This is a genomic window from Streptomyces sp. NPDC054786 (assembly GCF_053611685.1).
The window spans coordinates 1-56,804 of record NZ_JBSHAW010000051.1 but is presented as its reverse complement, the minus strand read 5'-3'; the positions used below and the strand labels follow the sequence as shown (position 1 = coordinate 56,804).

The 56,804-nt window shown below is 71.8% G+C and carries 42 protein-coding genes and 4 pseudogenes; 15 read left to right on the top strand and 31 right to left on the bottom strand.

Annotation, left to right across the window (positions count from 1 at the left end; genetic code table 11):
* Positions 1-57 precede the first annotated feature (57 nt).
* From ACWGI6_RS33085 to uvrC, 9 genes are all read right to left on the bottom strand, one after another.
* Positions 58-393 carry an RNA polymerase-binding protein RbpA gene (locus tag ACWGI6_RS33085; RefSeq protein ID WP_006606296.1) on the bottom strand — a complete coding sequence of 112 codons (336 nt, stop codon included), beginning with the start codon at positions 391-393 and terminating at the stop codon, positions 58-60.
* Positions 394-548: 155 nt separating this feature from the next.
* Positions 549-785 carry a preprotein translocase subunit SecG gene (gene secG / locus ACWGI6_RS33080; protein ID WP_189099770.1) on the bottom strand — a complete coding sequence of 79 codons (237 nt, stop codon included), beginning with the start codon at positions 783-785 and terminating at the stop codon, positions 549-551.
* A gap of 141 nt (positions 786-926) precedes the next feature.
* Positions 927-1,682 carry a triose-phosphate isomerase gene (gene tpiA, locus ACWGI6_RS33075; RefSeq protein ID WP_453270926.1) on the bottom strand — a complete coding sequence of 252 codons (756 nt, stop codon included), beginning with the start codon at positions 1,680-1,682 and terminating at the stop codon, positions 927-929.
* A gap of 38 nt (positions 1,683-1,720) precedes the next feature.
* On the bottom strand, positions 1,721-2,923 hold the full coding sequence (locus tag ACWGI6_RS33070) for a phosphoglycerate kinase (protein WP_453270924.1): 1,203 nt from the start codon (positions 2,921-2,923) through the stop codon (positions 1,721-1,723).
* A gap of 115 nt (positions 2,924-3,038) precedes the next feature.
* Positions 3,039-4,043 carry a type I glyceraldehyde-3-phosphate dehydrogenase gene (gene gap, locus ACWGI6_RS33065; RefSeq protein ID WP_393909076.1) on the bottom strand — a complete coding sequence of 335 codons (1,005 nt, stop codon included), beginning with the start codon at positions 4,041-4,043 and terminating at the stop codon, positions 3,039-3,041.
* 255 nt (positions 4,044-4,298) lie between these two features.
* Positions 4,299-5,288 carry a DNA-binding protein WhiA gene (gene whiA, locus ACWGI6_RS33060; RefSeq protein WP_393909075.1) on the bottom strand — a complete coding sequence of 330 codons (990 nt, stop codon included), beginning with the start codon at positions 5,286-5,288 and terminating at the stop codon, positions 4,299-4,301.
* Positions 5,279-6,340: a gluconeogenesis factor YvcK family protein gene (locus tag ACWGI6_RS33055; RefSeq protein ID WP_453270923.1), complete on the bottom strand. Its 1,062-nt coding sequence runs from the start codon at positions 6,338-6,340 to the stop codon at positions 5,279-5,281. Before ACWGI6_RS33055 ends, whiA begins: the two co-directional genes overlap by 10 nt.
* On the bottom strand, positions 6,337-7,281 hold the full coding sequence (rapZ, locus tag ACWGI6_RS33050; RefSeq protein WP_453270922.1) for an RNase adapter RapZ: 945 nt from the start codon (positions 7,279-7,281) through the stop codon (positions 6,337-6,339). Before rapZ ends, ACWGI6_RS33055 begins: the two co-directional genes overlap by 4 nt.
* Complete coding sequence (uvrC, locus tag ACWGI6_RS33045) at positions 7,278-9,374, bottom strand: excinuclease ABC subunit UvrC (RefSeq protein ID WP_453270921.1); 2,097 nt, start codon at positions 9,372-9,374, stop codon at positions 7,278-7,280. Before uvrC ends, rapZ begins: the two co-directional genes overlap by 4 nt.
* 718 nt (positions 9,375-10,092) lie before the next feature.
* On the opposite strand from uvrC, the gene ACWGI6_RS33040 reads away from it, so the two are divergent.
* A complete protein-coding gene (locus ACWGI6_RS33040) occupies positions 10,093-11,388 on the top strand; it encodes an aminotransferase class V-fold PLP-dependent enzyme (RefSeq protein WP_453270920.1) in 1,296 nt (431 codons plus the stop codon).
* Between the two features lie 155 nt (positions 11,389-11,543).
* Here ACWGI6_RS33040 and ACWGI6_RS33035 read toward each other — a convergent pair whose 3' ends face one another.
* Both ACWGI6_RS33035 and ACWGI6_RS33030 read right to left on the bottom strand, forming a co-directional pair.
* Positions 11,544-12,428, bottom strand: coding sequence for a hypothetical protein (locus tag ACWGI6_RS33035; RefSeq protein ID WP_453270919.1), 885 nt, complete (start codon positions 12,426-12,428; stop codon positions 11,544-11,546).
* A 4-nt stretch (positions 12,429-12,432) separates the two neighbouring features.
* Positions 12,433-13,080: a papain-like cysteine protease family protein gene (locus ACWGI6_RS33030; RefSeq protein ID WP_453270918.1), complete on the bottom strand. Its 648-nt coding sequence runs from the start codon at positions 13,078-13,080 to the stop codon at positions 12,433-12,435.
* Between the two features lie 241 nt (positions 13,081-13,321).
* Between ACWGI6_RS33030 and ACWGI6_RS33025 the strand changes: the two genes are divergently transcribed.
* A complete protein-coding gene (locus tag ACWGI6_RS33025) occupies positions 13,322-14,257 on the top strand; it encodes a hypothetical protein (RefSeq protein ID WP_453270917.1) in 936 nt (311 codons plus the stop codon).
* Between the two features lie 32 nt (positions 14,258-14,289).
* On the opposite strand, the gene ACWGI6_RS33020 is transcribed toward ACWGI6_RS33025, so the two are convergent.
* Genes ACWGI6_RS33020 through ACWGI6_RS33010 form a run of 3 tightly spaced genes read right to left on the bottom strand, consistent with a single transcriptional unit; the run spans position 14,290 to position 17,151 of the window.
* Positions 14,290-14,703 carry a Rieske (2Fe-2S) protein gene (locus tag ACWGI6_RS33020; protein WP_453270916.1) on the bottom strand — a complete coding sequence of 138 codons (414 nt, stop codon included), beginning with the start codon at positions 14,701-14,703 and terminating at the stop codon, positions 14,290-14,292.
* A 22-nt stretch (positions 14,704-14,725) separates the two neighbouring features.
* The gene (locus ACWGI6_RS33015; protein ID WP_453270915.1) at positions 14,726-16,138 is read right to left on the bottom strand and encodes a sugar porter family MFS transporter; all 1,413 of its coding nucleotides are present in this window, start codon (positions 16,136-16,138) and stop codon (positions 14,726-14,728) included.
* A 5-nt stretch (positions 16,139-16,143) separates the two neighbouring features.
* Positions 16,144-17,151 carry a zinc-dependent alcohol dehydrogenase family protein gene (locus tag ACWGI6_RS33010; protein ID WP_453270914.1) on the bottom strand — a complete coding sequence of 336 codons (1,008 nt, stop codon included), beginning with the start codon at positions 17,149-17,151 and terminating at the stop codon, positions 16,144-16,146.
* A 178-nt stretch (positions 17,152-17,329) separates the two neighbouring features.
* Between ACWGI6_RS33010 and ACWGI6_RS33005 the strand changes: the two genes are divergently transcribed.
* Together ACWGI6_RS33005 and ACWGI6_RS33000 are read left to right on the top strand one after the other, a co-directional pair.
* Positions 17,330-18,376 (top strand): LacI family DNA-binding transcriptional regulator, encoded by a 1,047-nt coding sequence (locus tag ACWGI6_RS33005; RefSeq protein WP_453270913.1) that lies wholly within the window; start codon positions 17,330-17,332, stop codon positions 18,374-18,376.
* Positions 18,373-19,371: a carbohydrate kinase family protein gene (locus tag ACWGI6_RS33000; RefSeq protein ID WP_453270912.1), complete on the top strand. Its 999-nt coding sequence runs from the start codon at positions 18,373-18,375 to the stop codon at positions 19,369-19,371. The genes ACWGI6_RS33005 and ACWGI6_RS33000 overlap by 4 nt, the downstream gene beginning before the upstream one ends.
* Before the next feature lie 177 nt (positions 19,372-19,548).
* Here ACWGI6_RS33000 and uvrA read toward each other — a convergent pair whose 3' ends face one another.
* Together uvrA and ACWGI6_RS32990 are read right to left on the bottom strand one after the other, a co-directional pair.
* Complete coding sequence (uvrA, locus tag ACWGI6_RS32995; protein ID WP_453270911.1) at positions 19,549-22,548, bottom strand: excinuclease ABC subunit UvrA; 3,000 nt, start codon at positions 22,546-22,548, stop codon at positions 19,549-19,551.
* A gap of 265 nt (positions 22,549-22,813) precedes the next feature.
* A complete protein-coding gene (locus ACWGI6_RS32990; RefSeq protein WP_453270910.1) occupies positions 22,814-23,536 on the bottom strand; it encodes a TetR/AcrR family transcriptional regulator in 723 nt (240 codons plus the stop codon).
* A gap of 59 nt (positions 23,537-23,595) precedes the next feature.
* Between ACWGI6_RS32990 and ACWGI6_RS32985 the strand changes: the two are divergent.
* The 3 genes and pseudogenes from ACWGI6_RS32985 (at position 23,596) to ACWGI6_RS32975 (ending at position 26,697) form a co-directional block, all read left to right on the top strand.
* Positions 23,596-25,155: pseudogene (locus ACWGI6_RS32985) on the top strand (FAD-dependent monooxygenase).
* Positions 25,156-25,287: 132 nt separating this feature from the next.
* Complete coding sequence (locus tag ACWGI6_RS32980) at positions 25,288-26,031, top strand: maleylpyruvate isomerase family mycothiol-dependent enzyme (protein WP_453270909.1); 744 nt, start codon at positions 25,288-25,290, stop codon at positions 26,029-26,031.
* A 9-nt stretch (positions 26,032-26,040) separates the two neighbouring features.
* Entirely contained in the window at positions 26,041-26,697 is a 657-nt protein-coding gene (locus ACWGI6_RS32975) for an MBL fold metallo-hydrolase (protein ID WP_393909058.1), read from the top strand.
* A 102-nt stretch (positions 26,698-26,799) separates the two neighbouring features.
* Here the strand turns inward: ACWGI6_RS32975 and ACWGI6_RS32970 are convergent, their stop codons facing one another.
* The 4 genes from ACWGI6_RS32970 to uvrB form a co-directional block, all read right to left on the bottom strand.
* Complete coding sequence (locus ACWGI6_RS32970) at positions 26,800-27,783, bottom strand: TerC family protein (RefSeq protein ID WP_453270908.1); 984 nt, start codon at positions 27,781-27,783, stop codon at positions 26,800-26,802.
* A gap of 218 nt (positions 27,784-28,001) precedes the next feature.
* Positions 28,002-30,029, bottom strand: a complete 2,028-nt coding sequence (locus ACWGI6_RS32965; RefSeq protein WP_453270907.1) for a TerD family protein — start codon at positions 30,027-30,029, stop codon at positions 28,002-28,004.
* A 110-nt stretch (positions 30,030-30,139) separates the two neighbouring features.
* Positions 30,140-30,718 carry a TerD family protein gene (locus ACWGI6_RS32960; RefSeq protein WP_453270906.1) on the bottom strand — a complete coding sequence of 193 codons (579 nt, stop codon included), beginning with the start codon at positions 30,716-30,718 and terminating at the stop codon, positions 30,140-30,142.
* Positions 30,719-30,956: 238 nt separating this feature from the next.
* Positions 30,957-33,086 (bottom strand): excinuclease ABC subunit UvrB, encoded by a 2,130-nt coding sequence (uvrB, locus tag ACWGI6_RS32955; protein WP_453270905.1) that lies wholly within the window; start codon positions 33,084-33,086, stop codon positions 30,957-30,959.
* Positions 33,087-33,740: 654 nt separating this feature from the next.
* Here uvrB and ACWGI6_RS32950 point away from each other — a divergent pair.
* The 3 genes from ACWGI6_RS32950 (at position 33,741) to ACWGI6_RS32940 (ending at position 35,907) form a co-directional block, all read left to right on the top strand.
* Positions 33,741-34,625 carry a glycerophosphodiester phosphodiesterase gene (locus ACWGI6_RS32950; RefSeq protein WP_453270904.1) on the top strand — a complete coding sequence of 295 codons (885 nt, stop codon included), beginning with the start codon at positions 33,741-33,743 and terminating at the stop codon, positions 34,623-34,625.
* A gap of 87 nt (positions 34,626-34,712) precedes the next feature.
* On the top strand, positions 34,713-35,312 hold the full coding sequence (locus tag ACWGI6_RS32945) for a methylated-DNA--[protein]-cysteine S-methyltransferase (RefSeq protein ID WP_453270903.1): 600 nt from the start codon (positions 34,713-34,715) through the stop codon (positions 35,310-35,312).
* Between the two features lie 52 nt (positions 35,313-35,364).
* Positions 35,365-35,907 carry a DUF1697 domain-containing protein gene (locus ACWGI6_RS32940; RefSeq protein WP_453270902.1) on the top strand — a complete coding sequence of 181 codons (543 nt, stop codon included), beginning with the start codon at positions 35,365-35,367 and terminating at the stop codon, positions 35,905-35,907.
* Between the two features lie 19 nt (positions 35,908-35,926).
* Here ACWGI6_RS32940 and ACWGI6_RS32935 read toward each other — a convergent pair whose 3' ends face one another.
* Positions 35,927-36,388 carry a type II toxin-antitoxin system PemK/MazF family toxin gene (locus ACWGI6_RS32935; RefSeq protein ID WP_393909050.1) on the bottom strand — a complete coding sequence of 154 codons (462 nt, stop codon included), beginning with the start codon at positions 36,386-36,388 and terminating at the stop codon, positions 35,927-35,929.
* A gap of 138 nt (positions 36,389-36,526) precedes the next feature.
* Between ACWGI6_RS32935 and ACWGI6_RS32930 the strand changes: the two are divergent.
* Positions 36,527-37,958: pseudogene (locus ACWGI6_RS32930) on the top strand (WGR domain-containing protein).
* Positions 37,959-37,988: 30 nt separating this feature from the next.
* On the opposite strand, the gene ACWGI6_RS32925 reads toward ACWGI6_RS32930, so the two are convergent.
* From ACWGI6_RS32925 to ACWGI6_RS32915, 3 genes are all read right to left on the bottom strand, one after another.
* Positions 37,989-38,627: a uridine kinase gene (locus ACWGI6_RS32925; RefSeq protein WP_453270901.1), complete on the bottom strand. Its 639-nt coding sequence runs from the start codon at positions 38,625-38,627 to the stop codon at positions 37,989-37,991.
* A gap of 158 nt (positions 38,628-38,785) precedes the next feature.
* Positions 38,786-39,715 carry an IclR family transcriptional regulator domain-containing protein gene (locus tag ACWGI6_RS32920; protein ID WP_453270900.1) on the bottom strand — a complete coding sequence of 310 codons (930 nt, stop codon included), beginning with the start codon at positions 39,713-39,715 and terminating at the stop codon, positions 38,786-38,788.
* A gap of 153 nt (positions 39,716-39,868) precedes the next feature.
* The gene (locus tag ACWGI6_RS32915; RefSeq protein ID WP_453270899.1) at positions 39,869-40,813 is read right to left on the bottom strand and encodes a quinone oxidoreductase family protein; all 945 of its coding nucleotides are present in this window, start codon (positions 40,811-40,813) and stop codon (positions 39,869-39,871) included.
* 726 nt (positions 40,814-41,539) lie between these two features.
* Here ACWGI6_RS32915 and ACWGI6_RS32910 point away from each other — a divergent pair.
* Both ACWGI6_RS32910 and ACWGI6_RS32905 read left to right on the top strand, forming a co-directional pair.
* Positions 41,540-43,171 carry an FAD-dependent monooxygenase gene (locus ACWGI6_RS32910; protein ID WP_453270898.1) on the top strand — a complete coding sequence of 544 codons (1,632 nt, stop codon included), beginning with the start codon at positions 41,540-41,542 and terminating at the stop codon, positions 43,169-43,171.
* Positions 43,172-43,281: 110 nt separating this feature from the next.
* Positions 43,282-43,821, top strand: a pseudogene (locus ACWGI6_RS32905) (RNA ligase family protein); the annotation flags it as partial.
* 43 nt (positions 43,822-43,864) lie between these two features.
* Here the strand turns inward: ACWGI6_RS32905 and ACWGI6_RS32900 are convergent.
* From ACWGI6_RS32900 to ACWGI6_RS32890, 3 genes are read right to left on the bottom strand one after another with little or no spacing between them, the layout of a single operon-like run.
* A complete protein-coding gene (locus ACWGI6_RS32900) occupies positions 43,865-45,811 on the bottom strand; it encodes a helicase-associated domain-containing protein (RefSeq protein ID WP_453270897.1) in 1,947 nt (648 codons plus the stop codon).
* Positions 45,808-47,265, bottom strand: coding sequence for an SWIM zinc finger family protein (locus tag ACWGI6_RS32895; RefSeq protein WP_453270896.1), 1,458 nt, complete (start codon positions 47,263-47,265; stop codon positions 45,808-45,810). Before ACWGI6_RS32895 ends, ACWGI6_RS32900 begins: the two co-directional genes overlap by 4 nt.
* On the bottom strand, positions 47,262-50,198 hold the full coding sequence (locus ACWGI6_RS32890; RefSeq protein WP_453270895.1) for a DEAD/DEAH box helicase: 2,937 nt from the start codon (positions 50,196-50,198) through the stop codon (positions 47,262-47,264). The genes ACWGI6_RS32895 and ACWGI6_RS32890 overlap by 4 nt, the downstream gene beginning before the upstream one ends.
* A 509-nt stretch (positions 50,199-50,707) precedes the next feature.
* On the opposite strand from ACWGI6_RS32890, the pseudogene ACWGI6_RS32885 reads away from it, so the two are divergent.
* Together ACWGI6_RS32885 and ACWGI6_RS32880 are read left to right on the top strand one after the other, a co-directional pair.
* Positions 50,708-52,276, top strand: a pseudogene (locus tag ACWGI6_RS32885) (UvrD-helicase domain-containing protein).
* 46 nt (positions 52,277-52,322) lie between these two features.
* Complete coding sequence (locus ACWGI6_RS32880) at positions 52,323-52,637, top strand: DUF6343 family protein (RefSeq protein WP_453270894.1); 315 nt, start codon at positions 52,323-52,325, stop codon at positions 52,635-52,637.
* 84 nt (positions 52,638-52,721) lie between these two features.
* Here ACWGI6_RS32880 and ACWGI6_RS32875 read toward each other — a convergent pair whose 3' ends face one another.
* From ACWGI6_RS32875 to ACWGI6_RS32860, 4 genes are all read right to left on the bottom strand, one after another.
* Positions 52,722-53,135, bottom strand: a complete 414-nt coding sequence (locus ACWGI6_RS32875) for a tetratricopeptide repeat protein (RefSeq protein ID WP_453270893.1) — start codon at positions 53,133-53,135, stop codon at positions 52,722-52,724.
* A 583-nt stretch (positions 53,136-53,718) separates the two neighbouring features.
* A complete protein-coding gene (locus ACWGI6_RS32870) occupies positions 53,719-54,057 on the bottom strand; it encodes a cupin domain-containing protein (RefSeq protein ID WP_453270925.1) in 339 nt (112 codons plus the stop codon).
* A 161-nt stretch (positions 54,058-54,218) separates the two neighbouring features.
* On the bottom strand, positions 54,219-54,809 hold the full coding sequence (gene coaE / locus ACWGI6_RS32865) for a dephospho-CoA kinase (RefSeq protein ID WP_453270892.1): 591 nt from the start codon (positions 54,807-54,809) through the stop codon (positions 54,219-54,221).
* Between the two features lie 93 nt (positions 54,810-54,902).
* Entirely contained in the window at positions 54,903-55,856 is a 954-nt protein-coding gene (locus ACWGI6_RS32860) for a PAC2 family protein (RefSeq protein ID WP_453270891.1), read from the bottom strand.
* Between the last annotated feature and the right edge of the window lie 948 nt (positions 55,857-56,804).

Sequence of the window (56,804 nt, the reverse complement as noted above, 5' to 3'; positions counted from 1 at the left end):
GGCCGGAGGGCGCTGTGTCCCTCCGGCCGGGCCGGCCGGTGTGTGTGCGGGTATCCGTCAGATCTCGCCGCGGAGCTTGGCGAGCGCCTCCGCGAGGATCGCCTCACCGTCGGCGTCGCTGCGGCGCTCCCGGACATAGGCGAGGTGGGTCTTGTACGGCTCGGTGCGCGGCGGGTCCGGCGGGCTGTCCCGGTCCTTGCCTGCCGGGAAACCACAGCGCGGGCAGTCCCAAGTGTCCGGAACCTGCGCATCGCCGGCGAAGCTGGGCTGCGTCTCGTGCCCGTTGGAGCACCAGAAGGAGATGCGGGTGCGCGGCGCGGACTCGCCGCGCTCGGCCTCCCCCATCGGCCCCGCCCCGACCCGACTTCCTCGGATCGCGTTGCCACTTGCCACGGTCGTAACTCCCTGCGTAATGGTGCTGCACAGCCTCTCGCAGCAGCTGCGCTGCGGAACGCCCCAGTCTACGTAAGGCCCAACGCGCGTCCAGTGGCTGGAGTTACCCGTCCGAGGACGCCTCCCTCATGATAGGCCGCGCCTCCGACGCTATGTCAGTTGCCGAGCTTCATCAGGATGCCGAGCACGACAATGCAGGCGAACCACAACAGGGCGATCACGATGGTGATGCGGTCGAGGTTACGCTCGGCGACCGAGGAGCCACCCACCGAGGACTGCATGCCGCCACCGAACATGTCGGACAGGCCGCCGCCCTTTCCCTTGTGCATGAGCACCAGCATCATCAGCAGCAGGCTGAAGACGATGAGGGCGATCGAGAACCCGATGACCACGGCTGGACCAACTCTCTAGGACTGACGGACGGACGTATGGATCACGATATCCGGAACAAATGGTGCGGGGCCGGGGGCGGTGCTGCTGCACCGGACCCGGCCCCGACAGGGTACGACGAGGGCTCCCCCTCGTCATAGCTGCTACTGGTCGCGGAAGCGGACGATCTTCACAAACTCGTCCGCATCCAGCGCCGCGCCGCCGATCAGCGCGCCGTCGACGTCGGGCTGCGACATGATCGCGGCGACATTGCCGGACTTGACCGAGCCGCCGTACTGGATGCGGACCTTGTCGGCCAGCTCCTGGCTGTAGAGCTCGGCGAGGCGGCCGCGGATGGCACCGCAGACCTCCTGCGCGTCCTCGGGGGTGGCGACCTCGCCGGTGCCGATGGCCCACACCGGCTCGTAGGCGATCACGATGGTCTCGGCCTGCTCGGCCGGGACGTCCGCCAGACCACCGTCGACCTGGGCGAGGGTGTGCGCGACCTGGTTGCCGGCCTTGCGGACGTCCAGGCCCTCACCGACGCACAGGATCGGGGTGAGGCCGTTACGGAAGGCGGCCTTGACCTTGGCGTTGCAGACCTCTTCGTTCTCGCAGTGGTACTGGCGGCGCTCGCTGTGGCCGACGGCCACGTACGTGCACTTGAGCTTGGCGAGCATCGGGCCGGAGATCTCACCGGTGTAGGCACCGGAGTCGTGCGCGGAGATGTCCTGGGCGCCGTACTTGATCTTGAGCTTGTCGCCGTCGACCAGCGTCTGCACCGACCGCAGGTCGGTGAAGGGCGGCAGGACCGCGACCTCTACGGCGTCGAAGTCCTTGTCGGCAAGGGCGAAGGCGAGCTTCTGGACGTGGGCGATGGCCTCGAGGTGGTTGAGGTTCATCTTCCAGTTGCCCGCCATCAGCGGGATGCGGCCGTTGTTAAGAGCGGTCACGTTGTTCAGTCCTCCAGTGCGGCGAGGCCGGGGAGCGTCTTGCCTTCGAGGTATTCGAGGCTGGCGCCACCGCCGGTCGAGATGTGGCCGAATGCGTTCTCGTCGAAGCCCAGCAGCCGCACGGCGGCGGCCGAGTCACCGCCACCGACGACGGTGAAGGCGTCCGAATCGAGCAGCGCCTGCGCGACGGCCTTGGTGCCGCCGGCGTAGTCGGGGTGCTCGAAGACGCCCATCGGGCCGTTCCAGAAGACGGTGCTCGCGTCGGCGAACTTCGCGGCGTAGAGCTCGCGGGTCTTCGGGCCGATGTCCAGGCCCTCCTGGTCGGCGGGGATGGCGTCAGCGGCGACGACCGTGGGGTGGGCCGGGGCCTTGGTCTTGAGGTCCGGGAACTCGGACGCAACCAGTACGTCGACGGGAAGCACGAACTCCACACCGCGCTTCTCGGCCCGCGCCAGGTACTCCTGGCAGGCCGGGACCTGGTCCTCCTGCAGCAGCGAGATGCCGACCTCGTAGCCCTTGGCCTTGAGGAAGGTGTACGCCATACCGCCGCCCACCAGGATGCGGTCGGCCTTCTCCAGCAGCTGGTCGATGACGGCCAGCTTGTCGGAGACCTTGGCGCCGCCGAGCGCGACGACGTAGGGGCGCTTGACGTCCTCGGTGAGCTTCTTCAGGACGCGGACCTCGGTGGCGATCAGATCACCGACGGCGTGCGGAAGGCGCTTGGGCAGGTCGTAGACGGAGGCGTGCTTACGGTGCACGGCACCGAAGCCGTCGCCCACGTACACGTCCGCGAGGGCGGCGAGCTGGTCGGCGAAGGCACCGCGCTCGGCATCGTCCTTGCTGGTCTCGCCCGGGTTGAAGCGAAGGTTCTCCAGCACGGCCACCTGGCCGTCGGCCAGGCCCGCGGTCACCGAGCGGGCGGACTCGCCGACCGTGTCGGTCGCGAACGCCACGGCCTGACCGAGGATTTCACCCAGCCGCTCGGCCGCGGGGGCCAGCGAGAAGGCCGGGTCCGGGGCACCCTTGGGGCGGCCCAGGTGGGAGGCGACGATCACCTTGGCGCCGCGCTCGACGAGCTTGGCGATCGTCGGGGCGACGGCGCGGATCCGGCCGTCGTCGGTGATGGTGGTGCCGTCCAGCGGCACGTTCAGGTCGGCGCGGACGAAGACCCGCTTACCGGCTACCTGGAGGTCGTCGATCGTCTTCATGAGGAGTGACTCCATCACATGGGTCGGTCGGTCGCGGAACGGGGCCCGTACGACGCCTCATTGCGTCGCACGAGCCCCGCTCCCACATCTCGGTGTCTCGGGTGTGAACCAGAGATCAGAGCTGGCCGCCGACGAAGGTGGTCAGGTCCACCAGGCGGTTGGAGTAGCCCCACTCGTTGTCGTACCAGCCGACGACCTTGACCTGCTTGCCCTGCGACATCGTGAGCTGGGAGTCGAAGGTGCAGGAGGCCGGGAAGTTCACGATGTCCGAGGAGACGATCGGGTCCTCGGTGTACTCGAGAATGCCCTTGAGCTGGCCTTCGGCGGCCTTCTGGAAGGCCGTGTTGATCTCTTCCTTGGTGACCTCGCGGTCGAGCTCCAGGACCAGGTCGGTGACCGAGCCGGTGGGGACGGGCACGCGCATGGCGATGCCGTCCAGCTTGCCCTTGAGCTGCGGGAGGACCAGGGCGGTGGCCTTGGCGGCACCCGTCGAGGTCGGGATGATGTTCTCCGCGGCGGCGCGGGCGCGGCGCAGGTCGCTGTGCGGGAAGTCCAGGATGCGCTGGTCGTTGGTGTACGCGTGGACCGTGGTCATCATGCCCTTGACGATGCCGAAGTTCTCGTCGAGAACCTTCGCCATCGGCGCCACACAGTTGGTGGTGCAGGAGGCGTTGGAGATGATGTTGTGCTTGGCCGCGTCGTACTTGTCCTGGTTGACGCCCATCACGATCGTGATGTCCTCGTCCTTGGCGGGCGCGGAGATCAGGACCTTCTTGGCGCCGGCCGCGAGGTGCTTCTCGGCGTCGGCCTTCTTGGTGAAGATGCCGGTCGACTCGATGACGATGTCGGCGCCGAGTTCCGCCCAGGGGAGCTTCGCCGGGTCGCGCTCGGCCATCGTCTTGAAGGTCTGGTTGCCGACCGTGATGCTGTCGTCGGTGTGGCTCACGGGCTGCTTGAGACGCCCCAGGATGGTGTCGTACTTCAGCAGGTGCACCAGGGTGGCGTTGTCGGTCAGGTCGTTGACACCGACGATCTCGATGTCCGCACCCTGCTCCAGGAGCGCGCGGAAGTAGTTACGACCAATGCGGCCGAATCCGTTGATGCCTACGCGGATCGTCACGAACCGATCTCCTCGTTGGTACGCCGGCGCAGTTACCGGCGAGCTGTATGGGATGTCCCCGACCGCTTCCGACCCTACCCCCTGCACGAGACGTACGTGACATTGACATCGACGGCCAAAGGTGCTCAAGTGAGCGGCCTTCAGCCCCTCTGACGACCGTCCGTACGTGCCTCCCTCAGCACGTCTGCAGAGAGCGGCGCCCCCGGCGCCCGGTGTGGGCGTCGGAGGCGCATACGGAGGAGGATCCGCTCCGGTTCAGCCGACCATGCCGTCGGCGAGTTCCTCGGCGAGGTTGGACTCGGTGCCGGGGATCCCGAGGTCCTGGGCCCGCTTGTCGGCCATCGCCAGCAGCCGCCGGATCCGGCCGGCGACGGCGTCCTTGGTCAGCGGCGGGTCGGCGAGGGCGCCCAGCTCCTCCAGCGAGGCCTGCTTGTGCTCCATGCGCAGGCGGCCGGCCGCCGCGAGGTGCTCGGGCACCTCCTCGCCCAGGATCTCCAGGGCCCGTTGCACCCGGGCGCCGGCCGCGACCGCGGCGCGTGCCGAGCGGCGGAGGTTGGCGTCGTCGAAGTTGGCGAGGCGGTTGGCCGTGGCGCGGACCTCGCGGCGCATCCGCCGCTCCTCCCACGCCAGCACCGACTCATGGGCGCCGAGCCGCGTCAGCAGCGCGCCGATCGCGTCACCGTCCCGGACGACGACGCGGTCCACCCCGCGCACCTCACGGGCCTTGGCGCCGATGCCGAGCCGGCGGGCGGCGCCGACCAGGGCGAGCGCCGCCTCGGGCCCGGGGCAGGTCACCTCCAGGGACGAGGAGCGGCCGGGCTCGGTCAGCGAGCCATGGGCGAGGAAGGCGCCGCGCCAGGCCGCCTCGGCATCGCAGGTCGCGCCGGAGACCACCTGTGGTGGCAGTCCGCGGATCGGACGGCCGCGGCCGTCCACCAGGCCGGTCTGGCGCGCCAGCTGATCGCCGCCGGCCACCACCCGTACGACATAGCGGCTGCCGCGCCGCAGGCCGCCGGGGGCCATCACCACCAGGTCGGAGCTGTGCCCGAAGATCTCCAGGATGTCCTTGCGCAGCCGCCGGGCGGCGATGCCCGTGTCCAGCTCCGCCTCGATCACGATGCGTCCGCTGACCAGGTGCAGACCGCCCGCGAACCGCAGGATCGACGAGACCTCCGACTTCCGGCAGCAGGTCCGGGTGACGGGGAGCCGGGAAATTTCATCCTTCACCGCTGCCGTCATCGCCATGGGCCGATCCTTCCATGCATCCGAAAAATACGGTCGTACGCGGCTGCCAGCAGCTCCGGGTCGTGCCGGTCGGGGGCTCCCCCGGCGCTCGACCGGGCGTCGTCTCCTTGTGCGGCGACCGCCGCCAGCTCGACCTCGCTGCCGACCAGCTGCTTGGCGGCAACCGTCAGTCCTTCGATGTCGGGCACGGCGGCCTTGTCGGCCAGCACCACGTCGAAGGCGAGTTTAGGGGCGTGTCGGGCCAAAACCTCCAAATGACGCTGCGGGGAGAAGCCATCGGTTTCGCCCGGTTGGGGCGCAAGGTTGAGCGAAAGGACTTTTCGGGCCTTGGTCTCCTCCAGTGCCTCGCGCAGCTCCGGCACCAGCAGATGCGGGATCACGGAGGAGAACCAGGAGCCCGGTCCGAGCACCACCCAATCGGCGTCACGCACCGCACAGGCCGCCTCGGGGACGGCCGGCGGGTCCTCGGGAACCACATGGACGGACTGCACCTCGCCGCGGGTGAGCGCGACGGTGGCCTGGCCACGGACCGTGGTGATCGCGTCCGGACGGCCCGGTTCATGACCCTTGACCTGGGCCTGGAGCTCCAGGGGTACCGCCGACATGGGCAGCACCCGGCCGTGCGCGCCGAGCAGTTTGCCGACCAGGTCGAGCGCCTGGACATGGTCGCCGAGCTGCTCCCACAGCGCGACGATCAGCAGGTTGCCGACCGCGTGGTCGTGCAGCTCGCCCTCGCTCTCGAAGCGGTGCTGGATCACCCGGGACCAGGTCTGGCCCCAGTCGTCGTCGCCGCACAGCGCGGCCAGCGCCTTGCGCAGATCGCCGGGCGGCAGGACGCCCAGCTCGTCGCGGAGGCGGCCGCTGGACCCGCCGTCGTCGGCGACCGTGACCACGGCCGTCAGGTCACCGGTGATGCGGCGCAGTGCGGTCAGTGAGGCGGACAGGCCCATGCCTCCGCCCAGTGCCACCACCTTGGGGGTGGCCCCCTTCGCCATACGGCCGCTGGGGACGAGTCGCCGGACCCGGCGCAGCCGTGGTGCCCGCCCGCTCACTCGCGCCCCATGTCCCGGTGGACGACGACGGTTTCCACTCCTTCGGACACCAGACGGCGCGCGAGCTTCTCGGACATCGCGACACTGCGGTGCTTGCCGCCCGTGCAGCCCACGGCGATGGTCACATAGCGCTTGCCCTCACGGCGGTAGCCCTCGGCGACGATCCTCAGCAGCTCGGCATAGCCGTCCAGGAACTCCTTGGAGCCCGGCTGGCTGAAGACGTAGTTGGAGACCTCGTCGTTGAGACCGGTGAAGGGGCGCAGCTCGGGGACCCAGTGCGGGTTGGGGATGAAGCGGCAGTCGATGACCATGTCGGCGTCGACCGGCAGGCCGTACTTGAAGCCGAAGGACATGACCGTGGCGCGCAGCTCGGGGACCTCCTCGCCGGCGAACTGGGCGTCCATCTTGGCGCGCAGTTCGTGGACGTTGAGGCTGGAGGTGTCGATGACCAGGTCGGCGTCGCCGCGCAGCTCACGCAGCAGATCGCGCTCGGCATCGATGCCGTCGACGATCCGGCCGTCGCCCTGGAGGGGGTGCGGGCGGCGCACCGACTCGAAGCGGCGCACCAGGGCCTCGTCGGAGGACTCCAGGAAGACGATGCGGCGCTTGACGTTCTGCCCGTCGAGGGTGGCCAGCGACTCCTTGAGGTTGGCGAAGAAGCGGCGGCCGCGGACGTCGACGACGACCGCGATCCGGGCGACGTTGCCCTGCGAGCGGGCGCCCAGCTCGACCATCGGCGCGATCAGCTCGGGCGGGATGTTGTCGACGACGAACCAGCCGAGGTCCTCCAGACACTTGGCGGCCGTACTGCGGCCGGCGCCGGACATCCCGGAGATGATCACCAACTCGGGGATCGCGGCACTCTCGCCCTGGTCGGTCGTGCCCGTACTCACCTGTGCACCGTCTCTCTCGGTTTCCTGCGCTTCGTCCGGTGTACTCATCGTTCCTGCCCCCGTTCTGCCGACAACGCGGCCGGTGGGGCCCCGTCATCCTCAATGATCTCTCCTGTGGCGGTATTCACCGCGGGGGCGGTCGGTGCCGCCCCGGCCAGTGCCGCGGCGACCGTCTCCGCGGTCTTGCGGCCGACGCCCGGGACCGCGCAGATCTCGTCGATCGTCGCGGCCCGCAGCTTCTTCACCGAGCCGAAATGCTTGAGCAGTGCCTGGCGGCGGGTGTCGCCCAGTCCGGCGACCGCGTCGAGCGGCGAGGACTTCAGCCGCTTGGTGCGCTTGCTGCGCTGGTAGGTGATGGCGAAGCGGTGCGCCTCGTCGCGGACGCGCTGGAGGAGGTAGAGGCCCTCGCTGCTGCGCGGCAGCACGACGGGGTCGTCGTCCTCGGGCAGCCAGACCTCTTCGAGGCGCTTGGCCAGGCCGCACACGGCGACATCGTCGATGCCGAGCTCGTCCAGGGCCCGGCGGGCGGCCGCGACCTGCGGGGCACCGCCGTCGACGACCACGAGCTGGGGCGGGTAGGCGAACCGCTTGGGGCGGCCGTCCTCGTCGGTCGGGCGGCCGGCCATGGGGTCCGGCTCCAGGTCGTCGGCGCGCACCGGGACCGTGCCGGTACCGGGTGTGACGCCGTTGTCGTCCAGGCGGGCGTCGTCGGCCGGCTCCTCCGTCCACTCGCCGGACTTCTGCTTCTCCTGGAGGTAGCGCTTGAAGCGGCGGCCGATGACCTCGTGCATGGACCGGACATCGTCCTGGCCCTGGAAGGTCTTGATCTGGAAGCGGCGGTATTCGCTCTTCCGGGCGAGACCGTCCTCGAACACCACCATCGAGGCGACGACGTCATCGCCCTGGAGGTGGGAGATGTCGAAGCACTCGATGCGCAGCGGCACCGCATCCAGGCCGAGGGCCTCGGCGATCTCCTCCAGGGCGCGGGAGCGGGTGGTGAGGTCGGAGGCGCGCTTGGTCTTGTGCAGCGCCAGGGACTGCTGGGCGTTGCGGCCGACCGTGGCCATCAGGTCCTTCTTGTCGCCGCGCTGCGGGATGCGCAGCGAGACCTGGGAGCCGCGGCGCTGGGAGAGCCACTGCGCGACCGGCTCGACGGGCTCGGGGAGCGCCGGGACCAGGACCTCCTTGGGCACGGCGTCGCCCTGCTCCTCGCCGTACAGCTGCTGGAGGGCGTGCTCGACGAGACCGCTGGTGGTGACGGCCTCGACCTTGTCCGTCACCCAGCCGCGCTGGCCGCGCACCCGGCCGCCGCGGACGTGGAAGATCTGGACGGCGGCTTCGAGTTCGTCCTCGGCGACGGCGATCAGGTCGGCGTCGGTGGCGTCGGCGAGCACCACGGCGCTCTTCTCCATGGCCCGCCTGAGCGCGCCTACGTCGTCACGCAGCCGGGCGGCGCGTTCGTACTCCATCTCCTCGGCGGCCTCCTGCATCCGGCGCTCCAGGCGGCGGATGTAGGCGCCGGTGCGGCCGGCCATGAAGTCGCAGAATTCCTCGGCGAGTTCGCGGTGTTCCTCGGCGGAGACCCGCCCGACGCAGGGGGCCGAGCACTTGCCGATGTAGCCGAGCAGGCAGGGGCGGCCGATCTGGGCGGAGCGCTTGAAGACACCGGCGGAGCACGTCCGCACCGGGAAGACGCGCAGCATCAGGTCGACGGTCTCGCGGATGGCCCAGGCGTGGCCGTACGGACCGAAGTAGCGCACGCCCTTCTTCTTGGCGCCGCGCATGACCTGGGCGCGCGGGAACTCCTCGTTGAGGGTCACCGCGAGGTACGGATAGCTCTTGTCGTCGCGGTACTTGACGTTGAAACGCGGGTCGAACTCCTTGATCCAGCTGTATTCGAGCTGGAGCGCCTCGACCTCGGTGGAGACGACGGTCCACTCCACGGAGGCCGCGGTGGTGACCATCGTGCGGGTGCGCGGATGGAGGCCGGCCAGGTCCTGGAAGTAGTTGGCCAGGCGCTGGCGCAGGCTCTTGGCCTTGCCGACGTAGATGACCCGGCCGTGTTCGTCGCGGAACTTATAGACCCCCGGCGAGTCGGGGATCTGTCCCGGCTTGGGTCGATAGCTGCTGGGGTCTGCCATGCACACCACCCTACTGACCGCGACCGACAATCACCGTTCCCGGACCCTCCCCGTTCCCGTACCGGCGGCGTCGGCCTGAGGGCCCGGCCCGCCGCTCCGCCGCCACCGACTGCGGCCCGGCCCGCGGCGTGGCGACGGTGGGCGCAGCGGGCGGCGGAACCCGCCGGACGGGAGATATCCGGCGGTCCGGAGGGCCGGAAGGTGCGGTGCCCGGACCGGAGCGGGCAGGAACCGGGCGACGGTCACCGTGGCCGGCCTCCCAGGGGCGAGTGGCACGTGCCGCGCCCCTCTTGCGGGAGGGTGCGCAACGGCGCGCGCGAGGTAGCAGATCAGCGCAAGGGAGCGGAAGGGGAGCTTCCGGCCAGCCCTCCCGCCAGGAAGGGACGGCAAGGATGCGACGGCCTGTCAACGCCCGCACGGAACACCGGGATCCGTCGCACCTCCATGCGCGGGCCGGGGGCAAATACCGTCAATTCCGGTAGTCGATCTCGTGGATGATCAACGGAATGACGCGGAAGTGGGTGCCGCGTGCGGCGCGGCTCGGCAACTCTGTCCGCGTGACTGCTGAACGCGTCCCCACGCCTGCCGGTACCGCGCGTGCCCGGTCCACGGCGCACGGGCACCCCGCCGGGCTCCGGCAGCGCGCGGGGGACGGACCGGCCGCGCCGGACCGGCGAGCGCCGCTCCCTCCCGGGCCGGGGACCTGCCGGGGGCTGCGGTGACGGCCCCGGAGGGCGGGCAGGCCGCCCTGCGCAAGGCCGGCCGGCGGGCCCGGCGGCTGGACGCACGGGATCCGCTGGCGCCGTTCCTCGGCCGTTTCGCGCCGGTGCCGGAGGGCCGGCTGTACCTCGACGGCGGGTCGCTGGGCCGGCTGCCGGCCGCCACCCCGGCGCTGCTGGACCGGGTGGTGCGCGGCGACCGGGGCGGGCGGCTCGGGCCGGCCGGTACGCAGTGGCGGGACCTGCCGCAGCGGATCGGCGACCGGATGGCCGAGACCGTGCTCGGCGCCCGGCCGGGCGAGGTGGTGGCCGGCGACTCCACTGACGTCAACCTCTACAAGCTGACGGTCGCCGCGCTGGCGGCGCGCCGCGGCCGGCGGACCGTGGTGGTGGACGACGACAACTCCCCCACCGATCGCGATGTCGTGGCCGGGGTCGCCGCCGAGCACGAGCAGGCGCTGCGCACCGTGCACACGCACCCGGACGCCGGGCTCGACATGGAAACGCTGCGGGCCGCGGTGGACGAGGACGTCGCGGTGGTCGTGCTGCCCCTGGTCTCGCCCCGCTCGGGCGCGCTGCTCGACATGGCCGAGGTGCACGAGATCGCGCATGCGCAGGGGGCGCTGGTGCTGTGGGACCTCAGCCACGCGGTGGGCGCGGTGGACCTCCAACTGACCGCCACCGGGGCCGATATGGCGGTCGCCGCCACGTGCGGGCATCTGATGGCGGGACCCGGGTGCCCGGCGCTGCTGTACGTACGGCGGGAGCTGCAGCCGTGCGCCGGGCGGCCGGTGCACGGCGGGTACGGGCATCGCGAGCAGCTCGCCATGCGGCCCCGGTACGACCCCGATCCGGCCGTCCGGCGCTTTCTGACCGGTACCCCGCCCGCGCTCTCGCTGGTCGCCGCGGAGCCCGCACTGGATCTGCTGGCCGAGGCGGGGATGGCCGCGGTACACGCCAAGAGCCGGGCGCTGACCGGGTTCCTGGCGGAGCTGGCCGGGGCCGTGCTGGAGCCGTGCGGGCTGCGTCCGGCGGGACCCGCCGTCCCGGAGCGGCGTGGCTCCCATGTCGCCTACCGGCATCCGCAGGCCGGGAAGCTGGTACCGGCGCTGGCCGAGGCGGAGTTGTTCGTGGATTACCTCCCCCCGGACCGGGTGCGCCTCTCCCCCGGGCCGCTGTCGACCCGCTTTGCGGATGTCGTGGAGGCGGTGCGGCGGTTCCGGGAGGTGTTGACCGGCTTCGGCACGGACGGCTCACGGTGCCCTCCCGCGGGGACCTACCGGAGGGGCCTGTGAGCCGAGGTGTCCAGGTCAGCGGGCGTCGCGGCCGGAGGACACCCCCCCACCCCCGAACCCACCCCCGCCCCCTCCCCCCGAAGGGGGAGGAGGGGGAGGGGGCGGGGGAAGACCTGCCCGCCGCACGGACGGCATGCGACGGACAGGCGGACCGGTCAGCCGCTGCGCCGCCTGCGCAGCGCCGCCGAGGCGGACAGTGCCAGCGCGAGCAGGGCGGCGGCGCCCGCCACGGTCGTGGCGGCGGTCACCGGCAGGCTGTCGCCCGCGAGCGCACCCGCCGCGACAGGCCGCCGGGTCTCGGGCTCCCGGGCCTGGGGCTCCCGGGCCTCGGCCGCCGGCCCGTAACCGCCGGCCTCGCCACGCTTGTCGTACGCGGAGCCGGGGAGCTTGTCCCCGTAGGCCTGCGCCACCCGTTTCCGGTAGGCGGTGACGGTGGTGCCGTGCGCGCCGACGGCCTTGCGGGCGTCGGCGTCCAGCGGCTCGATCCGGTCGCCGTGCTGCACGTACCAGGCGTCGGTCTGCGGCTCACGGAAGACCGTGCCGTCCTTCGCCCGGGCGGCCCCGGCCGCGGTGTAACGGGTCTCGTCGTCGCCGGCGGCGATGTTGACGACCTTCCAGGCGGCGCCCCGTCGTGCGGTCCACACCGAAGCCGTGCGGCCGTCGCCCGCGACGGCCTTGCTGGCGAGGAACTCCAGGCGGGCGACGGGAGCACCGTCCCGGCCGCGGACGAAGTCCGGTGACAGGACGTAGACGGGGACGGTGCCGCCCTCGATGTGCGGCGCGGCCTGCGCGGTGCCGGGAGCCACGGCGGGCGCGCCGCTGCGCTTCCGGTCGGCCGCGAAGAACCGGGCGAGGGTCTCCAGGGTCGCGGGGTCGGTGGCCGCCGCGTGCGCGGCGGTGACGCTCGCAAGGGCCGGGGTCCGGGGCACGGGAACGGATGCGGCCAGGGCGAGCTGCGGGGCGAGGCCGAGGAGGGCCATGGCGGACGTGCCGGTGGCGACGGCGCGAAGGGCGGTGCGGACGGCGGTGCGCTTCGTCATGACCTCAGGCTCCTATCCGGTACAGGGAGTGTGTCCAGGAGAAGGAGCTGCCGTTCACGTAGTAGTCGAAATCGCCCCAGTTGTAGCGATTGTTGGTCGCCCATGGATCACCCCAGTACACCCAGTGGCGATCCGTGTCATATCCGTAGATCACATGCATGTGGCCACCGCCGGAGGACCACTGGATCCGGGTCTCGACGGGCCGGCCGGCGTCGATCTCGCTCTGCACGGTGTCGTAGCGGAGCCAACCGGTCACATAGGAGCCGGAGTTGATGCCCATCCAGTCGAAGGCGTTCTGCACATTGCCGAGGGTGGCCTGGTCGTTGGGGCAGGCGGTGCCCTGCTGGCGGCCGAAGGCGGCGTTGCAGAACTGGTTCTGGCTGTAGTTCCTGCCGTACCAGGCCGCGATGGTGTTGCCGGAGCCCGCCCAGCACCAGTTGGTCTGCTCCTGGGCCTGCATGGAGATGCCGAGGGGGTTGGCGGCGCGCGGTGCGGCGGCCGGGTGCGTGGTGGCGGCGGTGTGCGCCGGGGGCGCGAGGGGGGTGGCCGAGGCGACGGTCGCCCCGGTGAGCGTGGTCAGTGCAGTGGCGGTGAGCACCGCGGCCGACAGCCATCTGCCGCGGGAACGGCGTGCGTGGGGTGCACGGGTCATGTGGCGTTCCTCCCGAACTGGGGGGTGAGGGGGAGAGGAGCGCATCCGGATGCTGATGTGGAGCATCAGGTGTTGTCGCAGGCAGGTCAACACGCTTCAATGCGGTGTGACATGAGGGGTGTGGACGGACCGCCCCACATGTGAACGGCCGGTGCCCGGCGTACTGCAGTGAACAGGCAGGCAGAGCGTGCAGCGTGCGATCCGGTTGTGAACGTTCACCGCGCGCCGGAGGAATGAGGCAATGGCACAGAGCACCCCCCGGTCGGCCGAGCTGGCCCAGCTGCTGCGGACCGGCCCGTTCCATCTCGCACTGCGCTCCGCCCTCACCGAGCGGGGTCTCGCCCTCACCCGCGTCCAGCACAAGCTCGCCCAGCGTGGCATCACCATCGGGGTGACCAGCCTGAGTTACTGGCAGCAGGGCGCCCGGCGGCCGCAGCGCCCCGAGTCGCTGCGGGCGGTGCGCGCCCTGGAGGAAGTCCTCGAACTGCCGGCGTACTCGCTGCACCGGCTGCTGGTGCCGGAGGGCGGCGCCCGCCCCGAGGCCGAGCGGCCGCCCGCCCGCTCGTACCGTTCGCTGATGGCGCCCGCCACCGCACTGCAGCAGCTGTTCGGCGAGCTGGAGGCCCCCGCGGACGGCGGACTGCACACCGTGGGCCATCACGAGCGGGTCCGCATCGGCCCCGGGCGCCGGCTCCGCGCACGCGAATCGCTCCAGGTGGTCCGCGCCCACCGGGACGGCGTGGACCGCTATGTCGCCATCCACCGGGGCGACCCTGGCTGCGATCCGTCCCGGGTGCGGGTGCGGGCCGCGGAGAACTGCCGGCTGGGCCGGGTGCGCGGGCACGCCGAGGCCGGGGTAGTGGTCGCCGAGCTGCTCTTCGACGCCCGGCTGCGGGCCGGTGACACCCATGTCTTCGGCTATGTCTTCGAGGACGGCAGCGGCGGCCCGAGTACGGAGTATCTGCGCGGCTTCAGCTTCGCCGGCGGCCAGTACGTCCTGCAGGTGCGCTTCGACGAGGCGGCGCTGCCGGTGCGCTGTGCCCGCTTCGCCCAGACCTCGGCGGGCGCACCGCGCAGCGGCCGGCAGGAGCTGACGCTCAACGGGCACCGCGCCGTGCACCTCGTGGAGCAGGGCGTACGGCCCGGGATACTGGGCATCGCCTGGGACTGGGGGTAGGCCCCCGGGGTGGCGCCGGCGGGGCCGGGGCCTCAGCCCGCGATCAGCTTGCCGTCCTTGGCCTTGACCGGGACCTCGGGCAGCGGCTCGGACGCCGGGCCCTGGACGACCTTGCCGGTGGTGACGTCGAAGCGGCTGCCGTGGCAGGGGCAGCTGCCCTCCTTCTTCTCGACCTCGGCCAGGATGCAGCCGGCATGGGTGCACTTGGCGCTGAAGCACTTGTAGGTGCCCTTGGCGGGCTGTGAGACGACGAGCCGGTCCTCCCGGTAGAGCTTGGCGCCGCCGACCGGCACCTCGGCGGCGGCTCCGAGATCGACCGGCTCGGCGGGCACCGCAGCGGCGTTCGCGCCCGAGTCCGCCGGCGAGCAGGCCGCCAGACCGAAGCCGGCGGCGCCGGCCAGCGCGGCCCCCCGCAGCACGGTTCGGCGGGCGGGGGACTGGCTCATGGCTGCTCCAGAGGTCACGGCATCAGTGGCTGGCGGCTCCTGACGATACCGCCACAGATCGGTCCGCCTCGGACCGGGCCGGGCGCCCCCGCAGCAGGTCCTGCTCGATCTCCTCCAGGCTGCGGCCCTTGGTCTCCGGCAGCAGCCGGTGCACGAAGAGGAACGCCAGCAGGGTCGTACCGGCGAAGAACAGGAAGTTGATCCCCGCGCCCCAGGCGTGCAGCAGCGACGGGAAGACCAGCGCCACGACCATGTTGAACAGCCAGTTGAAGAGCACGCACAGGCCGACCGCGGCCGCCCGGATCCGCATCGGGAACAGCTCGGGCAGCATCACCCACTGCACCGGACCCCAGGAGATCGCGAAGGACGCGATGTAGAGCGCGATCCCCAGGAGGGTGAGCACCGACAGCAGCGCGCCGTAGCCGAGCCCGGAGAGATTGGTGACGGCCAGCAGCACCATCGCCGCACACATGCCCAGCGCGCCGAACAGCAGCAGCGGCTTGCGGCCCTTGCGGTCGATGAGCCGCATCGCCGGGAGCGTCATCAGCATGTTGAGGAGGCCGATGCCGACGTTGGCGAGGATCGCGCCGTTCGAGCCGAATCCGATGTCGGTGAGCAGGGTCGGCGCGTAGTAAATGATCGTGTTGATACCGACGAAGTTCTGGAAGAGGACCAGCAGCATCCCCACGACGAACACCGGACGCAGCTGCGGCGACAACAGCCGCCGCAGCGTCAGCGGTTCGCTCTGCTCCCGCTCGGTGCGCTCGGCCCGCTCGATCTCGGCCAGCTCCTCCCCCGCCGCGCCGGCATCGCCGCGCAGCCGGGTCAGCACCGTACGGGCCTCGTCGGTGCGGCCCTTGCCCACCAGCCACCGCGGGCTCTCCGGCTGGGTGATGATGCCCAGCGCCAGGATGGCGGCCGGGACGACGCCCAGGCCGATCATCCAGCGCCAGGCCTCGGCATCGGCCAGCAGATAGTCGGTGACGTAGGCGACGAAGATGCCGACCGTGACCAGCAGTTGCATCAGGGACGTCAGCCCGCCGCGCACCTGCTTGGGCGCGAGTTCGGTGAGGTAGAGCGGGACGACGACGGAGGCGATGCCGACGCCGATGCCGATCACGAACCGGAAGGTGATCAGTGTGGCGGGGCCGAGGGCGAAGGAGGCGCCGAGTGTGCCGAGGATGAAGACCCCGGAGGCCGCGAGGATCAGCCGGCGGCGTCCCCAGGAGTCGCAGAGCCGGCCGGAGAGGCCCGCGCCGAGCATGGCGCCCACCAGGAGGCCGGAGACGACCAGGCCCTCCAGGAGCGGGGTGAGGGCGATGTCGTTCTTGATGAAGAGCATGGCGCCGGAGATGACCCCGGTGTCATAGCCCCACAGGATGCCGCCGAGGGCTCCGAAGACCCAGATCAGTGCGTTCTTGATGCGTGCGGGCACGGCGCTCAGCCCTTCTGCGGGGCGATGTGGATCTTGCGACCGGTGCCCGCCCGGAACCGGGCCACCGCCTCGTCGAACCCGTCCAGGCCGTAGACGTCGCTGACCAGCGGGTCGAGATCGAGGCCGGCGGCGAGCACATCGATGGCGGGCTGGAAGCTGTGGTGCACCGCCATCGAACCGATGATGTCGATCTCGTGGTGGTAGACGCGGTACGGCGAGAAGGACGCCGAGCGCGCCGGGTCGGCCACGCCGAACTGGAGGAACGTACCGCCGCGGCGCACCCGGCCCAGCCCGTCCTCGATGGCCGCGACGGCACCGGTCGCATCGACCACGACCTCGAAGCCGGGCGTACGGCCGAGCTTGTCGGCGCCGGTCACGGCCGCGTCGACCCCGAAGGACTCGGCGAACGCCAGCCGGTCCTCGTTGAGGTCAACAACGGACACCGAGGCGGCGCCCACGGTCCGCACGAGGGCGGCCATCATCAGGCCCATGGTGCCGGCGCCGTAGATCAGATAGTGCTCGCCGGGCCGGCGCGGCAGCCGGTTCAGGCCGTGCACCGCGCAGGACAGCGGCTCGACGAGTCCCGCCGCGGCCTCCGAGAGGCTGTCGGGCAGGACGTAACAGCAGCGTGCCGGTACGGCGACCAGCTCGGCGAAGCCGCCGGCGCGGGTGACGCCGATCGCGGTGTAGTCCTCGCAGAGGTTGCCGCGGCCGATCCGGCAGTAATGGCAGGCGCCGCACGGCATGTTGGGGTCGACGGCGACCCGGTCCCCGACCGCCCGGCCGGTCACCGCGGCGCCCACCGCCACGATCTCGCCGGTCAGCTCGTGCCCGGGGACCAGCGGATAGACCGCGGCGGGCAGCTCCCCGCCGAGGAGGTGCATATCGGTGCCGCACAGCCCGCAGGACGTGACGCGCACGACCACCTCATCGGGCTCCGGGCGGGGGTCGGGCAGTTCGGTGACAGCGGTGCTGCCCGCCTTGCCCGGTGCGGTGACCACGAGAGCGCGCATCCGCGCCTCCTCACGACGTCGTGCGGGTTCGATGCCGGGAAGGTAACCTGCGCGTAAACGCTTGCGCAAGCGTTTACGTTTGCGGTGGGCTGCTCGTAATGTGGTGGACTTCGCGGGACGAGGCCGTGGGAGGCCGCGGTGCCGACGGGGTGCCGCACGCGCGGGGAGGAAGAACCGGATGACGACGATGACGGATGTGGCACGGCGCGCGGGGGTCTCCGTCGCCACGGTCTCGCATGTGCTGAACGACACCCGTCCGGTGCGCCCCGACACCCGCGCCGCGGTGCTCGGCGCCATCGACGAGCTCGGCTACACCCACAACACCCTGGCCCGCTCCCTGGTCACCTCCCGCACCCGCTCGATCGGACTGGCGGTCTCCGCGATCAGCAACCCGTACTTCACCGAGATCCTCCAGGGCGTCGAAGCCGGCGCCCTGGAGGCCGGCTACAGCCTGCTGATCACCGATCCGCACGACGACCCGCGGCACGAGCGCAAGGTCGTCCAGCTGCTGCACGAGCGCCGCGTGGACGGCATGATCGTGGCGCCGTCGGCGGAGCCCGCCGAGATGGTGGAGTACCTGACCCGCCGCGAGGTGCCCACCGTTTTCCTGGACCGGCTGGTCGGCGACGACCATGACCAGGTGTGCGCCGAGAGCACCGGACCGGTGCGTCAACTGGTCGGGCATCTGGCCGACTCGGGGCACACCCGGATCGGCCTGGTGGCCGGTCTGCCCGGACTGAGCACGACCACCGAGCGGGTCCAGGGCTACCGCGAGGGACTGCGCACCCACGGGCTGCCCTTCGCGCCCGAACTCCTCGCCGGCGGCAACTCCGAGGCGGAGGGCGCCCACGATGCCACCCGCCATCTGCTGGCCGCACCGGAACCGCCCACCGCGATCATCACCGCCAACAACGCGATGACCATCGGCGCGCTCCGGGCCCTGCGCGAGCTCGGTCTGGACGTGCCCCGCGATATCGCGCTGGCCTGCTTCGACGACTTCTCGTGGGCCGATCTGTTCACGCCCCGGCTGACCGCGATCGCCCAGCCCAGCAAGGAGATCGGGGCGGCGGCGGTCCGGCTGCTGCTGGAGCGCCTGGCGGAGCCGGACCGGCCCCCGCGCACCGTCCGCCTCCCCTGCACCTTTGTGCACCGCACGTCGTGCGGCTGCGCCGAACCCGCCCCGGCCACGCCCCCGGCCGCCCAGGAAAGGAACCCCACCCCGTGATCGTCGTCGCCGGCGAGGCGCTGATCGACCTCGTCCCCAGCCCGCAGAACACTCCCCCCTCCGTGGAGGGCCCGGGAGGGATCTCCACCTCGGACGTCCGGTTGCCGACGCTGCTGCCGCGGCGCGGTGGCGGCCCGTACAACACCGCGGTCGCGCTGGGGCGGCTGGGCTCGCCCACCGCGTTCTGCTCACGGATCTCGACCGACAGCTTCGGCGAGGCGCTGCTCCAGGGACTGAACGGCGACGGTGTGGACACCGCTTTGGTGCAGCGCGGCAGCGAGCCGACCACCCTCGCCGTGGCGGACATCAGCCCGGACGGGTCGGCGGGCTACGGCTTCTATGCGGACGGCACCGCCGACCGGCTCTTCACCCTGCCGCCGGAGCTGCCCGCCGCGGTCCGCGCGCTCTCCCTGGGCACCTGCTCGCTCGTCCTGGAACCGGGCGCGAGCGCGTACGAGTCCCTGCTGCGCCGCGAGGCCCGGCGCGGTGTCTTCACGGCGCTCGACCCCAACATCCGGCCCGGTCTGATCGCGGACCCGGACGCCTACCGGGCCCGCTTCCGTTCCTGGCTCCCCGACCTCGCCCTGGTGAAGCTGTCGGAGGAGGACGCCCTGTGGCTGGCCGGGTCCGGCGCCGCGACCGGCGGCTCGTGGGAGACGGTCACCGCGGCGGCGAAGGAATGGCTGGACGCGGGGCCCGCGGCGATCGTCCTCACCCGTGGGGGCGACGGTCTGACGGTGCTGACGCGGGGCGGCGGCGAGCTGACGGTCCCCGGCGAGCGGGTCACCGTCGTCGACACCATCGGGGCCGGCGACACGGTCAACGCCGCGCTCCTGCACCGCCTGGACGCCCACGACGCCCTCTCGTACGCCGGCGTCGCCGCGCTCGGCGACGACGACTGGCACGACATCCTGCACTTCGCCGCCCGCGCGGCCGCCGTCACCTGCTCACGCGCAGGAGCGGAACCCCCGTTCGCCACGGAGTTGGCGGCGTAGGAACGGGGCCGGGGCCGGGGCACGGCGCGGGCCGGAGAGTGGCGGCGCCGCGGGGATTCCTCGGCGCGGGCCGGGAAGCGGCGGCGCGGCGGGGGTTCGTCCTCCGCACCGAAACGGGCCGCCACCGCCCCCTCGCACGGAGAGCGGTGACGGCCCGGCCGGAGCCGTCCGGCGGCGTCAGGAGGCCCTGCGGGCCCGCGCCGTCGTCTTCTTGGCAGCCGGCTTCTTGGCTGCCGTCTTCTTCGCCGCGGCCTTCTTGGCCACAGCCTTCTTGGCCACGGCCTTCTTGGCCACCGGCTTCCTCGCGGAGGCCCCCACCGGCGCGGCATCGCTGACGCGGTCGCCGAGGATCTCCCGCAGGAACTTGCCGGTGTGGCTGGCCGGGATCGACGCGACGTCCTCCGGGGTGCCCTCGGCGACGACCAGGCCGCCGCCGTTGCCGCCTTCGGGGCCCATGTCGACGACCCAGTCCGCCGTCTTGATCACATCGAGGTTGTGCTCGATGACGATCACCGTGTTGCCCTTGTCGACCAGGCCGGACAGCACATTGATCAGCTTGCTGATGTCGTCGAAGTGCAGACCGGTGGTCGGCTCGTCGAGGACATAGACCGTGCTGCCCGTCGAGCGCTTCTGGAGCTCGCTGGCGAGCTTGACGCGCTGCGCCTCACCACCCGAGAGCGTCGGCGCGGACTGGCCGAGCCGGACGTACCCGAGACCGACCTCGTGGAGCGTCTTGAGATGCCGGGCGATGGTCGGCACCGCCTCGAAGAAGCTCAGCGCCTCCTCGATGGGCATGTCCAGCACCTCGGCGATGGACTTGCCCTTGTAGTGGACCTCCAGCGTCTCCCGGTTGTAGCGCGCCCCGTGGCAGACCTCGCACGGCACATACACATCCGGCAGGAAGTTCATCTCGATCTTGATCGTGCCGTCGCCGGAGCAGTTCTCGCAGCGACCGCCCTTGACGTTGAAGGAGAAGCGGCCCGGCAGATAGCCGCGGACCTTGGCCTCCATCGTCTCCGCGAAGAGCCTGCGGACATGATCGAAGACACCGGTGTAGGTGGCCGGGTTGGAGCGCGGGGTGCGGCCGATCGGCGACTGGTCGACATGCACGACCTTGTCCACCAGATCGTCGCCGGCCACCCGGGTGTGCCGCCCCGGCACCGACTTGGCGCCGTTCAGCTCGCGCGCCAGGTGGGTGTAGAGGATGTCGTTGACCAGCGTCGACTTGCCGGAACCGGAGACGCCGGTGACGGCGGTGAACACCCCGAGCGGGAAGGAGACGTCGATGTCGCGGAGGTTGTTCTCCTTCGCGCCATGGACCGTCAGCTGTCGCGACGGGTCGGCGGGCCGCCGGAGGTCCGGGGTCGCGATGGACTTCTTGCCGGACAGATACTGACCGGTGATCGACTCCTTGTTGGCCAGCAGCTGCTTCATCGGGCCGCTGTGCACGACCTTGCCGCCGTGCTCACCCGCACCGGGGCCGATGTCCACCACCCAGTCCGCGACCTTGATGGTGTCCTCGTCGTGCTCGACGACGATCAGGGTGTTGCCCATGTCGCGCAGCCGCACCAGGGTCTCCATCAGCCGGTGGTTGTCGCGCTGATGCAGACCGATCGACGGCTCGTCGAGGACATAGAGCACCCCCACCAGGCCGGAGCCGATCTGGGTGGCGAGGCGGATGCGCTGGGCCTCACCCCCGGAGAGGGTGCCGGCCGCGCGGTTCAGCGAGAGGTAGTCCAGGCCGACGTCGACCAGGAACTTCAGCCGCTCGTTGACCTCCTTGAGGACCCGCTCGGCGATCTTCTTGTCGCGGGCGGTGAGCTTCATCTCCCGCAGGAAGTCGGCGCAGTCGCTGATCGACATGGCCGCGACCTCGGCGATCGACTTCTCCTGGACCGTGACGGCGAGCACGATCGGCTTCAGCCGGGTGCCCTCACAGGTCGGGCAGGGCACCTCGCGCATATAGCCCTCGAAGCGCTCCCGGCTGGTGTCGCTCTCCGCTTCGGAGTGCCGCCGCTTGACGAACGGCACGGCGCCCTCGAAGGGGGTGGTGTAGGCCCGCTGGCGACCGTACCGGTTGCGGTAGCGCACCTCGATCTGGGTCTTGTGGCCGTACAGCAGAGCCTTCTTGGCACGGGCCGGCAGCCCGGCCCAGGGGATGTCCGTACGGAACCCGAGGGCGTCCGCCAGCGCACCGACCAGGCGGCCGAAGTACTCCTTGGTGTGGCCGTGCGACCAGGGGTGAAGGGCGCCCTCGTCGAGCGAGCGGTCCTCGTCGGGGACGATCAGGTCGGGGTCGACCTCCATGCGCGTACCGATACCGGTGCAGTCCGGGCAGGCGCCGAAGGGCGAGTTGAAGGAGAAGGAGCGGGGCTCCAGCTCCTCGAAGGAGAGATCGTCGTAGGCGCAGTACAGATGCTCCGAATACATCCGCTCGCGCTGCGGGTCGTCCGCGTCCAGATCGACGAAGTCGAGGATCACCATGCCGCCGGAGAGACCGAGGGCGGTCTCGACGGAGTCGGTCAGCCGCCGCTTGGCGGACTCCTTGACCGTGAGGCGGTCGACGACCACCTCGATGGTGTGCTTCTCCTGCTTCTTCAGCGTCGGCGGCTCGGAGAGCTGGATCGTCTCCCCGTCGACCCGGGCCCGGCTGTAGCCCTTGGTCTGGAGGTCGGAGAAGAGATCGACGAACTCGCCCTTGCGCTCGCGCACCAGCGGCGAGAGCACCTGGAAGCGGCTGCCCTCGGGGAGTTCGAGCACCTTGTCGACGATGGCCTGCGGCGACTGCCGGGCGATCGGCCGCCCGCACTCGGGACAGTGCGGCTTGCCGATACGGGCGAAGAGCAGGCGGAGGTAGTCGTAGACCTCGGTGATCGTGCCGACCGTCGAGCGCGGGTTGCGCGACGTCGACTTCTGGTCGATCGATACCGCGGGGGACAGGCCCTCGATGAAGTCCACATCGGGCTTGTCCATCTGCCCGAGGAACTGCCGGGCATAGGAGGAGAGCGACTCGACATATCGCCGCTGCCCCTCGGCGAAGATCGTGTCGAAGGCGAGCGAGGACTTGCCCGACCCTGAGAGCCCCGTGAAGACGATGAGGGAGTCGCGGGGGAGGTCGAGCGAGACGTTCTTGAGGTTGTGCTCGCGAGCGCCACGGACGATGAGACGGTCGGCCACGCCGGTCGGCACCTTTCTTGGAAGGGGGGTGGGGGCCGCGGCTCTGCGTCCGCCGCGCGGTGGGTGAGCAGAGGCGACGGAGCGGAGCGGAGCCCCCGCCCCAGGGTATGGGGCCCGCCGCGGCACTGTCTTTCGGATGCCACACACGAGCTTATAGCACGCGCATTCGATTTAGGGAGCTCGCAAGCCCTCTTCACCCGAACGTGTGGCGGCCCCACAATCTTCCCGCCCCGCCACGCGCCCGTACGCTGCAAGGACTCCGCCGTCAGCGGCCACCGGGCAGCGCTCGCTCCAGCGCATCGAACGTGCGCCGCAGCGCCGCCGCCTGTTCAACGGCCACCTCGTCCACCGGGTCACCCCCGAGCTGCCGGGTCACCGCCTCGGCATACGCCGCCCGGATCCCCGCGATGATCAGCGCCGCGGCCAGCCGGGCGTCATGACCGGGGCGGTCCGCGTCACCGCCCGCCGCCTCGGCCAGCAGCGCGGCAAGTGTGTTCTCCATCTCCTCGACCGCCTCGCGCCCCCGCGCGCGCAGCGCCGGAGAGTCCAGCACCGTGCGCCAGAAGTGCCCGAAACCCTCCCCCACCGCACCCAGCGGATGCCGCTCCGCCAGCAGACCGAGGGTGACCCGGCGCAGCGCGGCGAGCGGCGACTCGTCCGCGCCGCGCTCGCGGACGGTGCGGATGATCAGCTCCCGGCCCTCGGGGATCCGGTCAAGGAAGAGGTCCTCCTTGCGCGGGAAGTAGTTGAAGACCGTCATCGTGGACACCTCGGCGGCGCGGGCCACCTCGGCGACGGTGACGTTCTCGAAGCCCCGCCGGATGAACAGCAGCGTGGCCTCGCCGGAGATCCGCTGCCGGGTGCGCAGCTTCTTGCGCTCGCGCAGCGTCAGCCGCCCGTCGTCCTCGACGAAACCGGTCTCCGCCGCCCGTCCGCCGCTCCCGCCGGCCGCCGCCTCGTCGCCGCCGCGCCGCTCCTCATCCGTCATGCCGGAATTTTAGCCACGTTTTTAGCCACAACAAATTTATAGTCACTACACTTACGTCCATGAAGCATGACGCAGACGTAGTAGTGGCAGGGGGCGGCCCGGTGGGGCTGATGCTCGCCTGCGAACTCGCATTGGCAGACGTGTCGGTCATCGTCCTGGAGCGACTGACCGAAGTGGATACGACGATCAAGGCAGGGGCGATCAACTCCCCCAGCTCGGAGGCCTTTTACCGGCGCGGGATGCTGCCCGGCCTGGCGGAGGCACAGCGCGACGCCTACCAGAGCTTCAGCTCGTTCCTGCGGCACCGCCAGGCCGCAGGCGTCACCGGGGTGCAGCAACCGCCGAAGTTCGCCGGGCACTTCGCGGGCATCATGCTGCGCGGCGATCTGCTGGACGAGTCCGACCCGGACTTCGACGGCCTCGGACCCGCCGCCGAAGTCGGCCTCGTACCGCAGGAGGTCCTGGAACGGCTGCTCGGCGCCCGCGCCGCCGAGCTGGGCGTCGACGTGCGCCGCGGGGTGACCCTGACCGGCCTCGACGCCGGTGAGGACGGTGTGCACGTCCACACCTCGGACGGGTCGCTGCGCACCGGCTGGCTGGCCGGCTGCGACGGCGGCCGCAGTACCGTCCGGCGGCTCGCCGGCTTCCCCTTCCCCGGCACGGCCCCCGAGATCACCGGCCGTCAGGCCATCGTGGAGATGACCGGCGCCGACGCCCTGGGCGCCGGCTGGAACTGGACCGAGACCGGGACATACGCCAACGGCGCGATGCCCGGCCGGATCCTCACCGTGGAGTTCGACGGACCGCCCGCGGACCGCGATGCCCCCATCACCGCCCAGGAGTTGGAGACCTCCTTGCGGAAGGTGTCCGGGGTCGCGGACATCACGATCCACAAGGTGCTCTCGGCGACCCGGTTCACGGACAACGCGCGCCAGGTGCCCGACTACCGGTCGGGGCGGGTGCTGCTCGCCGGTGACGCGGCGCACGTCCACTCGCCGTTCGGCGGCCAGGGGCTGAACCTCGGCATCGGCGACGCCATGAACCTCGGCTGGAAACTGGCCGCCACGGTGCGCGGCTGGGCGCCGGAGGGGCTGCTCGACACGTACACGGCCGAGCGGCACCCCCTGGGCGCATAGGTGCTGGAGTGGACCCGGGCCCAAGTGGCGCTGATGCGGCCGGAGTCGCACGCCCAGGCGCTGCGCGGGGTGATCGCCGAACTGACCGGGACGGTCACCGCCACCACCTACTTCGCCAAGAAGGTCTCCGGGGTCTGGCAGCGCTACGACCTGCCCGGCGACCATCCGCTGACCGGCCGCAGCGCCCCCGACCTGGAGCTCTCCGACGGCACCCGGCTCGCGGACCATCTGCGCGGCGGACAGGGGCTGTTGTTCGATCTCGCCGCGGACGCCGAAGTGCGCAAGCGCGCCTCCGGATACGGCGAGCGGATACGGGTGGTCACGGCGGACTGCCCGGGGCGGCCCGGTCTGGCCGGTCTTCTGGTGCGTCCGGACGGCTGTACCGCCTGGGCGGCGGACTCCCCCGGCGGTCCGGACGCCCCGGACGAACTGGACGCGGCGCTCCGGCGCTGGTTCGGGACGCCCGACGCAGTGGCGGCCTGACCACCCGGGCTCTTGCGGGCGGCGCAGACCGGCGGCCCTTCCGGCTGTCGCGCGCCGCCCGTTCCGCCCGCGTACACCCCGATCGGCGTCGGCCCACTCCCGAACCCGCCCTGACGGCGCTAGCGTCGGACCATGACCCTCACCTCGCCTGACTTTCCGCACGATGTGGCAGCCGTCCGCGAGGCCACCGACCGGCTCCTCGTCTCGGTGAGCAAGCTCGACGACGCGGCGATCGGCGAGCCGTCGCTGCTGCCCGGCTGGACCCGCGGCCATGTGCTGTCCCATCTGGCCCGCAACGCGGACGCGCTGGGCAACCTCCTCACCTGGGCGCGCACCGATGTGCGGACGCCGATGTACGCCGGTCCCGAAGCCCGTGAGGCCGATATCGAGCGGGGCGCCGACCGTCCGCTGGCGGCACACCTGGAAGACCTCAAGGAGAGCGCCGCGCGGTTCGACACGGCAATGGACGCGCTGCCGGAGAGCCGCCGGGCGTATGAGGTCGAGATGCGCAACAACGTCGTCGAACGGGCCGACCGGCTGCCCCTGCGCCGGCTGGCCGAGCTCGAACTGCACCATGTCGACCTCGGCGTGGGCCACACCGTCGACCAGCTGTCACCCGCCTTCGTCGACAGCGAACTGGCCTTCCTGGCCACGATCAAGTTCGCCGGGCACCCGGATCTGCCCGCGCTGGAACTGCGGTCCGACGACGGCCGCCGGTGGCGCACCGGCCGGCTCGGCACCGGGGCGGGCGCCGAGACCTCGCCCGTGGTGGTGACGGGCTCCGCGGCCGCGCTGGTGGGCTGGCTGACCGGACGCGGTGAGGGCAGCAAACTCGACGGCCACGGCTCTGTCCTGCCCGCGGTGCCGCCGCTCTAGAGTGGTCCCATGGGCTACAGCGGAGCAGTGAAGGTCGGCGGACCGGCCGACGTGCACGAGCTGACCGACCTGATGATCTCGAAGGTCGCGGTCGGTCCGATGGACAACAACGCCTATGTGCTGCGGTGCCGGGCGACCGATGAGCAGCTGCTGATCGACGCGGCCGCCGAACCGCACACCCTTCTCTCGCTGATCGGCGACAGCGGTATCGGGTCCGTGGTCACCACGCACCGGCACGGCGACCACTGGGGCGCGCTGCGCGAGGTCGTCGAGGCGACGGGCGCGCGGACCTATGCGGGGCGGTACGACGCCGAAGGCATTCCCGTCCCCACGGATGTGCTGGTCGAAGACGGCGACACCCTCACCGTCGGCCGGGTCGAGCTGACCGCGCGCCACCTCGTCGGACACACACCGGGCAGCATCGCGCTGGTCTACGACGACCCGCACGGCGCCCCGCATCTGTTCACCGGGGACTGCCTGTTCCCCGGCGGCGTCGGCAACACCTTCGGCAGCGCCGAGAACTTCACCCGTCTGATCGCCGACGTGGAGCGCAAGCTCTTCGGCGAACTCCCCGACGAGACCTGGGTCTATCCGGGCCACGGCAGCGACACCACGCTCGGCGCGGAGCGGCCGCACCTCGCGCAGTGGCACGAGCGCGGCTGGTAGCGCAGGGGTACGGCGGACCGTTCGCACGACGGCGCCCGGTTCCCACTCCGACCAGGTGCGGGAACCGGGCGCCGTCCGCGCTGTGTGGCCCGGAGACCGGCCTCAGACGTCGATGCGCTCCTGGGCCGCCGCGTCGGCCGCGGCCTGCTTCTTCGAGGCACGCAGGCTGGTGATCGTCGTGACGACCAGCACGGCACAGATGACGCCCAGCGAGACCGGAATGCTGATCTCCGGAACGGCCACCCCGGACTCGTGCAGGGCGTGCAGCACCAGCTTCACACCGATGAATCCCAGGATGACCGACAGGCCGTACGAGAGGTGGACCAGCTTCTTGAGCAGGCCGCCGATCAGGAAGTACAGCTGCCGCAGGCCCATCAGGGCGAAGGCATTGGCGGTGAAGACGATGTACGGGTCCTGGGTGAGACCGAAGATCGCCGGGATGGAGTCCAGTGCGAAGAGGACGTCGGTGGTGCCGATCGCCAGCATGACGATCAGCATCGGCGTCATCAGCCGCTTGCCGTTCTCGACGACGAACAGCTTGGTGCCGTGGTACTTGTCGGTCGACGGGAAGCGCTTCTCGACCATCTTGAGGAAGCGGTTCTCCTCGAACTCCTCGTCCTCCTCCTCGGCGCGGGCCTCCTTGATCAGCTTCCACGCGGTCCAGATGAGGAACGCGCCGAAGAGGTAGAACACCCAGGAGAAGTTGGCGATGATCGCGGCGCCCGCACCGATGAACCCGGCCCGCAGTACCAGCGCGATGAGCACGCCGACCAGCAGCACCCGCTGCTGGTAGATCGTCGGGACCGCGAACTTCGCCATGATCAGTACGAAGACGAAGAGGTTGTCGACGCTCAGGGACTTCTCGGTGATGAAGCCCGCGAAGAACTCACCGGCCGGTGCGGTGCCGGCGAACAGCAGCAGCCCGAGGCCGAAGAGTGCGGCCAGGGCGATCCAGACACCGGTCCAGATTCCGGCCTCCTTGAGGGAGACCTCATGCGGTTTGCGTCCGCCGATGAAGAAATCGGCGGTGATCAGGGCGCACAGACCAAGGATGGTCAGCACCCACAGGGTCAGGGAAACGTCCACTGCTCCTCCGGCAGAGTCGTACGGCACTTACAGCGTCGTCGCTGCCGGAGGTCTCTTCCGCCCCGTTCCGCCCGATGGGGGAACGGGACCGACGCCCCGGGATCTCGTCACACTCGCAATCCGTGATGACGGGTACGTCGTAGGGGGAATACTCCCCTCCGCACAAAGAAGCGTAAAGGAAGGGCAATGAATAGTAAAGAAATAGGCAAAAGGCCTGGTCAAGATGCCCGGCGGGCGGCCGCGACCCGGTCCAGCACCTGACGCACCACCTGACTGCCCCGGGGGGCGAGCGGTGGCTCGTACGTCCAGGCGTGGCCGACCCAGGGGTCGGCGAGATGGGCATCGGGCACCGGCGTGATCCGCAGCAGCGAACGCCACAGCGGGTCCAGGACCGGGCCGTAATCCCGGGTCTGGGCACGGTCGGCGACCATCATCAGATGCACCCCGACGGCCGGCCCCTCGTCGGCCAGATAGCGGAGCCGGGTGAGGGCGCGGTCGTCGAAGCCGTGCGGGAAGTCATGCACGATCAGCAGCTGCTCGGCGGTGTCGAGGTCCGACGGGAGTGCGTCGGCGGCGCGGTGGCGCACGGCCATCTGGACGAGCTCCACCCGACGCGTCAGCGCCTCCAGCACCGTGGCCACGCCCTTGGCGCCGGGCACCGGGGCGGCGGGCAGCGCACCGCTCTCCAGCAGCGGCGCGAGGGCGGGCGCAGCGCTACCGCCCGGGTCGATGACCTGGACCGCGAAGTCACCGGCGGGGTGGATGGCGAGCAGCCGGGCGGCGATCGCCACGGCCGTCTCCATGGCCAGCCGGCGCAGCTCGGCCTCGTCGGGCGGCCCGTCCGTGAGCGCGCTGCCCAGTTCCCGCCGGGCGATGTCGCGGTCGGGGTCGGCGCTCCCGGCGTAGGTATCGGGGCCACTGTCGATCCACAGCCCGCGCTCCAGGGGGAGGCGTACGAGCATGGGAATGCGCAGGTCCAGGACTTCCGGGAGGTGCAGATCGCCCAGGCGCAACGCCATCGGACGCTCCAGCGGCGCGTGATAGCCCTGCCAGACGGGGTTGTCCCAGCGGGCGAGGGCGGGCGGCAGCGCGGGCTCGACGACCACCGACTCGGCCGCGAGCTGTGCGAGATCACGGTCGAGGGCGGCGCGGGCCTGGGCGACGAGGGCGGCGTGCTTGTCACGGGCGGTGGCGCGGGCGGCATCGGCTGCCGTGCCGAGGCGGTTGCGCGGGTCGGACAGGGCCTGGTCCAGCTCCTGCTCCAGGCGGGACTCGGCGAAGTCGGACGCGCTGCGGTAGGCCGCGACCGAGCGGGCCAGATCCTCGAACATCCCCCAGACCTGGTTGTAGAGCCGCTCCTCCATGCTCCAGCCGGCGGCGTCCCCGGCCACGGGCAGCGGGGGGCCGTCGGGCGACGCGGGGCTGCCGGCGGACGTGGGAGCGGAGGCGGTCGGTGCCGGGGCGGCCGGCGCGGGAGTGCTGCGGCGCTTCGGATGCCGGTAGTCGACGGAGCCGCCGCCCACGGGGGCCGGCGAGGCGTCCGTGGCCTCGGCTCCGGCTTCCGCGCCGGTCCCGGATGGTGCCGGGCCGTCAGATGCGGGAGCGTGCACGGGGGACGGCCGGTCCGCGGCGGCCGGACCGGGGCGTTCGGACCGGCTCGCCGCCACGGGGGCGGGCGCCGGGACCGCGCGGGCCTGCCCCCGGCCGATCGCTTCCTCGATCTCCGCGGCCAGCTCCGCCGCCTGCGGCAGGCCCTGATCGCGCAGCATCGCCGTGAGACCGTCGGCGTACCCCTGGCCCACGGCACGCACCTTCCAGGCGCCCTGCCTGCGGTAGAGCTCCACGGCGACGACGGCGGACTCGGCACCCAGGCCGCTGACGGTGTAGCGGGCGATGCCGGTGCCGTCGAGGCCGGTGACCGTGACGGAGGGCGCGGCGGCCGGCCCGAAGGTGGTCAGGGCGCCGATCCCGCTGGGCAGCGCCAGCAGCACGCTCACCCGGTGGACGGCGCCGGGCAGCGCGTCGAGATCCACCGCGATGCGGTGCTCGGCGGCCGCCTGACGGGGAACCTCGATGCCGGTGCGCCGGGGCGCGCCCGGGTGGGCCACCGCTTCGGCGCCCGTGAGCCTGCCCTGCTCGTCGCCGAGGGTGACCCCGGCCATGACGGGAGAGCCAGCCGTCACCCGGATCTCCACCCGTGTCCGGTCCAGTGGATGGTTCTGCCCCCGGACCAGCTCGGCCGTCATCGTTGTTCCCCCTGGTGGTTGTGGCGTGTCCGGGCCGTACCCCGGGCACGGTCCCGGGGGCGTGCGACGGCGCCGCCCGGTACGCGCTGCCGCGGCGGTGATGGTGGTGGTTACAAGTGCGGCAGGATCGCCGGCACGAGGTCCTGGAACGTGCGGCCGACGGAGGGCTCACCGATGGCGGTCATCTGCCAGCCGTCGCCCACGCGGTGCACCTTGGACATGACCTGTGCGGTGTAGTTGCCGCCGCCCGTGAGGGTGTAGCGGGCCAGCTCCTGACCCGTGGCCTCGTCCACCAGGCGGCAGAAGGCGTCCTGTACCTCGGCGAACGTCTGGCCGGTGAAGGAGTTGACGGTGAACACGATCTGGTCGATGTGCACCGGCACCCGCGCCAGGTCGACCAGGATCGCCTCGTCGTCGCCGCCCTGGCCCGCGCCGCCGACCAGGTTGTCGCCGGTGTGCCGGACCGAGCCGTCGTCACTGACCAGATGCTGGAAGAAGACGACATCTATGGGCTTCTTGTCGGCGAACAGCACCGCCGACGCGTCGAGGTCGATCTCGCTGGTCCGCCTGCCGAACAGGCCACGGCGCGGCGCCGAGCGCCACCCCAGCCCCATCCGCACCGCGGTCAGGTTCCCTCCGTCGGACTTCTGCAGGCTGATGCCCTGCCCCTTGGACAAATTGACCGACACGCGCCGTCCCCTCTCTGTACTGTCCCCGCCCAGCTGTCCGGCGGCCCCTTCGACCCTACGCACGACGGCGGGCCGGGGGCGCGCCGCACCAGCGTTTTGTGGCGCTTCTGCAACACACCGGGCACCGCTGGGCACCCCCCGCTCACGTGCGGCGATACCGCACCGGGGCGGGGACGAACCGCCTCGGCGGGCAACCGTCACCGCCCCGGTGCTCCCCCTCGGCACACGCCGTTCCCCCCTACTTCACCCCGGCCTCCCTCATTTGCCGCAGCTCCTTCTTCAGTTCGCCCACCTCGTCGCGCAGCCTGGCGGCGACCTCGAACTGCAGCTCGGCCGCGGCGGCCCGCATGCGCTCCGTCATCTCCTCGATGAGCTCGGCCAGTTCGGCGGCGGGGCGGTCCGTCAGCGCCGCGCCCGCCTTGCCGCCCTTGCCCTTCGCGGCCTTCCCGCCGAGCGCCGGGACCGACGCCTTGCCCTGGGCCTCCTTGGCGTCGCCCTTGCGGTACCCCGTGCCCAGCAGCTCCTGGGTGTCGATCTCCTCGCGGGCGAGGCTGGCGACGATGTCGCCGATCTTCTTACGGAGCGGCTGTGGGTCGATGCCGTTCTCCTTGTTGTACGCCAGCTGCTTCTCCCGGCGGCGGTTGGTCTCGTCGATGGCCTTCTCCATCGCCGGGGTGACCTTGTCGGCGTACATGTGCACCTGTCCGGAGACATTGCGCGCCGCGCGTCCGATGGTCTGGATGAGCGCCGAACCGGACCGCAGGAAGCCCTCCTTGTCGGCGTCCAGAATGGCGACCAGGGAGACCTCGGGAAGGTCGAGGCCCTCACGCAGCAGGTTGATGCCCACCAGGACGTCGTACTCACCCGATCGCAGCTCACGCAGCAGCTCCACCCGGCGGAGGGTGTCCACGTCGCTGTGCAGATAGCGGACCTGGATACCGAGCTCGAGGAAGTAGTCCGTGAGGTCCTCGGCCATCTTCTTGGTGAGGGTGGTGACCAGGATGCGCTCGTTCTTCTCCGTGCGCTGACGGATCTCGTGCACCAGGTCGTCGATCTGTCCGTCGGTGGGCTTGACCACCACCTGCGGGTCGACCAGGCCGGTCGGGCGGATGATCTGCTCCACGAACCCGTCGCCCCGAGCGAGCTCGTACTTGCCCGGGGTCGCGGACAGATAGACGGTCTGGCCGATGCGCCCCAGGAACTCTTCCCACTTCAGCGGCCGGTTGTCCATGGCGGACGGCAGCCGGAAACCGTGCTCGACGAGGGTGCGCTTCCGCGAGGCGTCGCCCTCGTACATGGCACCGATCTGCGGGACGGTGACATGCGACTCGTCGATGACCAGGAGGAAGTCGTCCGGGAAGTAGTCGAGGAGGGTGTGGGGGGCGGTGCCGGGCTCGCGGCCGTCCATGTGCATCGAGTAGTTCTCGATGCCCGAGCAGGAACCGATCTGGCGCATCATCTCGATGTCGTAGGTGGTGCGCATCCGCAGCCGCTGGGCCTCCAGATGCTTGCCCTGCTTCTCCATCGTGGCGAGGCTGTCCGCCAGCTCGGTCTCGATCCCGGCGATGGCCCTCTCCATGCGCTCCGGGCCCGCGATGTAGTGGCTGGCCGGGAAGACGTACAGCTCCCGGTCGTCGCTGATGACCTCGCCGGTGAGCGGATGGAGGGTGGACAGCGCCTCGACCTCGTCGCCGAACATCTCGATCCGCACGGCCAGCTCTTCGTAGACCGGGAAGATCTCGATGGTGTCGCCGCGCACCCGGAAGGTGCCGCGGGTGAAGGCCACGTCGTTGCGCGTGTACTGGATGTCGACGAAGCGGCGCAGCAGTTCGTCGCGGTCGAATTCGTCGCCGACCTTCAGCGGCACCATCCGGTCGACGTACTCCTGCGGCGTACCGAGGCCGTAGATGCAGGACACCGAGGCGACCACGACGACGTCACGCCTGGTGAGCAGCGAATTCGTCGCGGAGTGGCGCAGCCGTTCGACCTCCTCGTTGATGGAGGAGTCCTTCTCGATGTACGTATCGGACTGCGGAACGTACGCCTCGGGCTGGTAGTAGTCGTAGTAGGAGACGAAGTATTCGACGGCGTTGTTCGGCAGCAGCTCACGGAATTCGTTGGCGAGCTGGGCCGCGAGCGTCTTGTTGGGCGCCAGGACGAGCGTCGGGCGCTGCAGCTTCTCGATCATCCACGCGGTGGTCGCCGACTTGCCGGTGCCGGTCGCGCCGAGCAGGACGACATCCTTTTCACCCCCGCGGATACGCCGCTCGAGCTCGGCGATGGCCGTCGGCTGGTCGCCATTGGGTTGGTAGGAGCTGACGACCTCGAAGGGCGCCACCGTGCGTTCGATGTTTGATACGGGCCGCATGGCATCCACCGTACGACTCGGCACTGACAATCGACGCCACAGTCGCCATGACCTGCACTTTTGTGGTTTCGGCGGTACCGGCGGGCGTCCCGCGGAGCCCGGCGGGCGCGTGAGGGCGGGCGCCCGGAAGCGGCGGGAGGCGGGCGGCGCGGGGAGCGGCGGGACGGCGGGCGGCACGGCAGCGCGGGGCGGCGGGCGGCACGGCAGCGCGGGGCGGCGGACGGCCGGCGGCGGACGGCGGCGGACGCGGGACACCGCAGGGCCGCGGCCCTCGCGCGCGGGGGAGCTGCCCGCCCCGTCCGGATCCGTGAGCGCGGCGCGCTCGCGCGCGGAGCCGGCCACGGAGGCCCGTCCTGCGCGATGTCCCATCAAAAGCGTTCAGATGCACGAGGGGTGACGCATCATCGGCCAAGATGCGCGGATGCCGCGGCTCCGGCAAGTTGGACGGCGTCGGAGCGTACGTCTGTGGCACGGCTGATCCGGGCATCCTGCAACTGCGTGTCGCTCCACAACGGAAAACCGGCCACTTCTCGTTCAGCGCCCGGCCACCACACGACCGCCTCCCGCTAGGGCCCGGCTGCGAGCCTCTGTCCGTCCGACCCGGTTCACGTCACTTCCCGTCAGCTCACGTCCACGACGTCACGAGGAGTCCGTATGCGTATTCGCCCCGTCGCCACCGTTGCCGCCGGTGCGCTCGTGGGTCTGTCCACGCTCGCCCTCTCCACAACCGTCGCCCAGGCCGCACCGGCCGGACACTCCCCGGTGACGGTCGCCCACCGCGGCGCCTCGTCGTACGCGCCCGAGAACACCCTCGCCTCGATCGACGCGGCCGACCGGCTCGGCTTCGAGTGGGTCGAGAACGACGTCCAGCGCACCAAGGACGGCGAGCTGGTCATCCTCCATGACAACTCGCTCGCCCGGACGACCAACGTCGAGCAGGTCTTCCCCGGCCGCTCCCCGTGGAACGTCTCGGACTTCACGCTCAACGAGATCGAGAAACTGGACGCGGGCAGCTGGTTCGGGTCGAAGTTCCGCGGAGAACGGGTGCCGACCCTCGAGGACTACATGGACGAGGTCGAGAACAACGACCAGAGTCTGCTGATGGAGCTGAAGTCTCCGGAGCTCTACCCCGGCATCGAGCGGCAGACCCTCACCGAGCTGCGTCGCGCGGGCTGGCTGGACAAGGGGCACGTCAAGAACCGTCTGATCATCCAGAGCTTCAATGCCGACGCCATCAAGACGGTGCACCACCTGCGGCCGGACCTCAAGACGGGCTTCCTCGGCAATCCCTCCGTCGCCGACCTCCCGAAGTTCGCGAAGTACTGCGACCAGATCAACCCCGTCCACACGGCGGTCACCCCGGAGTACGTCGCCGCCGTGCACGGTCTGAAGGGCCCGCACCGCCGGTCGCTGGACCTGTACACCTGGACCGTCGACGACGCGGCAACCGCGCTCAAGGTCGCCGGTCTGGGCGTCGACGGCATCATCACCAACAAGCCCGACGTGGTGCGTGACGCGCTGGAGGGCAGCGACGACTGAGCCCGGAGCCGACGGGGAACCGGTGCCGGGGACCGCAGCCGGTCCGTTCCCCGTCGCATTGTCAGTGGTGCGTCCTACCCTGATCAGGTGACGAATTCCGAGCAGGTTTCCCGTCCGGCGGCATCATCGGACGCCGCGCCGGAGGCACGGGCCGCGGCCCGGCGCGACTGGGCGTGGACGCGGCTGGAGACCCCCATCGGTCCGCTGCTGCTCGCCGCGACCCGGGAGGGCCTGGCCCTCGTCGCCTTCCATGCCGACGAGCGGACCACCCACCGTGAGCTGACCCGTCTGGAGCAGTTCTTCGGCGGGGCGCCGCGGGCAGCGATCCCCCATCTGGCGACGGCCACGGCCGAGCTCACCGCCTATTTCGCCGGGGAGCTGCAGTCCTTCACCGTCCCGCTGGACTGGTCGCTGTCCTCCGGCTTCCACGCCCGGGTCCTGCACGCCCTGGCCGCCGGGGTCCCCTATGGCAGCGTCGTCGGCTACCAGGACCTCGCCGAACGGGTCGGGGAGCCGGGGGCCGCCCGCGCGGTGGGCGCCGCGATGGGCTCCAATCCGCTTCCGGTCATCGTCCCCTGCCACCGTGTCGTGGCCAGTGACGGCGGCATCGGCGGCTTCGGCGGCGGTCTGGAGACCAAGCGTCTGCTGCTGGCCCTCGAAGGCGTGCTGCCCGCTCCGCTCTTCTGATCCCGACCGTCGTCCGCCCTCGCCGAGGCCGGCTCCTACGAATGGCAGCGCCATGTCCCGTCAGATCGCTCTGCTCCGCGGCATCAATGTCGGCGGCCACAATTCCTTCCCCAAGGCGAAGCAGCTGGAGCTGGCCGAGGCCCTGGGTTTCCAGGACGTCTCGGTGCTCCTGCAGACCGGCAACCTCGTCTTCGCCGACCCCGGTACGCCACCGGACGAGACGGCCCGGGTGATCCACGACCGGATCGCCGCCGAGCTCGGCCTGACGGTGCCGGTCGTCGTCCGGACCCGTGACGAGCTGGCCGCCGCCGTCGCCGCCAATCCGTTTCCCCTGGCCGTACCGGAGCCCAAGAGCCTGCATGTCACGTTCCTGTCGGCGGTGCCGACGGACACGTCCCGGCTGGACGCGCTCGACCCGGCCGCGTTCACGCCCGACCAGTACCGGCTGATCGGGCGCGAACTGTATTTGTGGTGTCCCGGCGGCATCGGCCGCTCCAAGCTCGCCGACGTGGTCAGCCGCGCCCGGCTCGGGGTGACGGCCACCGTCCGTAACTGGAACACCGTCTCCAAGCTCCTGGCCCTGGCCGACGCCTGACGCCCGGAGCCCCGGGCCGTCAGCGCCAGCCGTAGCGCTCGCGCAGCCGGTTGACGACCAGGTTGAAGCGGCCCCGGTCGAGCGCGCAGGCCTCGCGCCGCATCCCGGCCGGGTGCACCCGCAGCACCCGGTCCACGGCCACCCAGGAGTCGCGCCCGGCGCGGTCCCACGGGCCGGTCCCGAGGGGGACCCACTCCCGGTCGTTGTTGTGCCGCTTGCTGGACAGCTGCACCGCCAGCAGCGTTCCGCCGGTCTCACGGGCGACGACCAGCACGGGGCGGTCCTTGCCCCGGCCGTCGTTCTCCTCGTACGGCACCCAGGTCCACACGATCTCGCCGGGATCGGGGTCGCCGTCGGGGTCGGGCGCGTACGACATCTTTACGGTGCCGACGGACTGCGGCCGGGCCTCCACGGTCGCGGTGGGCCCCTCGCTGCCGGGCAGCGCGGCGGAGTCGTCGGATGCATTGAATGAAGTGGTCACGGGCTCACGCTAACCGCCGCCTCCGGCACGGCGATCACCGGTCCACGCCCGGCGGTCCCGGGCTCGATTGTCAGTGGTCGGCCGTACGGTTTTTTCAGCGGGGGACGGCCGTGGGGGCCGCCCGGGGAGGGGATCGCCATGTCCGAGACCACGACGTATCTGGAGCTGTCGCAAGAGGGCGGCGGCGCCCACAAGTTCTACGAGGTGACAGTGCAGGACACGGTCGTCTCGGTGCGCTATGGGCGCATCGGCGTGGGCGGCCAGCAGCAGACCTCGACGTTTCCGACACGGGAGAAGGCGCAGGCCGCGGCCGCCAGGAAGGTCGGCGAGAAGGTCCGCAAGGGCTATGCGCCGGCGGTCCCGGGGACAGCGCGCCGCCCGGCCGGTGACGCGGCGTCAGGTCTCCTCCGCGCCGTCCACGGCCCGCGCGGTGGCACCGGTGCTGTGGCGCTTCCGTACGGGCGCGTCCGCCTTCGGCATCCACATCGCCGAGGACCGCTGCTGGGTGGGAAATCAGAACGGCGATGTCTACACCCTCGGCCACGACGGCGAGGTGCTGGCGCGCTATCAGCTCCCCGACGGCGTCAAGTGCCTGGTGGCGGACGACTTCTGGATCTATGCGGGGTGCGATGACGGCACGGTCTACGACCTCTCCTCCAAGCTCCCCTTCGCCGCCTACGACATCGCCCCGGACGTCGACATCTTCTGGCTGGACATCCGCGAGGGCATCCTCAATGTCGCCGACCGCAGCGGCGGGCTGACGGTGATCGACCACGAGGACGAGTACCAGTGGTCGCGGCGCAGCGCGGGCGAGCACGCCTGGATGGTGCGGCGGGACGAACGCGCCGTCTACCACGGTCATCGCCGGGGCGTGACCGCCTACTCCGCCGACGGCAGCGGCGAGTTGTGGCACACCCCGACCCAGGGCGCGGTGCTGTTCGGCTGGCAGGAGGACCACTCGGTGTACGCCGGCACCCACCAGCGCGTCGTCCAGCGGCTGACGAAGGACAGCGGAGCACTGGAGGCCACCTACCGGTGCGACACGGTCGTCTATTCCTGCGCCACGGCCCCTGGCGGCCGTTATGTCTTCGCCGGGGACTCGGCCTCCTCGGTGTACTGCTTCGCCGCCGACGGCACCCGCCTGTGGAAGCTGGGCACCGGCGGCGGATCGGCGCTGTCCATGCAGTACCTGGACGAGAAGCTGTACATGGTCACCACCGACGGATCCCTGGTGTGTGTGGATGCGAGTGACGCGGCCGTCGCCGCCGCCCGGTCGGGCACGGTGCCGGTGGCCCGGGATGTGAAGTCGGCCGCCGCGCTGCCCACGTACACCCCGTCGGCCACGGTGCGGACGGTGGCGTCCGCCGCCGCCTCGGGGGTCGTGGTGGAGTGCGTGCAGGAGAGCGGACGGCTGCGGGTCCATGTGGTCTCCGAGGGCTATGAACCGTCCTGGAACGTGCAGTTCCCGCGTCATATACGCCAGGCCGGGGCGCGGTATGCCGTCGATGAACTGTCGGCGTCCGCGGGCGGCTTCTACCGCGTCCGGGGCGAGATCCGGCAGCTCGTGTGACGCCGAGCGGCGCCAGGACGGGCCGGACGTTCAGAGCGGGCCGCTCCAGGCCGGACGGCGGGGATCGTCGGCCCGTACGACCACATCCGCCGCTTCCTCGGGCCGGGTCTCGGCCTCGTAGCGCGCGAACGCGGGCAGCGTCCAGCGCTCCCCCTGTGGGGTGCGGCGGGCGAGCGCGGGCGGCGACAGCTTCAGATGCACGGAGAGATCGAAGGGAAACCAGTGGCCGAGCAGCAGGGGGCCGTGCAGCAGCAGGACGCCGCCGGGCGGCAGTTCCACGTACGCGCTGCGCGTCGCCCGGTCCGTCACCGGATCCCACAGGTCCGGCAGCACCCGCCCGGTGCCGCCCGGGTCCAGCGGCTGGAACACCTCGCGCCACAGGGCCTGCCGGTCGAACCACTCGTCGTGGTAGGCATCGGGGTCCTCGCGGCCGTATTCGAGCCGCAGCGAGGCGGGGCGCAGAAAGCCGAAGGTGCCGGCCCTGTGCACCGCCCGCCCCCGGATCCGCAGCGCCTCGGCGAGCCGCCCGGCCAGCTCGCCGGGCGAGGCGGCGGGGGCCCCGTCGAGAGCCACGCGCAGCCAGGGGCTCCCGTCCTTCGCCGGCATCGTGGCGATGCGCTCGGCGAGCGCGTCGGTGAGCCGTTCCCAGGTGATCGCTTCGAGCCGCACCCCGCCATTCTGCCCGGCCGCGCGGCGCGGGGCGCCCCGCGCCGGTCAGGGAGCGGTCAGGCCCCCTTGCCCCTCATCGGTACGCCCGTTGCGGCCGCCCGTGCCCCAGGGGAGAGGCGGACCGGTTCATGAGCGGGCCGGCGGCCGGGGGCCGCAGTTCAGGCCTGGTCCGCGGAGGGCCGGGCGGCTCCGTAGCGGCTGAGTTCGGCCGCCGCCTCCTTCGTCGCCTCGATGACGCCGTCGGGAGCCACCGGCATCACGGACTGGAGCTTGAGGAGCAGCACCGCTCCCATGATGGAGCCGTCCCACATGATCGGCGCCGCACAGGAGTTCCAGCCGGCCATGCACTCCTCGTAGCCGAGGGCGTGTCCGAGGTCGCGTACCTCGGCGAGGGACTTCGCCAGCGCATCGTTGTCCCGGTAGACGCCGGGTCCCGCCTGGTCGGGGACAGGCTCGGCCAGCACCCGCTGCTGGAGCACCTCCGGCAGATAGGCGAGGATCGTCCGCCCGGAGGCACCGGTGCGCAGCGAACGCGTCACGGACAGCACATCGCGCGGTGTCATCCCCAGCTCCGCGAGGTCGGAGTCGCCGACGGCCATGTCGACGCACTGCCGTTGCGCGCCGGAGAAGGGCGCCACCATGTAGAGAAACGCCAGCCCACCGTCGGTGGCCATGCGCAGTTCGCGCAGCACCGTCTGCGAGGTCGCGCCGTCGAGGCGGTGGTCGAGCGCGGTGAAGGCGAGCTGGGCGGCCGAGGTCCGCAGCCGGTAGAGGCCGCGGTCCACCCGCTCGAAGATCCGCTGGTAGATGCCGGACTGGAGGATGCGGTAGACGACGGAGTCGTCCAGGCCGGTGAACTCGGCGATCTCACCGGGCCCGTGGGCGGATCCGCCCAGCTCGGCGAAGGCCGTCTGGACGAGGAAGACCCGCTCGGCATGGCCGGATCCCGACGCCCGGGAGCCCGTGGACGACGTGCCCTTGGGTGCCTGGCGCGCCTTCTTGGAGTGGCCCGCGGTACGCGGCGCCTCGCCGGTGGCGGGCACGGCGGCCGAGGCCGACGCTCCGGTGGCTGCGGTGCTGTTGCCCATCGTGTGCTCTCTCCCCTGGCAGTGGTAGGCGCCCGAAGGTGCCCGGCATGTGCGCTGCGAGCCGGCACCCCCGCGGCCCGCGGTTCCCGGCGGCCGGTCCCGGGGTGCGCTCCCGCAGCCGTTGTGCCCGTCCGGCACCCCGGGCTACCGGAATTATCGGGCGACGTCGAGGGCCAGTTTCCCGGTGGGGGTGCGTGCGGCCAGCTCGTGGTGCGCCCGTGCCGCCTCACCGAGTGCGTACGCGGCGCCGGTCAGCGGCTTGAGGGTGCCGTCCGCGACCGCGTCGAACAGCGCCCGCATGGACGTCGGCAGCGCCGTACGGTCCGCGTAGAGCTGCGGCAGCCAGAAGCCCGAGACGGCGATGCTCCGCTCCATCAGGTCGCGGGTCGGCACGCTCGCCAGGTCGCCGCCGGCGAACCCGTACACGGCGAGCCGGCCGCGCGGGGCGACGGCGGCGAGGGTCCGCTCGAAGGTGACACCTCCGGTCATCTCCAGCGCCGCCTCGACCGGGCCGCCGGCCGCGTCCAGGATGCGCTCGGTCAGGTCCTCTGCGGTCGAGTCGACCACTGCGTGGGCGCCCAATTCCCCGGCCAGTCTGCGCTTTTCCGGGGAGCCCGCCAGGCCGATGACCTTGGCGCCGGCCCGCGCGGCGAGCTGGACGGCCAGCGACCCGACGCCGCCCGCCGCGGCCGGTACGACAACGGTCTCGCCCTCGGTGAGGCGCAGCGAGGTGAACAGCAGATGCCAGGCGCTGTTGCCCTGCAGCGCCAGCGCGACGGCCTGTTCGTCGCTGATGGCGTCGGGGACGTCCCAGGTCACGCGCCGGTGCAGCAGCGTCCGCTCCGCGTATCCGCCGCCGCGGCACAGCCCGACGACGCGCCGTCCGCCGTCCACCGTCCCCACGACCTCGTTCCCGGGTATGTACGGCAGCTCGACGGGTGCGAGATAGGTGTCCCCCCGTACGTGCACATCCGCGTAGTTGATGCCGGCCAGGGACACCTCGACGAGCGAGTGGCCGCCGCGGGGCGCGGGCTCGGGAACGTCCTCGAGCCGCAGCACGTCCGGGCCGCCGAATTCTCGCATCACAATCGCGCGCACGACTCTCCCTCGGGTTCTCCAGTGCGGTGCCCGCACAGGGTAGGCAGGCCGACCATCTGCCCGCCGGTACCCGATCATTTCGCGCCAACCCTGGGGGGCTTCGCGCGCCAACGCCCCTCTTCTGACGAGAATTTCCCGCCCGCTTTCTCGCCTCGCGAGAAAGCACCCCAGCAATTTCTACCCATTGCGACGTTTTGCTGCAGATCTACCCACCGGTATCCCCGGGGTGGCCACCACGCGCCTCTCGCTCAAACCCCGCTATCGGATGTGATCGCCGCCGCCTACGATCCCGAAATGTGTCCGCCGTTGACCAGATGTGACGGCTGCTTCCCCCGGGGCAGAGCGCATTCCGCGAGGCAGTTGCGCCCGCCCGCCCCACCCGGTGATACGGGCGGGTGGCGGAGGAGGACGTGGCGGTGCGCAGGGCAAGGCGGGCACGGCCTGAGGGGGAATCATGATGGGGAAATCGGGGGGCGGCAGGCCGGCGTTCGCGTCGGCCTGCCGGGACCCACAACGAGCGCAGCCGCTTCCGCCGGTACCTCTGCGCATTCTGCGGACCGCATCCGCGTCCCTGCCGTTCTCGTTGACGGCTACGTTCACGGCCGCCACCGACGCCGTCATCGCCGCGGCGCGCCGGCGTTCCCGACCGTATGCGGCACCGCCCTTTCTGGACGTGTCCCGCACCCGCCGGGGATCCGTGCTCCGCCGCCGAGAAAGGGACTGCCCATGAACGGGTCGAGCACGACGAGCAGCAACGGGCTCCAGTTCAACCACCCTTACCTCGCCGTGGTGCTCGGCGGCGGTTTCACGGGCATGCTCGCCGCCGCGACGCTGTCCGAACACGCCGACGTCGTCGTCGTCGAGCGGGAGCGGCTGCCGCGGACCCCCGCCCTCCCCACGGACCTCCCGCAGGCCCGGCACGCCCATCTGCTGACGGGCGACGGCGCCCGGCTGGTCGATGCCCTGCTGCCCGGCAGTGTCGAACGCTGGCTGGCCGAGGGCGCCCGCAGGGTGCCGAAGCCGGCGGGGTTCGCCGGCCGGTCCCCGAAGGGCTGGTTAGGCCGGCGGGCACGCTCGGAGTATCTGATCGCCTGTTCCCGCGATCTGCTCGACCGGGTCATCCGCCACCAGGTGCGGGCCCTCCCCGGGGTGACCGTCCTCGACGGAACCGAGGCGGCCGAACTCACCGGCACCGCGGAACACATCACCGGGGTGCGCGTCCGGGACACCACCACCGGCGCCACGTACCGTCTGGATGCCGACCTCGTCGTCGATGCCACCGGCCGCCACTCCACCACCCAGGACCGGCTGGCCGCGCTGGGGCTGCCCATCGCACGCGAAGACCTCTCGGACTCCGGAATCGTCTCGGCGACCCGTATCTTCCGTGCCCCTGACGGCATGGAGAACTGCCCGGTGCTCACGACCCGTTCGGCGCCCGCCGGCCCGGTCCCCGGTCCTGTCGCAGCGCGGCGCCCGGTTCCCGGAAGGACGGCGACGCTGATCCCGATCGAGGGCGGGCGCTGGCTGGTCACGCTCACCGGTACCGGGGACGACCGGCCCTCCGAACACGCGGGCCGGTTCGCGCCGTTCGCCCGCCGCACGGGCAGCGCCGTCATCGGTGACCTCATCGCCGACGCCGAGCCGCTGAGCGAGGTGCGGCTGTCCCGCGACACGACCAGCCGGCGCCGCCGCTATGAACAGCTGCCGTCCTGGCCCACGGGATTTATCGCCCTCGGCGGCGCCGTGGTCGCGCTCGCCCCCGACTGCGGGCAGGGCCTGTCCCTCGCCGCCCATGGTGCCGCCGCGCTGCGCGGGGCGCTGCGCCGGCACGGGATGGACGAACCGGCCCTCGCCCGGAAGGTGCAGCGCGCCTTCGGACGCCTCGTCCGGGCGCCGTGGTCCCTGGCCACCGGCGCGGTCCTCCACTCCCCCACCGCCGGCCGGCCCGCCGTCGGCCGCGCCTACCTCGACGTCGTCACGCCCTCCACTCCGACGGCCCCGGTCCTGCGCCCCGCTGCCGCACTCGGCCTGCTCCGGGGTACGGCACCCGGCCCGGCGGCCTGCGGTGCACCGGGCGGCCCGGCCGCGCCGAAGGCTGCCGCGGTCCCTTTGCCGGCGACGGCAGGCCCCGCGTCGTCCACCGCTCCGCGTCCGGCAGCGGCCGGTGCCGCCTCCGCCCTCCCGGCGACGCCTGCCGCCACGCTCTCGGCCGTGCCGCCCGCTCCGGGACAGCCCTCGGCCCCGTCCCACCGCCCCGGCTCCGAACCCACCCCCAGACGCCTCCCGCGCCTCGGCTTCGGGCCGACGGCACTGCGCCGTATCGGCGGGGCGGGCAGACGGAAACCGGCCGACGGCTGAGGACATGCGGGCCGTCCGCGCTGTCCTCGGTGGCGCCGGATCCCTGCCCGGCGCCACCGACCACGCTCCTGTGGTGAAGGAGGGGCCCACCGTCGGTCCTGCGCGTGCCGGACGAGGGTGTCCAGGTGACGTCCAAGGGGCTCGGAGCGCAGCGGCTCGCGCTGGTCGAGGATCCGAAGAACCTGTACTGGCGGGCGGTGCGCGGCCATGACGTGCCGCGGGTCGCGGCGGGGATCGCCGGGGAGCTGGGGGCGTCGCGGGTCGGTGTGTACGGCATGGTGTACGGCGACGGCGTCCAGGATCTGGGCTATGGCGCGGACAGCCGGCGCGGGGATGCGGCGTACGCAGTATTCGATGTCGCGGTGGAAAGTGACGGACAGCTGCGGTGGCTGGATCCGGAGGAGCTGACGAGGGTGCTCGGCCGGCTTCCGGTGGTGCCGACGCTGTACAGCGGCCCGTATGACGCACGGCTGGTGATGGAGCTGGCCGAGGGCCGCGAGACGCTGTCGGGACGTGCGGTGCACCTCAGGGAGGGTGTGGTCGTCCGTCCGCTCCGGGATCGCTTCAGCGCGGAGCTGGGCGGGCGGGCCATCGCGAAGGCGGTCAGCGGCGCCTATCTGACGCGCAAGGGCGGCACGGAGTACGAGTAGCCCGTCCCCGCACTGCTCACTGCTGTACGGGGACGGCAACGGGTCATGTGTCACCGGCCGTTGTGGCCTCCCGGGGTTCCGCCCGGAGCCCCAGGAGGCGGTGGGCGAGGGCGAGCGGTGCGTGGGGGTCGCGGGGAGGCGTGGGGGCCTTGGTGCGGTGCGCGGGGAGGCGTTCGACGGTCGTGGTGCCGGTGTCGGATTCCAGGGCCGGCGCGTATCCCGCGGCGCGCAGCGCGTCCAGGGTGGCGGTCGGGGGGCGACTGCTGACCAGGACGGTCGGGGCGATGGCACGCAGCCCGAGGTCGCGCAGTGCACGGTGGGCGGCAAGCTCTTCGACGAGGGCTTCGTCGTCGGAGCGGATGCAGCAGGCGGCGGGCAGGACGCGCATCCGGCCATGGGAGCGGGCGGCGTCCTGGACGAGGTAGCCGAGCGGCTGCGGCAGGGTGCCGGTCGCCGAGGCGCGGGCGAGGTCCTCCAGGAGGGTTTCGGCGCTGTGTCCGGCAGCCAGCGCACGGCGTACGGAGTGCGGCGTGAAGCGCCAGGTCACGGCGTGGCCCTCGGATTCCCGGTCGGCCGCGGCGGCGAGCAGTCCGGCGAGTGCGGCGGCGGGGCGGCCGGGCACGACGGCGGTCAGGTCGGCCTGGAAATGGGCCTGTTCGAGGAGCGGCGGGAGCAGCTCGGCGAGCGGCTCGTCGAGGGAGCGCGGGTCGGCGAGCAGCGCCCGGCCGAGAGGGGTGAGGGTGCCATGGGCGACCAGCCCCAGGTAGGCGGCCTCGTGGAGGGTGTGGGCGGCGCGTTCCCCGGCCATCGGCTGCCGAGTGACGGCGAGCGGGCGGTGCCAGTCCGCTGCCCGGAGGAGGTCCTCCCACCAAGGGCAGGCACCCGCCTCCTCCGGTGAATTGGTGAACGGCAGCGGCGGAAGGGGTGCTCCGGCGCCGAGGGGGACGGTGGCCAGGGCGGCGAGGAGCGCGTGCCGGAGGGCGGGTGCGTGCCGGTCGTGGCCGCGGACCAGTGCGGTCGGGGTCTCGCCGAACGTGGTGTGGGTGGGGATGTCCCACAGCCCTGACCAGGCGGCCAGGAGGGGGGCGAGGCGTGCGCCGGGCGGGCGGGCGAGCCAGTCGTCGTAGGCGCCGGTGGGCAGCGCGGTGATGCCGGACGGGCTGCGGGTCAGCGCGATCAGGTCGGCTGCGAGCGTGAGGTCGAGGAGGAGGCGGGTCTGCGATTCGGTGGCGCCGGCCGCCCTGGCCAGCCGTTTGATCTCCCGTACGGCCAGCCCGCCCGACTTGCGCAGCGCGGCGGGCTGCGTCGCCAGGGCGGCCAGCAGGCGGTCGACGGTGGCGGCGAGGGTCGCCGCGGCGGCCCGGGATTCGTCGTGCGGCGAGGTCGGGGGGACGGCTGCGGCGGGCGTCGCGGGGACGGCGGTGTCGTCCTCGGCGAGCCGTGGGGCGTCCGCGAGGAACGGGCCGAGGTCGTGGGCGGCCAGGAGTTGCGGGGCGCGCGGCGGCACGACGACCGTGCCGTCCTCGGTCGGCGCGGCGAGCCCGTCGTCGTAGAGGTGGCGCAGTGCGGTTTCGGCGGCGGTGCGCTGCCGGCCGGGCGAGGTGACCCCGAGGGCGGCGAATACGTCCTCGGGCGGGACGGGTTCGGTGGCCAGATGCGCGAAGGACAGCCGGTGCGCCATCAGGGACTGGTAGTCGGCGCCCGGGGCGGGGGCGGCGGGGCCTGGTGCCTCACGCCCGGCGCGCTCCTGGCTGATGCGGGCGGTGGCGCCGAGCACCTGGAGCCGGGGGTGGTCGAGATGCAGCACCAGGTGGTGGAGGGTCTCGTAGGACCACAACGCATGGGCCAGACCGCGCAGTCCGGTGGGGGCGGGCCGGCGGGCGAGCGGTTCGGCATGGCGGGTGAGGAGCGCGGCGAGCTGCTCGGGGGTGCGCCGGGCGAGGGATCGGGTGACTGCGTCGAGACCTTCCACGGCGTCGAGGTTAGTCATCGCGCGAGCAGGGCGGTGAGGGCGCCCACGGGGTCGGGGTCCGCGGGCCCGGCGGGCCACCAGTCCTCGGTACCGGGCTCGGATTCGTACGGATACCAGCGGTTGTCGTGGCCGAAGCGGAGCTGGATGCCGCGGTCCGCGTCGGTGAGGTGGTTGTGGCGCGGGCGCAGGGCCGGGAGGTCCGCGGCGAGGAGGGCGCTGCGGGCCCGGTCGAAGTCTCCGGCCGGGGGGTTCCAGGTGGCGTCGAGGAGGGAGAGGCCTTCGGGTCCGCCCTGCCGCCAGGCGGCGACGGAGCGGGCCACGTCGGTGGTCGTACGGCCGGTCGCCGCGGCGAGGTCGCGGTAGAGGGCCCGGGTGGCGGAGGTCAGGCCGGCGGTGGGATGGGCGGTGGCCGCCAGGCGGATGGCGTCCTCCCATACGGGCAGCGCCGGGAAGGGGCTGTGGACGGGCGGCCGCCCGCCGCCGGGGCCCGGGGATCCGGCGGCGGATACGCAGGCGTGGGCGCGGGAAGCGGCGTCGGCCGCCAGGAATTCGAGTGCCGCGGGGTCGAAGGGGAGGTGGTCACCGTCCGGCAGGGCCGGCGGGTGGGCGGGCCGGGGTGGGGCCGGCAGCGGAGGTGGGAGCGGCGGGCGGGGGTGGTCGGCGAGCGCCGCCCTGGCGAGGACACCACGGGGTGACGGCGTGTCCGGTGCCGCAGGCTCCCCGGGGGCGACGCCGGCGGCCGCCGCGGAGCTTGGTGCGGTGACGTCAAAGGGCGTCCCTCCGCCGGCCGCGGGCCCGCGGCGGTGCGGGGGCGGCCGGGTGGTGGCGGGGGTGTGGGCGCGAGCCTCGCGGGCGGTGAGGACGGTGTTGCGGCGGGAGAGTTCGTCGAGGAGTTCGCGTTCGCCGCGGCCCCGCATCAGCAGCAGGACGAACGGGTCCGCGTCCAGGAGGCGGGCGGCCTGGAAGCAGAGCGCGGCGGCGTGCTTGCAGGGCCTTCCGTCGTCGGGGCAGGAGCATCGGGTGACGAGGTCGCCCGGCCCCGGGAGGAGGCGCACCTCGCCCTCGGACAGGGCTCGGGGCAGCTTCTTGGCCAGCAGGGCGGTGAGCTGGCCGGGCTCCGCGGCGATGGCGTCCAGGAGTCCGTCCCACTCCTGGTCGGTGAGGGTCCTGAGGCGGATTTCCGCGCTGTAGGGGCGGGGTCTGGTGCCGCGTACGGTGGCGACGATGCGGCCCGGCGTGACGTTGATGGTGTCAACATGACCGTCGCGGGCGTAGGTCCGGCCGCGGGCGAGCCGGGCGCCGTCGAGGGCCGTGCTCTCCAGCGCGTCCAGCCAGGCGCTGCCCCACCAGGATTCGGCGAACAGCCCGCGGGCTCCGGTCCTGGCCGGCAGGGGCGGGAAGGTGCGCGAGCGGTCCGCGCGGGCCAGCCGGTCCGCGGCGGCGGCGCGCCCGGAGGCGGGGCGGGGGGTCATCCGGGCCTCCTGAGGGAGACGAGGTCGGCCAGTTCGGCATCGGACAGTTCGGTGAGCGCGCTCTCGCCGCCGGAGAGCACCGCGTCGGCGAGTGCCCTTTTGGCGCCGAGGAGTTGGGCGATGTTGTCCTCGACCGTGCCCTCGGCGATCAGCCGGTGGACCTGGACGGGCTGGGTCTGGCCGATGCGGTACGCACGGTCGGTGGCTTGCTCCTCGACCGCCGGATTCCACCAGCGGTCGTAGTGGATCACGTGTCCCGCGCGGGTCAGGTTCAGGCCGGTGCCCGCCGCCTTCAGGGACAGCAGGAAGACCGGGGCGTGGCCCGACTGGAAGCGGTCGACCATCTTCTCCCGTTCGTCGACGGGGGTGCCGCCATGCAGGAGCTGTACCGGGATGCCCCGGTGGGTCAGATGGCGTTCGAGCAGCCGTGCCATGCCGACGTACTGGGTGAAGAGCAAGGTGGCGCCGCCCTCGGCGAGGATGGTGTCCAGGAGTTCGTCGAGGAGTTCGAGCTTCCCGGAGCGGGCGGCGAGTCCGGGCGCGGCCTCCTTGAGGTACTGCGCGGGGTGGTTGCAGATCTGCTTGAGGGCGGTGAGCAGCTTCATGACCAGGCCACGGCGCGCGATGCCCTCGGCGGTCTCGATCCGGGAGAGGGTCTCGCGGACGACGGCCTGGTACAGCGCGGCCTGTTCGCGCCCCAGCGCCACCGGGTGGTCCGTCTCGGTCTTGGGCGGCAGTTCGGGGGCGATGCCGGGGTCGGACTTCTTACGGCGCAGGATGAACGGGCGCACCAGCCTGGCCAGCCGCTCGGCCGCCCGCGGATCCTCGCCGCCCTCGACCTCACGGGCGTGCAGCGCACGGAACGTCTTGAGGGAGCCGAGGAGCCCGGGGGTCGTCCAGTCGAGGAGCGCCCACAACTCGGAGAGGTTGTTCTCCACGGGCGTGCCGGTGAGGGCGATCCGGGCAGGGGCTTTGATGCTGCGCAGCGCCTTGGCCGTCGACGAGCGCGGATTCTTCACATGCTGGGCCTCATCGGCGACGATCCAGGCCCACGGGTGCCCGGCCAGCTGCGTGGCGCTGCTGCGCATCGTCCCGTACGTCGTCAGCACGAAGCCGCCCTCCAGGCCGTCGAGGCTGCGGCCTGCGCCGTGGAAGCGGCGTACGGGAGTGCCGGGGGCGAAACGCTCGATCTCGCGCTGCCAGTTGCCGAGGAGCGAGGCCGGGCAGACGACGAGGACCGGTGCGGCGGGCTGCCGGTGCAGATGGAGCGCGATGACGGTGATGGTCTTGCCCAGGCCCATGTCGTCGGCGAGGCAGCCGCCGAGGCCGAGGGAGGTCATGGTGTCGAGCCAGGCCATGCCCCGTAGTTGGTAGTCACGGAGGGTGGCCCGCAATCCTGGCGGCTGGGGCAGGGGCCGCGGATCGGCGGTGAGAGCACCGCGCAGTGCGGCGAGGGCGCCCTGGGGCACCACCTCGACCTCCTCGCCCTCCACCTCCGCGGTGCCGTTGAGCGTCGCGGCGAGGGCGTCCGCCGGCTCCAGGTAGCCCAGTTCGCGTTTCCTGGCCTTGCGGACGAGCCCGGGGTCGACCAGGACCCACTGGTCACGCAGCCGGACGACGGGGCGATGTGCCTCGGCGAGGGCGTCCATTTCCGCCTCGCTCAGCGGCACTCCGTCCATTGCCACCTGCCAGCGGAAGTGCAGCAGTTCACGGGTGTCGAAGAAACCGAAGCCGTCCGCGGCCGAGCCCGGTGCCGGGCGCAGCACCGCCGCAGCGGTCAGGCCGCGGGCCAGTTCCTTGGGCCAGTGGACGGTCACTCCCGCGGCGCCCAGGCGTGGCGCGGCTTCCCCCAGCAGGTCGTACAACTCGTCCTCGCTGAGCGCCAGTACGTCGGGAACCGGCTGTTCCAGGAGGCGGGTGAGCGGGGCCCAGATACGGGCGGCGCGGCGCAGTGCGAGGAGGGTGTCGACACGGGAGCGCGGCCCGAAATGGTCGGGGCCTTCGCCCTCCCACAGTCCGCGGGCGTCGGCGACCAGGGTGGGGTCGGTGAGGCTGTGCACCTGAAGGACGGCGGCCGCCGCACTGCGCTCTTCCGCACCGCCCCTCCCGCCCTCCTCACTCGTGTCGAAGAGCTTGTGCGGGGCGAGATCGAGACGCAGGGAGAGCCGCACCCCGGCGTCGACTCCGGCCGCGACCTCGGCGGCCCATTCCCGGGCGCCGGGAAGGTGTTGAGGCGCACTCGCGGCGAACGGGGCACCGGCCACCAGCGCGGCGGCGGGGGTGCGCGGCAGCGCATCGGCGACCGCATCCACGTAGAGCCGTACCAGGGCCGCCGGGTCGTGCACCTGGAGCGGGCGGCTGCCGGCGATCGGCACGGCGTAGGCATCGGCGGGCATGGCGGCGGCGATGGCCCGGAGATGCGCGATGTCGTCGGGGTCGAGCGGCCCGGCGCGCCAGGCGTCGGTGTCCTCGGCGGTCAGCCCGGGGAGCAGCCTGCCGCGGGCGGCGAGATGCAGCGCATGCAGGGTGGCCGCGCCCCAGCAGGCGGCGGCCGGGTGGGCGGCCGGGTCGTGCCGCGCACGGACCAGCAGCGGGACGGCCTCGGCCAGCGGAAGCAGCACAGCGGGGACCGTACGGCTGCGGGCACCGTTCCCATGGCGGCGGGCGAGGGTGAGCCGGCCCGGCTCGGCGGCCCCCTCGCCGCCCGGCACCGCCTCGTCTCCTTCCCCGCTTCCGACGTCCGGGAGCGGGCCGCCATCGGGCCGCCACAGCGCGATCTTCCCGGCGCGCGGCGGCTGGGCGGGCAGGAAGACCGCGGCGCAGCGAGCCGACGCAGCACCGACTCCGCCGCCCTCCCCCGCGCCCCCGGACCCGTCCGTGGGCGGGTCGTGCAACGGCCGGGGCTCCCCCGCCGTCTCCCACCGCCTCGTCATCCCATCCCTTACTTCTTGGTCGTTCGCTGCTGCTCGGCCGTTCGCCGCGCGGTCGTTCCGCCCCGGCCGCGGCGACCGCAGCGTCTGCCGCGCCCGGCCTGATCCGGCGCCCCCGACCTGCGAGTCTACGGTCGTCCGCACCACGTCTCCGGCGTCCCTCCCCAGCGTTCGCACCTCCCTCCGGGCGCCGGGCGATGAAGCACCGGCCGCGCCTGACGACCGAACCGGCGCCTCTCGACCGTGCGCGCCCCTCACCCGCGTGACGCAGGAAGCGAACAGGCGAGCAGGAAACGGCACTGTCTGCCGACCCCGGCTCCGCCACGGCGCCCGGCCATGCGATTCCGATGGAAGCAGACAGCACTGACAATGCGTCCCGACCAGGCCTTTTCGCGCACCGGCCGGGGTTATCCACAGGCCGCAGGAATCCCTCTCGCCCTCAGCTCGAGATCCGCTACGGTGAGTGACGTCATCACCCTCGGTAATCATTCGACGTCGATGAGGAGCACATCATGCACATCCCCACGCCCGAACAATCCGCCGCGGCGGAGGCCTTTCCGACCGGTTCGCATCTGGTGATCCAGGCCGGCGCAGGGACCGGCAAGACGACGACTCTCGCGATGCTCGCCCGCACCGCGCGGCGGCAGGGCCGATCAGGTCGGTATATCGCCTTCAACCGAGCGGTCGCGCGCCATGCCGCGCGGACGTTCCCCACCGAAGTGGCCTGCGGGACCGCCCATGCCCTCGCCTTCACCGCCGTGGGAAGGCGCTACCAGGCGCGCATGAACGCCCCTCGGCAAGCAGGATGGCGCACGGGCGCCGCCCTGGGCATCGACGAGGACATGACCGTCCGCATCGGCACACGCAAGGTGACCCAGAAGGCACTCTCGTACACGGTCCTGCGCACCGTCGCCCGCTTCTGCCAGTCGGCCGACACAGAGATCGCGCCGCACCACGTCCCGCCCCTGCGCGGAGCCGAATCCGCCCCGCTGCACGCACAACTCGCCGATCTCGTCCTGCCCTACGCGCGCAAGGCCTGGGCCGACCTGCAGCATCCGGACCGCGGCGTCGTCCGCTTCGAGCACGACCACTACCTCAAGATGTAGGCGCTGCGCGGGCCCGTCATCCCCGCGGATTTCCTGCTCCTGGACGAGGCACAGGACACCAACCCCGTGGTCGAGCAGGTCTTCACAGCACAGCGCGGCCACGCACAACTGGTGCTGGTCGGAGACTCTGCTCAGGCCATCTACGGCTGGCGCGGCGCACGCGACGTCATGACCGGATTCGACGGCAGACAGCTCAGCCTCTCCCGCTCGTTTCGCTTCGGCCCGGCACTTGCGGCCGAGGCCAATCGCTGGCTCACCATCGTCGGCGCCCCGATCCGGCTCACCGGATCACCCGGCCTGGAGACGGAGTTACGTGCGATCGGCGCGCCGGAGGCGATCCTGTGCCGGACGAATGTGGGAGCGATGGTGGAGGTGATACGGCAGCTGGAGGCGGGCCGCCGCGTCGCCCTCGCGGGCGGCGGCGAGGCACTCAGTGCTCTCGCACGCGCCGCGCACGACCTCGCGGCCGGGCGCCGCACCGTCCACCCCGAGCTGATGCTCTTCGAGAGCTCGGCCGAACTGCGCGAGTACGCGGAGTTCGACCCGTCCGGAAGGGACCTGCTGCCCCTGGTGGAGCTTGTCGACGAGCACGGTACGGAGGCGTTACTGCACGCCCTGGATCAGCTCTCACCCGAGGACTCCGCCGACGTGACGGTGTCCACGGTTCACCGGGCCAAGGGCCGGGAGTGGGCGAGCGTGCGCATCGCGGACGATTTCACGGGTCCCGATGACCTCGACGAGCCCGGCGAGGACGGAACCCCGCTGCCCGGCCCGGTCGACATCGACGAGGCGCGCCTGGCCTATGTCGCCGTGACCCGCGCCCGATCACTCCTCGACATCGGCGGACTGTCCTGGATCAACACCCACCCCGCCGGCGACCCTCGCCCCGACCCGCACCCCACCGAAGGGAGAGCCGCAGAACAGCAAGCGCAAAGGACAGTACAAACCAAGGAAAGAGGTGCCGGGGACAGGTGACTGGCTCGCCGATCGGGAGGATCCTGGAGGTGGGAGATGGGTGCCGATGCGTACGGGAAATGAACCTCTTCAGGCACGCAGCCCGCTGAAAATCCGCTGCGGACTGGCGCTGTGGGGGATGCTGTGGGCGATCGCCGGAGCCGTGGCCTTCGTCTATGCCGGGCGGCCGGAATGGGCGGCGGCGTGTGCCGCACTGGCGATGGTGGCGGCCACGGATCTGGTCATGGTGATCCGCCATATCCGCCAGGGACCGCACTACCAGCCGGGCAAGGACATACCGCCCTACGCCCCTGACCGGGGCCGGAACGACGCGTTCGGCATACGCAACGGCTCCGGCCGGAGGCGGAACACCAGACCGTAAGTACTGGGGCGCGAAGGCACGGCGTAACGCGTCCGGCGACAGGACGGGGCGCCGCGGTGGGCGCGATCGGCGCGAAAGGCGCGGCTACTCGGGACCGTCGCCCCGTTGGTCGGGGTTGCGATCACCGTTGCCCGTGCCGGGTGCAAAGCGGGCGGCTTCGATGAACTCCGGGCGCGGTTCAAGGGCCGCTGCCAGTCGGAAGTGGCGCAACGCCTCCTCGCCGCGGCCGGCACGCTCCAGGGTGCGACCGAGCGCGAAGTGCGCAAAGGCGTTGTCCGGCTCGCGTTCCAACACGATCTGGAACTCAAGCTCCGCAGGCCGCAGTTGAGCGGCGAGAAAGAAGGCGCGGGCGCGCAGCAGTCGGGCCGCGGTGTTCTCGGGGTGCGCGGTGATGACCGAGTCCAGCAGCTGGATCGCACCGCGTGGGTCACGGGCCGCCAACAGCTGCTCCGCGGCGCGGAAGTCGATGACATGCGTCTCAGGGCTGCTCTCGGGCACGACTGCTCCTCTCCGTCGCCGTCGGGACACACATCAGCCACGGACCGTACGGCGTTACCTGCGGCACAACAATCCCATCGGTCGCGGCATTCCCCGGCCGGCATGGCCTCAACCGGCTCCCTCGACCTCTATTGAGGGCACAACCAGCTGAGGCGGAGGGAGCACGGATGGTGCGCGGGACACACCCAGCGGGAGGCGAGGCGGCGGGGCCCGGCGAGGGGAGGCGCGGGGTAAGCCCGGTGGGGGGAGGGCAAGGTGAGGAGCCTGGCGGGGCAGGGCGCGCGGTGAGGGACCCGGCGGGGAGAGACGCGAGGTATGGGACCACAGCGATGACCGGCGGAGGTGAGAGCGGAGGAGGAGGTGGGTGGGGGGGCGGGGGCCGGGGGCCGGGGGCTGGGGGCAACAGCCCAGCCCCAACTCCCCACCCCCTGACCCCAGATCCGCAGATCCGCCGATCCGCCGATCCGCAGAAGCCAACCGCCCCCGCCGCACTCGCCCTCGCCGCCGGTTCCGCTGCCCCCAGTCCCCGCCGCCGACCTCTCACTGCCGGTCCGCTTCCCCTACCGCCTGATGCGGTGCGCCTTTACAGGCTGATGTGGTACGCCTTGCGCAACGTCTCGTGCACGGTCCACTGCGTGCGGTCGCCCTCGCGCAGGACGCAGGCGTCGCCGGGCCCCACCTCCAGCACCGAGCCGCCCTCGACCTCGATGGTGGCGCACCCGCTGACGACCACGAACAGCTCATTGGCCTCGGTGTCCGTCACCACACCCGGCGTGATCTGCCAGATACCCCGGATCTGCCGCCCGTCGGGGGACTCCCACAGCACCTTGCCCGTCACCGCCGGCTCGCCGGCGACGATCTGAGAAGGGTCCAGCGGTTCCGGCTCCAGATCGGCATCCGCGATGCCGGGGATATTGACCACGAACGATGCGGGCGCCGAGTCGCCGGCAGCGGGTACCGTGGCGGGCTCGGAAACCGAGCCGGGGCCGGAGCCGGGCTCTGTCGTGGTGGCGGGCCCGGTAGCGGAGTTCTTGGCATCAAGGTCGGAAGCAGCAGTCATGGCGGCGAGGGTACCGTCCGGCCTCAGGCGCTCCGCAGCCGCTCCCATACGGCGCGGACCTGGGGTTCCAACGCGTCCAGCGGTCCGTCGTTGTCAATGACGAGATCCGCGACGGCCAGCCGCTGTTCGCGGGTCGCCTGGGCCCCCATCCGTGATGTGGCCTCGTCCTCCGCCATGCCGCGCAGCTGCACCAACCGGTCCAGCTGGGTCTGCGGCGCGGCGTCGACCACGACCACCAGGTCGTACAGCGGTGCCAGGCCGTTCTCCGTCAGCAGCGGGACATCGTGTACCACCACCGCGTCCGGCCCGGCCGATGCCTCGAGTTCGGCCGACCGCGCCCCCACCAGCGGGTGCACGATGGCGTTCAGCGCCTTCAGTTTCTCGGGGTTGGAGAACACGATCCGGCCCAGCTGCGGCCGGTCCAATGTGCCGTCCGGCGCGAGCACGCCGCTTCCGAACTCCTCGACCACTGCCGCCAGTCCGGGCGTACCCGGCTCGACGACCTCGCGTGCGATCTTGTCCGCGTCCACGATCACCGCGCCGTACGACGCCAGCAGTCGCGAAACCTCACTTTTGCCTGCGCCGATTCCGCCGGTCAGCCCCACCTTCACCATGGCCCCACGCTATACGCTGCGCCCGGACGGCAGGAGCGCAGGAGGCTCGACCTCCCCCAGGCCCCGCCTCCCCCAGCCCCGCCTCCCCCAGGCTCAGGCCCCGCCCGCGCCGCCGTCGCCCTCGCGCTCCGCCAGGAAGCGCTCGAACTCCCGGCCGATCTCGTCGGCCGACGGCAGTTCCACCGGCTCGGCCACCAGGTTCCCCCGGCTCTCGGCCCCGGCCACCGCGTCGTACTGGTGCTCCAGTCCACTGACCAGCGTGACCAGCTCCTCGTCGCCCTCCGAGATCTGCCGCTCGATCTCCTCCTGCGTCCGCAGCGCCTCCGTACGCAGCGAATGCGCGGCGCCGGGCAGCACCAGCCCGGTCGCGGCCGTCACGGCTTCCAGCGCCGTCAGCGCGGCGTCCGGGTACGCGGACCGGGCGATGTAGTGCGGTACGTGCGCCGCCACGCCCAGCACATCGTGTCCCGCCTCCGCCAGCCGGAATTCGATCAATGCCTCCGCACTGCCGGGCACCTGTGCCTCATCGAAGAAGCCGCCGTGCCCGGGCATCAGGTCGGTGCGGTTGCCGTGCGGGGTGATGCCCACGGGGCGGGTGTGCGGGACGCCCATGGGGATGCCGTGGAAGTTCACCGAGAGGCGTACGCCGAGGCGCTCCACGATCTCCTTCACGGCGCGCGCGAAGCGCTCCCACTCGACGTCCGGTTCGGGTCCGGTCAGCAGCAGGAACGGCGCATCGGTCGTGTCCCGTACGAGCCGCAGTTCGATGCTCGGCGTCTCGTAGGCGGTCCAGCGGCTGCGCTCGAAGGTGAGCAGCGGGCGGCGGGCGCGGTAGTCGACGAGGCGGTCGTGGTCGAAGCGGGCGACGACCTCGTTCGGCAGGCCGTTCAGCAGCCGTTCAACGATCTGGTCGCCGGTCTCACCGGCGTCGATGTATCCGTCGAAGTGGTACAGCAGCACCAGTCCGGCGGAGTCCCTGGAGGCGATCGCCTCGACCTCCGCGAGCCCGCTCGGCTCCCATTCGTACAAACCCTGGGGATCCAACACAGTGACTGCTCCTCCTCGTTCTCATCAGCGCCAACGCACGACCCGGCGCGGGCATTCCCGACGACGCGGATGACCCCGCCTGCATCGCACACGCCCCGGTGCCGGGCCGGCCCTCGCTCCCACCGATCCCGGTCCCCCTCCGATCCCGGTCCCCTCCCCGGTCGCGATCCGCCCGACACCGAACCCAGCCCCGCCGGCCCCGCCGAACGCATCCCACCCCGACCGGCCCCGGCCCCTCACGCCGAACTCCCCCACGCCCTCGCCTCACACCCATTCAGCAACATGAACTCGCCTGCACATACAGCGAGTTCACCTCCCCAATCACCCCCCTGCGCCTTGCGCACTCCGCCCCGACCCAAGTAGTCGACGTCTCCACGGCGCCCAACTCAGAGACGCACTCGCCACCGCCAAGCCGGGCGACACGCTTCAGCTCGCCGACGGCACGTACAACGGCAACTTCACGGCCGCTGCCGCCGACGCCCCCTCATCCCGCACCCCACGGACCGGCTCGCCGAAGACCATGCCCACCGCGGGCGGCGACTCCGGCCCGTACCCGAACGGCACCTCGTACCGGACGCATCGGACCGAAAGGGCGTCACCCTCACCGACAACCGAAAGGACAGCACCCTCACCGATGACCAGAAGGTGGTCCCGAAGGACGCCTGGAACGGGCCTGGAACGGTGTCGACATCGGCTGCCCTCCCACTCCGCCCGCCGCTCACTCCGCACCACCTGAACATGGCGGACGGGCCGCTTCCGCTAGTCCGGCAAAGACGGCGTCCTCAAGAACTCCTCCATCCACGACCTCGCCAAGAACGGCAGCGGTATGGGTGAGGGGTGGGTGTATGCGGGGTGGCTCGGGTCGGGCTGGGGGCTGCGGCACGGCCTCCCGGAGCCGGTGGCGCCACTCAGGTCCGACCTGAGCGGCGCCACCCGCTCCCGCCGCAA

What these genes read in the sequence shown, in the direction of transcription:
- rapZ (WP_453270922.1), bottom strand. Translation starts at nt 7,281, where the DNA reads ATGAGTACACCGGACGAAGCGCAGGAAACCGAGAGAGACGGTGCACAG.
- ACWGI6_RS32895 (WP_453270896.1), bottom strand. Translation starts at nt 47,265, where the DNA reads ATGACCCCCCGCCCCGCCTCCGGGCGCGCCGCCGCCGCGGACCGGCTG.
- uvrB (WP_453270905.1), bottom strand. Translation starts at nt 33,086, where the DNA reads ATGCGGCCCGTATCAAACATCGAACGCACGGTGGCGCCCTTCGAGGTC.
- ACWGI6_RS32975 (WP_393909058.1), top strand. Translation starts at nt 26,041, where the DNA reads ATGGGCTACAGCGGAGCAGTGAAGGTCGGCGGACCGGCCGACGTGCAC.
- ACWGI6_RS33070 (WP_453270924.1), bottom strand. Translation starts at nt 2,923, where the DNA reads ATGAAGACGATCGACGACCTCCAGGTAGCCGGTAAGCGGGTCTTCGTC.
- ACWGI6_RS32965 (WP_453270907.1), bottom strand. Translation starts at nt 30,029, where the DNA reads ATGACGGCCGAGCTGGTCCGGGGGCAGAACCATCCACTGGACCGGACA.
- ACWGI6_RS32900 (WP_453270897.1), bottom strand. Translation starts at nt 45,811, where the DNA reads ATGACTAACCTCGACGCCGTGGAAGGTCTCGACGCAGTCACCCGATCC.
- ACWGI6_RS32890 (WP_453270895.1), bottom strand. Translation starts at nt 50,198, where the DNA reads ATGACGAGGCGGTGGGAGACGGCGGGGGAGCCCCGGCCGTTGCACGAC.
- ACWGI6_RS32990 (WP_453270910.1), bottom strand. Translation starts at nt 23,536, where the DNA reads ATGACGGATGAGGAGCGGCGCGGCGGCGACGAGGCGGCGGCCGGCGGG.
- ACWGI6_RS33010 (WP_453270914.1), bottom strand. Translation starts at nt 17,151, where the DNA reads ATGCGCGCTCTCGTGGTCACCGCACCGGGCAAGGCGGGCAGCACCGCT.
- ACWGI6_RS33035 (WP_453270919.1), bottom strand. Translation starts at nt 12,428, where the DNA reads ATGACGAAGCGCACCGCCGTCCGCACCGCCCTTCGCGCCGTCGCCACC.
- ACWGI6_RS33020 (WP_453270916.1), bottom strand. Translation starts at nt 14,703, where the DNA reads ATGAGCCAGTCCCCCGCCCGCCGAACCGTGCTGCGGGGGGCCGCGCTG.
- ACWGI6_RS33005 (WP_453270913.1), top strand. Translation starts at nt 17,330, where the DNA reads ATGACGACGATGACGGATGTGGCACGGCGCGCGGGGGTCTCCGTCGCC.
- uvrC (WP_453270921.1), bottom strand. Translation starts at nt 9,374, where the DNA reads ATGGCAGACCCCAGCAGCTATCGACCCAAGCCGGGACAGATCCCCGAC.
- ACWGI6_RS32910 (WP_453270898.1), top strand. Translation starts at nt 41,540, where the DNA reads ATGAACGGGTCGAGCACGACGAGCAGCAACGGGCTCCAGTTCAACCAC.
- ACWGI6_RS32880 (WP_453270894.1), top strand. Translation starts at nt 52,323, where the DNA reads ATGCGTACGGGAAATGAACCTCTTCAGGCACGCAGCCCGCTGAAAATC.
- coaE (WP_453270892.1), bottom strand. Translation starts at nt 54,809, where the DNA reads ATGGTGAAGGTGGGGCTGACCGGCGGAATCGGCGCAGGCAAAAGTGAG.
- ACWGI6_RS32980 (WP_453270909.1), top strand. Translation starts at nt 25,288, where the DNA reads ATGACCCTCACCTCGCCTGACTTTCCGCACGATGTGGCAGCCGTCCGC.
- ACWGI6_RS32940 (WP_453270902.1), top strand. Translation starts at nt 35,365, where the DNA reads ATGTCCCGTCAGATCGCTCTGCTCCGCGGCATCAATGTCGGCGGCCAC.
- tpiA (WP_453270926.1), bottom strand. Translation starts at nt 1,682, where the DNA reads ATGGCGGGCAACTGGAAGATGAACCTCAACCACCTCGAGGCCATCGCC.
- ACWGI6_RS32920 (WP_453270900.1), bottom strand. Translation starts at nt 39,715, where the DNA reads ATGGGCAACAGCACCGCAGCCACCGGAGCGTCGGCCTCGGCCGCCGTG.
- ACWGI6_RS33025 (WP_453270917.1), top strand. Translation starts at nt 13,322, where the DNA reads ATGGCACAGAGCACCCCCCGGTCGGCCGAGCTGGCCCAGCTGCTGCGG.
- ACWGI6_RS32950 (WP_453270904.1), top strand. Translation starts at nt 33,741, where the DNA reads ATGCGTATTCGCCCCGTCGCCACCGTTGCCGCCGGTGCGCTCGTGGGT.
- ACWGI6_RS33030 (WP_453270918.1), bottom strand. Translation starts at nt 13,080, where the DNA reads ATGACCCGTGCACCCCACGCACGCCGTTCCCGCGGCAGATGGCTGTCG.
- whiA (WP_393909075.1), bottom strand. Translation starts at nt 5,288, where the DNA reads ATGGCGATGACGGCAGCGGTGAAGGATGAAATTTCCCGGCTCCCCGTC.